This window comes from Tenacibaculum dicentrarchi (genome assembly GCF_964036635.1).
GTDB lineage: Bacteria > Bacteroidota > Bacteroidia > Flavobacteriales > Flavobacteriaceae > Polaribacter > Polaribacter dicentrarchi.
The window spans coordinates 1,865,001-1,922,671 of record NZ_OZ038524.1 but is presented as its reverse complement, the minus strand read 5'-3'; the positions used below and the strand labels follow the sequence as shown (position 1 = coordinate 1,922,671).

Genomic DNA, 57,671 nt, shown 5'->3' with positions numbered 1-57,671 from the left:
GAATATTGGTATTCGTTTTTAAAATTAAAGCATTAAAATAAGCCGAAGCGATATTTAATAACGCATCCATTTCTTCAGCATTATAATTTTCTTTTTGAGCTTTATTTAATTTTTTATTAATTTTAATACCTGTACTTGCATCAGGAGCGTAGAGTAATTGTTTTAATGTTACATCGGCTTTTGCTTCAATTTCAGGATTCTGTCCAGTAGCATATTGTGCTATTTTTGGGTCGATATAAATTCCTTGAACATTGGCTGTTAAATCAGGTAAATAGTTGCTTTTACTCGTTTTAATATCTTGTTCTGTAAGTGCTATTTTTTTATGTTCGGCTTGTAATTCTAAATTGTTTTGAATAACTTTATTCATCAATTTTTTTAGTGAATAAGCATTTTTAGAAGGTTTTTCGATAAAAGAACCTATTAAATTAGCCCTACCTAAAATACTATAACGAAGTTGTAAGTTAATTTTTTTAGCAGTAGTATAGTTGATAGTAAGTTGATTGTTGTAATCAACAAATATTGGTAATTGAGAAGGATTAGTTCCGTTTAAAATAGCTTCAGTATGTAGTGCTGTTTTTGTAAAAAGTTGATTGAAAACATTAGTCGGTTTATTAGAAGCTAATATTCCTAATTTAACATCTTTAATACCATTTGAAGAAAAAGAAGGTAATTTTTTGATGTTTATTTCCTTGGCAATTTGTGTCGTTTCTTGGTCAGAAAACGTGTATCCATCATTAAAATAAATGGCATCTATATCGTTTAATTTCGATATATCAATTTTATTATCAACCAAAGGAATTAATTTATAAGAAGCTGTTTTGTCTTTAAAATAACTATCTAAGGTTTTTTTTATAGGAAGATTTTTAATTTTATTATCAGAAATAATTATACCAATTTTTTTGAAATTATAAATGCTAGAAAAGTCATTTAAATCACCAGAATAAGAGTTTGGTAAAACGATGAAATTAACATTGTTTTTTTTAGAAGTTGTTTGTGTAGTTGGAATATTAATTAAATCTTTATTTACTCCGCCTAAAATAATAGTAGGTATTTTAATGTTTTTTTCTTCATGAAAAAAAATGGTATTTGTAGTACCCGTAGCAATAATTAATTGAGTGGAGTTTTTACTTAAATTTTGATAATGTAACCGTGCTTTTTCTAAATTAAAATCATTTACTAATGGTGTTTTAAAAGTAATTTCAAAATCACTACCAAGCACTGCTTTTATTTTCTTTTTTAAAGCATTAAAATGAGTGTTTTCTTTATGTTCATCGGTTAAAAAAGCAATCGAAATTGATTTTTGAGCAATACTACTCATACTGATTAAAAGAAAGCAGATAAAAAGTTTTAGCTTTGTCATTATTTAAAATATTTTGGAATTGATTCGTTTAGTTCCTTAATTATATTTTTACTAAAAGCAATGGAATTGTCTATAAAATTAGCAATACCATCATCGTCATCATTATTTTTAGTACGAATTTTCTTAGCTTCTTCAAGTAAATTATTTTGAAATTCAAAATTTTTAACAATATCGTAAATATGTTTTTTTGTTCCTATAATATCGATACAAAATAAGCGTTTTCTAGCATCCTTAACGTAAGTGATTCTATTTAAATCAATAAGAAGTTTTAGGTTTTTACTTAAAGCACTTTTACTAATATCTAATTCTTTTTGAATTTCTTCAAAAGATAAATAACGCTTGGCTGTTATCATAAATAAACCGATTATTTTACCAGAAATAGGGGGGAATCTTTCTGCTTGATATGCCTTTGCAAAATTTTCTAATATTGTTTTTTTATCCATAATAAATACAAAGATATATTAAGTTTCCGATATTGGAAACTTAAAAATGTGTTTTGTTTAAAAAAATAACAAAAACTGATTTGCTTAACTTTATAAGTTATTTAATTTACCTAGTAATTTGATTAATTTACTTTTCGTTTTAGCGTATTCATATTCATTTTTAATGACTTTTAAATTAGTCTCAATTAATTTAACTTCTCTGTAATTAATTAAAAATAACGAGCTTTCACCTAATGAAAATTTTCGTTCTTCACTTTTAACAATAGTTTTATAATTATTAACTAAGTTTTTTAAGATATTTTGTTGTTTTTGATACGATACAATTTCTTGTTTGGTAGCTTTAATTTTATTTTGCAAAATTATTTTTGTTGATGCAATTTCAAAATCTAAATCTTGTAATTTTATTTTTGCAATTTTTAATTCTCCTCTAGATTTTCTTAAAAATAACGGTACACTAATTTGCAATGAGTTTTTGTAATTTGAAGCGTTAAAAGAATCAAAATCATCAAAATTATTTACTTTTGATGATAATAAATTATATTGAAAATCTACTTTAGGAAGTAGGTTATTTATTTTTAATCGTTTATTTATCTGTAAATTATTCTTTTTTAAGCCTAATAATTTTAACTTCGGATGTTGTTCTAAATCATTTTCATCAAAATTAATTTTGGCTGTTTTTAACAGATTATCAATCTTAGAAAATGTTGTAGTATCAGGAATCATGTTGTTTTTTAATTCCATCGGAATATTATTATTAATCCACAAGTAGTTCGAAAAAGCTAATTTTGATTTTAACTGTTTAATACGTGCTTTTTCTAAATCTAATTTTCTATTTCCTAGATTAATATGAGTTTCTAAGGTGTCTATTCTAGCTTTATCACCTGCTTTAAAACTTTTAATAACATTGTTGTGTCTTATAATTACATTGGCATAATAATTTTTAAACACACTGTATTGTTGATAATATTGTGTCCAATTTAAGTATGCTGAAATAGCATCAAACAAAACAGTATTAACTAATAATTGCTGTTCTAATCCGCTTTGTTTCGTATATATTTTGGCTTTTTTTAACGTAGCCATTCTTTTATTGATAAATAAATTTCTAGCTAACGGAACAGATACTCCTACATTGTACAACCCATTTTTAGGAGTTTTATATTGATTGTTTAAATATTTTCCTGAATTATTTTCATAGCTTCCTTTTAGCTCAATGCCATACCAAGTAGGAATTTTAAAAGACGAAACTAGTGTTTTGTAATACTCCGTATTTTTAAAGTTTTTATTACTGTAATCAACTTCTATTTTAGGGTCAAAACTACCTCTAGCTTTTAATAATTTTGCTTGATTTGTATTAACAATAAGTTTTGCCTGCTTTATAATAGGATGATATTTTTTTATATACCCTAAACTTTCTTCTAAAGAAAGTATGTTGTTAGGCATATTTTGAGAAAAGGAAACAAAACTTATAAATAGATATAAAAAGGATATATTTTTCATTATTTCTTTTTCTTAGAATCGATTTTTTTTGTGTTTGGTTGATAAAAATTAGGCGGAAAACTATTAATTTGTCGCCATAATTCATACCAAATAGGTACGTTTTCTATAAGTGCAATTGTTTTTGCTCCTGAGCCGACTCTAATAGCTTTTGGCCATGGTTGTTTATCATTATTAGGAACAATTAATGCTCTGTATTTACCATTACTACTAATAAAATTTTCGATAGCAATAATTTTAGCTTCATAAGTTCCTGATGACATATTTGGCCAGCCACTAAAAACAATTGCAGGCCAACCATCAAACTGAACACGTACTTTTTCATTAATATGTATCAATGGTAAATCGATAGGTTTTATGTACATTTCTACTGCTAAATCGTAGACCGATGGCATAATATTTATTAACTGTTCACCTTGTTTAAAAGTTTCTCCAATTCCTGATTTTATTGCCTTATTTATGTAACCATCAAGCGGAGCTGTAATATATAATAAAGAGCTTCTTTTATTGTAATTAGCTAGGCTGGTTTGTAGTTTAGAAACTTGTACTTCTGTTTCGTAAGCGCCAGATTCAGCACTGTACAAACTACTTTGTGCTTTTGATAATTTATCAGTATAACTAGCTGTAATACCTGAAATAGCTAACTTTGCATTGATAATATTATTTTTAGAGGTTAATAATTTATTTTTTTGAGAAATAACTTTGGCTGAAAATTCTTGTAGCTTAGCTCTTTTTTCTTCAACATCTTTAGTTGCTTTTAAACCCTCTTTTTGTAGCGTAAAAGTTCTATCATATTGAATTTTAGCGATATTTTGCTTTAAAATAACAGTTTCTAAGTCAATACTATCACTTTTAACTTTTAAGTAAGCTTGTTTTAGTTTGTTTTTTGCTTGTTCTGATTTTAATTTTTGTTCATTTTTTATCGCTGAAATTTGCCTTTTTAACGCACTTATTTTATTAGTATATGATTTACTAGAAAGACTTTTAGAGTTTAACTGATTACCTGTTCTTTCGGCAAGTTTATCATCAAAATAATTACTTTTTATTTCTGAAATACGTAAAATTGTATCACCTTTTTGTACAAAATCGCCTTCTTGTACAAACCATTCTTCAATTCTTCCAGGAATTTGAGATTGTAATGTTTGCGGACGTTGATTCGGTTTTAAAGTAGTTACATTACCTGTACTAGAAACATTTTGTGTCCATGGTAAAAATAAAGTAACAATTATTCCGAATAAAAAGAATAACAAAAATTTTCTAAATAATTTATGATGTTCTTTTTTTAATATTTTTTTTCCTGATTTAAAATCAGCCAAATTAATTTGATTAGAAATACTATTATTAGATATATTTAACATTATCTCTTATAATTTATTGGTTAATGATAGCTCCTTTATTAAGTGTAATTTTTTTATTACATTTTTCTTCCCATTTATCATTACTACTAACAATAATTAAGCTCCATTTTTGTGAAGGATTTGTAATAAAATCAATAATTTTACTAGCATCTTTCTTTTCTAATTGGTCTAAAGGATCTTCTAAAATTAAAAGTTTTGGTTTTTTGATAATAGCTCTTGCTAAAATTATTTTTTTAGCAACTGTATAACCAATATTTTTACCTTCTGGTTTTAAGTAAGTATCTAAACCATTAGATTGATATTTTAAAAAGTTAGTTAAACCAACAATATCAAATATTTTATAAATTTCATCATCTGTAATTTGCTTATTTCCAAAAGTTATATTTTGTCTTATACTACCTTTAAAAGGTGTTTCTTCGGATAATGATAACCCTAAATTAGCTCTGTAATCATTTATAAGTAAACTTTTTATTGATAAATCATTTACAAAAATATTTCCTGATGATGGCTCAATTAATCCTGAAATTAATTGAACTAAAGTTGATTTAGCAGAGCTACTTTCTCCTTGAATTAATATCCTATCTTTTGGAGCTATAACAAATGAAATATCTTTTAAAATAGGATTATCTTTTCGATAAAGAAAATATGAGATATTTTGAATCTCAACAGTAAAAGGTTTTGAGTTATTAACTTTACTTCCTTTTTGATTTTCGATAGGTTTATCTGTAACTTGTCCTAGTTTTTCAATAGAAGTTAGTACATCGTAAAATGATTCTAAACCTAGAATTAATTTTTCAATAGAACTTATTACTAATAAAATAATTATTTCTGCGGCAACAAATTGTCCGATATTCATTTTCTGATTTAAAACTAAAAAACCTCCCATTAATAACAAACCAGCTGTAACAATAACTTTAAAACTAATCATTTGAATATATTGAATGATTAATATTTTAAAATGACTTTCTCTTGATTTTAAATAATCAGAAACTAAGTTATCGCTTTTATCTAAAGCTAATTTTGTTTTCCCTGATAATTTAAAACTGATAATTGTTCTGGCTATTTCTTGTAACCAATGTGCTACTTTATATTTATTTTTAGATTCATTTAAACTGGTTTCTAATCCAATTTTAGCAGTGTATTTAAATACAATGTAAATTAATAATAGTAGTAAAAATCCGAATAAAATAAAAAAAGGATGATAAAATGATAATAATAATAAAGCAAAAATAATTTGTAAAAAAGCCGAAGGAACATCAATTAAAACTTTTGAAATTCCTTTTTGAATGGTAAGTGTATCAAAAAAACGATTGGCTAATTCAGGAGGATAGTAATTTCTTAATTCGCTCATTTTTATTTTAGGAAAACGATAACTAAGTTCTAAAGAAGCTCTTGTAAAAATACGTTGTTGTATGGTTTCTATAATTCTAATTTGCATTAGTTTTAATACTCCACTAAAAGCTACACCACCTGTAACAAGTATTACAAGTACTACCCACGATGCTGAAATTTCAGCTCCTTGTAATAAATTTATAATTGCTTGTATTCCTAAAGGGAGTGATAAAGCTACAATTCCTTCAAAGATGGCGTAATAAGATATTTGTAAAATATCTTTTTTTTCTAATTTTAAAAGTCCTAAAAACCGTTGCCAAGGCGTTAGTTTATTATTTCCTGTCATTTGAAAGTGTGTTAAGAGTTAAATCAATAAAAAATGAAGTTGGAGAAATAGCATTGTCGCAATTTGTTAGCGATTTAAAATGTTGCTTAATAAATTGTTGATGCAATGCACCTTCAATAATTGTACTAGCTAGTGTAAGCGGATGCTGATAGCTATTGTTATAATTAGTTATTATATCAGCTAAACGTTTTACAACTTCTTTATATAATTTAAAAAAACCTTCTTTATTTTCGGTATCGACTTCTTTTGTTGAATATGATTTAGAGTTTTCATTAATTACAATTAAGTTTAATAAAACCTCATTAATATGCGAGAAATTACTGTCTTGCTCGGTTGTTTTTGTTAATATTTGAATTGCTTTTATTAATTTTTCTTCTGAATTATGAATACTATAAGTTTCTATAACTAATTGATATTGTATCCATCCCCAATACCAAGAGGTTAAATACATCAGAAGTTTGTGTTTACTTTCAAAATATCTGTAAATAGAGCTTTCATTAGAGCCTATTAATTTCCCTAATTTTTTAAAGTTGAAATTTTCAAAACCTATATCTTCTATTAATTTAATACTGTTTTCTATAATTCGTTTGCCTAAGTCGGATGTTTCGGGGTCTTTAATATATATTCCAACAGGTATTTCAATTTTTATGTTTGATAAGAAATTTTTCATAAGTAAAAATTATATACGCAAATTTAATAGTAATACTATTAATTTAGAGTTTTTTTATGTTAAAAAAAAATTAATTGTTTTATAGAAATAAAAAACCCTCGAAATTTCGAGGGTTTTTTGAAGTAAAAATGTGTTTTTAAAACTTATTGCCAGGAGGAACTAAACTAGCTGCCTGTGCTTTTTGAGGGTTTAATATCAAATAAGTTCCTAAAGCGGTTAAGCTAGCATACTTACCATAGTTTTTTATTTTTTTTAACGCCTCTTTTCTAGAAATGTTTTCGGGTGTTTTTTTCATGATTTTTAGTTTAAGATAATTTTTTTAGTAATTTTACCTAAATTAGAATTTAACTCAATAATATAAATTCCTTTTGATGTTTTAGGTAGTTGAATTACGTTTATAGCTGCTGTTTTAAATTGCTTGCTGATAATTTTTTCTCCTAAAATAGAATAGATTTTTATAGAAGCGTTTTTTGAAGTATTTTCTGAAAAATTTGTTGATGGTAAACCTGTAATTGTTAGTGTATTATTTGCTGACGCATAAATAGCTACATTTTGCGTATTTTCATTTAAGTTTTCTTGAATAGTGTTAATTTTTGGGTTTTTATCGCTTGTGTGAAGATAAAATTGCGATGTATTATTGTTTAGAATAACCGTATAATTTTCTTTTGATAAATTAGTAAAAACCCCATTGATTTTATCTTCTAAATAAACATTGATATTAGTTGGTAAATTCATTGAGTTTGCCGAAAACATAATTTCATTACCGGCATTTGCTTTTAAATGTATTGGAATAACGGTGTTTTTCATGGTATTGATAGGCAAAGATTGAATGGCATAATTTTCACCTTTATTTTGAGAAACTAACTGTGTTGTTATTGAAAAATCACTTATAAACCCTTTAAATTGCGCTCCGTCATAACCATTATCAAAACCTGTTGTAGTACCTTTTATATAGTATAATTTTGTGTTACTTTTTTTATTAGTCGTATTATCGGTAGCGCTTAGATGTATTTCTGTTCGGCTACTTCTTTTAAAAGTATCGGTTGTTTGGTGTTGCTGATTAGTGTTGTTAAAAGAGATATTTCCGTCAGTGTTGGCATCCATAAAAAAACCTTGTGCAGGTGCTAAAATAAAAGCATCGGCAGCAACTTTTGTTTCATAATTAGTACCGTTCCAAATCCAAATAGTTTGAGAGGTTAGAAGAGTACTATTTTGAGTTAAAAAAGTGTTACTATTTAAGTACGAAGTGTAGGGATTTCCAATTAAATTATAGCCATTTTCATTTTTTGTAACAGGTGTATTTACGGTTAAATGATTAATTTTACCTCTAAATTTTAAATTTCCAGGGGTAGCTAGTTTTACAGAAAAACCAGCTCCTTTTTCGATATTTTCTTCGGATGATTTTGTTTGATAATTCCAGGTAGTTCCATCGTTTTTATAAGGTGCAATTCCTATTCGACCTCCAGCAGTTCCTTGAGCAAAAATGTGATTTGTAATTAAATTATTGGTGGTTTCACCCGTAACAGGTGAGCTAACTAAATGCCAATTAGCAGTTAAATTTCTTTGGTAAATAACTGTTCCAGTAACATTTGAATTTGCAATTAAAGAAGCACCATTTTCGATTGTAATTCCTTTTACTGTTGTTGGATTTATTATTGTAGGGTACTTATTAAGCCCGTTAGGAATTAAAACATCACTAGTAGTTGTAGGAACACTTCCTGAATTCCAGTTCGTTGCTGTTGTCCAACTATTGTTGGTATTTCCATTCCAAGTAGCATTGATAATAGAGAATTTATCCGAAGAAAAGGGTAGTAATAATTCACCATTTCCATTTACAACATTTGTCCAATTATTTTCAACATCAGCAATTAAAGAATAATAATCAGCAAAAGAGTTTTGCCCTATTTTATCACCTTTATAAACAGCTCCATCTGGGGTTGCGGAAGCATCAAAAGTAATGATAGAAATACCTTTTTTTAAATTTGTTCCTTTTAAGGTAATACCATCGGAATTATAAGTTCCAAGTTGAGTTGTATCGTTTCCTATTTGAAGTGCGGTAATAAAAGTTATTGGAGTATTAACATCAGTTCCAACATAAATAAAAAGAGCATCTTTTGTGGTGGTGGTTAAGTTAAAACCTCCAAGCCTTGTAATACTACCTATTGATACTCCAAAGTTAGGGTTAGTAGCATTGTCAATATCTGTAAAAGTGACAACAGTTCCTGCAGGAATTATATTGCTACCTGTAAGCCAAGTTAAACTACCTTCTCCAGTGGTAAAACCTCCAAGCCCATCGGTTTCTTTATCAGAAATATAAAGCGTAGAGTTTGCAGGAATAGGGGCTAGTATAGCAATAGAAAAATCTTTATCGCCATCGGCATTAAAACCTGTAAAAATAATATCACCTGTTGTTTGTGCGTTTATTTTGATTGCTGATAAAAAAAATATTCCTATCAATAATTTAAAAAAGTACATATGTTTCATAGCTTATAAGTTAATGAAACGAAGGTAATTTATTGTTTATTTACGAATGTTTTGTATTTGTTTTTTTAATGTTATTATAAGGATATGTTTGTTTTTTAGGTTGTTATGTTTAGTTTTTACGCCAAAAGAAAGGAGTAAATAAAATTAATACAGTAAAGAGTTCTAAACGTCCGATAAGCATTAAAAAAGAACAAAATAATTTTGCTCCTGTAGATAAATGATTAAAATTATCAACAGGACTTACGCTACCCAAGCCTGGACCAATGTTTCCTAAAGAGGAAGCACATGCAGCTAATGCTGAATAAAAATCTAATCCGAAGAAAGCAAGAATAATTGTTCCCATAATAAAAATGAACATATATAATACAAAGAAGGATAAAATATTAAAAACAATAGTTTGTTTAACCGCTTTACCGTCATAACGAACAGGTATGATTGCATTAGGATGTAAGGTTTTTTTAAATTCTAAAAAACTGCTTTTTAATAAAATAATATGTCGTACAATTTTAACCCCACCAGAGGTAGAACCTGCCGAGCCACCTAAGAAAAATAATGAAAAGAAAATAGCTGTAATAAAGTAATTCCACATGGTAAAATCAGCCGTAACAAAACCTGTAGTTGTTATTACTGATAGTACAGAAAATAATGAGTGCCTTATAGCGCTTTCAACGTTACCATATACCATTGGGTGTTCAATAGAGGTATGTAATGAAGGATCTTGATTAAAAACAATCATGATAGCGATAGTACTAGAAATTCCTAAAACGCCAAATAAATAATACTTAAATTCCTCACTTTGGATAACCTTCCTAACCTTTCCTTTTAGAGCAAAGTAAGTTAGCACAAAGTTTATACCGGCTAAAAACATAAAAAATATGATAATATATTGTATAAATGGCGAGCCATTCCAATGAGCAACACTAGCATTTTTTGTTGAAAAACCACCAGTACTAATAGTTGCCATGGCGTGATTTAAAGCGTCAAACCATCCCATACCCGCAACTTTTAAAAGTAAAAATTCTACAAATGTAAGCAATACGTAAATTAACCATAAACGTTTTGCTGTATCGGTAATACGAGGATGTAATTTATCGGCCGAAGGACCAGGTGCTTCTGCCATAAATAATTGCATACCACCAATTCCTAACAAAGGTAATATAGCAATGGTAAGCACAATAATTCCCATTCCACCAATCCAATGCGTAGCGCTACGCCAAAACAGAATTCCTTTAGGCATCGATTCTATATCTGTTAAAATAGATGAACCTGTGGTTGAATAGCCTGAAATAGTTTCAAACAGAGCGTTGGTAATACTAGGAATACTTCCCGATAATAAGTAAGGGAGCATTCCAGTAATCGTTAAAATAAGCCAACCTAAAGTAACAATAAGGTAGCCTTCTTTTTTTTTAATTTTTTTAGTAATAGGTTTATTAAAAAAAAATAGAATTAAACCAGAAGCTACTGTTATTAGTCCTGCATTTAATATTCCCCATTTAGAAGGTTCATTATAATAAAAACTAAAAGGTAATGAAAACCACATGAATAAACCATTAAGAACGGCTGTTATCCCTAAAAATCGATAAATTAACTTTAGATTGAAATTTTCCATTAGTTGAATAGTTCTTCTACAATTGATATTGCTTCAGGCAAACAAAAAACGATTGCTTTATCGCCGCTTTGTAATTGAAAATCACCAAAAGACATATGAGCTTTTCCATCTCTAATAACACCACCAAAAACAGCTTCTCTAGGAAAGCGTAATTCTTTAATTGGTTTTAGAGTTACTTTTGCATTTTTTTGTACTTCAAATTCAAAAACTTCAGCATCAATATTATGTAAATTTGCCAAGGCTAAAATTTCGCCTTTACGGATGTGTCGGAAAATATTACTTGCTGCAATTAATTTTTTATTAATAAGGGTATCAATTCCAATAGTTTGTGATATATTGATATAATCCATATTTTCAACTAAAGCAACGGTTTTTTTAACTCCTTTCGATTTAGCGACTAAGCAAGACATAATATTTGTCTCAGAATCGCCAGTTACAGCAATAAAAGCATCCATTTCTCGAATATTTTCATCCTCTAAAAGTTCTAAATCTCTACCATCTCCATGAATAATTAGTGTATCTATTAGTTCTTCGGCAAGGTGCAATGCTTTTTCTCGTTTACGTTCAATAAGTTTTACTTTAAAATTAGCACTACAAAGACTTTTAGATGTTTTTCTTCCGATATTACTACCGCCAAGAATCATTACATTTTTAATATCTATTTGTTCTTTACCAATAATTGGATGTAATTTGTCAATGCTATAATTTGGGACTGAAAAATAAACTTGATCGTTCATTTTATAGGTCGTGTCGCCGCGAGGAATAATCGTTTGTGCAGTACCTTCTCGTTTTATAGCGATGGTAATAAAATCAACTAAACTAAATTTTTCTTTAGCTTCTTTAACGCTTAAATTTAATATGGGTGATTTATACCCAAGGGTTGTTCCCATAATATTAAATACACCATTTTCAAAAGTAACAGTATCGTTAAAAGAAGATTGATTTAACAGTAATTTTATTTCTTCGGCTGCTAAAGCTTCAGGAGAAATCATAAAATCTACACCAAAATCTTTAAAATTGATGCTATCGTTCTTTAAAAATTCAGGATTATTAATTCTAGCAATTGTTTTTTTTACGCCTAAAGCTTTTCCAATTACCGATATGGTAAAATTCGTATTTTGGTTTTCGGTAACCGCTAGTAATAAATCAGCATCGGAAATGCCAAGTTCTTTTAATAAATTAATAGAAGTTGCATCGCCTTTTTTGGTGATAACATCTAAATGATTGTTGATATAATCAAGCTTTTCGCCATCAGAATCAATTACATAAGTATCTTGAGATTCGTAAGAAAGGAGTTTGGCTAAATGAAAACCAACGTCTCCAGCCCCAGCTATAATAATCTTCATGAGTTTGAATAATAAAAGGTAGATAGCAAAGATACTGTGCTTGTTTGGCTTGTGCAAAAAAATGAATTATATTTATAACGAATTAAGCTATTCAATTTATCGAAAAAATAAATGTCAATTTTGATATAAAAGAACAAGAACTTTAATAATTCCCGAAAAAATATGTTTTAGCTTTGCAGATAAAGAAATAATATAGTTATTTGTATCGTTATTTGTGTTTTTAAGCCCTTCAAAATAGTTATGATACTTATATATACTCCTAAAATAACTCCTCGAATTCGATATGTTTTTAAGCATGTTTTTACACATATTTTACACATACCAATTCAGTTCACAAATAAAGTAGAAGAATTTGTGGCGTATAACAATCCTAAAATTACCTATACAAAAGTAGCTTTAGGAAAAGAGTTTTTTATAAAAAGTACTGAGTTATTAATACAGCAAGGAATACAAGATTTAGACATAAATATTAAAAAATGGGATGCAGTTCCTTGTTTTTTTTCGACCGATGAACAATCTGAAATTCCTTTTGATATTTTTGCTGCTACTTTTTATTTAATTTCTAGATATGAAGAATATTTACCGCATATAAAAGATAGTCATGCTCGTTTTTCAGCCACTCAAAGTATCGCTTTTAAATACGGTTTTTTAGAAAAGCCACTTGTTGATATTTGGGCATATAAATTCTTAAATGCTTTAAAGATAAAATACCCTGATTATAAGTATCCAACAAGGAAATACCAGTATATTTCTACTATTGATGTTGATAATTCCTTTATTTACAAACACAAAGGTTTTATTAGAACACTTGGTGGTTTTTTAAAAGATGCTTGGCACTTTAAAATTATTAATATTTGGGATAGAATGGCTGTCTTATTTAATTTTAAAAAGGATCCTTTTAATACATTTAAAACATTGTTAGAATTAAAAAAAACACATGAAATTAGAACTATTTTTTTCTTTTTAATAGGTGATTATACAACCTTTGATACCAATATATCTGCATCAAAAAGCTCTTTTAAATTATTGATAAAAGATATCGTAGATTATGCAAGGGTAGGCTTACATCCATCATATCATACCATGACAAATAATGCCTTGTTAAAAAAAGAAAAAGAACGCTTAGAAAATATTATAAATATGCCAATAAAGCGTTCTCGTCAGCATTATTTACGTTTGTCATTGCCTAAAACTTATCAAAATTTAATTGATTTAGAAGTAACAGAAGATTATTCGATGGGCTATGTAAGTCACGTAGGTTTTAGAGCAAGTACTTGTACGCCATTTTATTTTTATGATTTAGCCTTTGAAATTCAAACACCCTTAAAGGTATTTTCTTTTGCTTTAATTGATGTAACTTTAAAAGATTATATGAAGTTAACACCTAAGCAATCATTAGGTAAAATAAGAGATTTAAAAAATGAAGTAACCGCAGTAAACGGTGTTTTTATGACTACTTTTCATAACGAAAGTTTAAGTAATTATGAGCAATGGAAGGGGTGGAAGCGTGTTTATGCTTCTATGTTAAAAATGGTCAAAAATTAAAAATAATCAATCAATTAAAATAATTAAGTATTAAATATGAATAAAATAATCACACTATTATTGATGATAAGCACATCAATACAGGCTCAAAAACAGGTAAATAATTACAAATATATTATTGTACCTAATAAATTTGATTTTCTTAAAACTGTCGATCAATATCAAACAAGTTCATTAACTAAATTTTTATTTAAAAAACACGGTTTTACGGTCTTTTTAGCCGATGAGGTTCTACCTAACGACTTAGCCGAAAATAGGTGTTTAGCATTAACAGCAGTGCTTACTGATGCATCTAGTTTATTTACAACAAAAAATAGTATTACTCTTAAAGATTGTGGTAATAAAGATATTTTTTCATCAAAAGAAGGTAAAAGTAGAATAAAAGATTATAAAAAAGCATATCATGAAGCAATTCGAAATTCTTTTAAATCGATAAAAGCTTTAAAGTATAATTATACACCAATTATTATTCAAAAAAACGATAATCAAAGTAAATTAGCAGTTGAAAAAATAATAGATAATTCTGTTATTAATTTGTATGCTCAACCTACAAAAAATGGTTTTCAATTAGTAGATACAAATCCAAAAGTTATTTTTAAGATATTAAAAACGAATGTTAAAAATGTTTTTGTTATTGAAGATAAAAACGGAATCATCTATAAAAATAATGATATTTGGATTGCCGAATATTATAAAAATGGAATTAAAACAATAGAAAAATATCAAGTAAAGTTTTAAATATTGCTTGTTTTTTTATCAAATTTATTAAAAAAAGAGTGCATTATAAAAATGCACTCTTTTTTAGTATTTATATTTATCCTTCCAACGTTGTTTTAATAATTCTCTAAATTGATTTTCTCGTGCATTATTACCAGGTTCGTATAATTTGGTGTTTTTAATTTCATCGGGTAAAAATTCTTGATTTACAAAATTCCCTGAATAATTATGTGAATAGGCATAGTCTTTTCCATAATTTAAATCTTTCATTAATTTGGTCGGAGCATTTCTTAAATGTAAGGGAATAGGTAAATCACCAGTTGTTCGTACCAAATTTTGAGCTTCACCAATAGCCATATAAGAAGCGTTACTTTTTGGAGAGTTTGCTAAATAAATAGCACACTGACTTAAAATAATTCTCGATTCAGGGTAGCCAATTACAGAAACTGATTGAAACGTACTATTCGCCATAATAAAAGCTGTTGGATTTGCATTTCCAATATCTTCGGATGCTGAAATAAGCATTCTTCGCGCAATAAATTTAACATCTTCACCGCCTTCAATCATTCTGGCAAGCCAATAAACTGTAGCATTTGGGTCGCTTCCTCGTATCGATTTTATAAAAGCTGAAGCAATATCATAATGTTGTTCGCCTGTTTTATCGTATCGAACTGTATTTTTTTGAATTTTTGATAAAACAAGCTCATTCGTAATTTCAATTTCATTATCAGGAGCGACTAATAATTCAAAAATATTTAAAAGTTTACGAGCATCACCACCTGAAACTTGCAATAAAGCATCGGTTTCTTTTAGTGTAATTTTTTTATCAGCAATAAATGCATCTTTTTTAATAGCTCTATGTAAAAGTGCTATTAAATCATTTTTATCAAAAGAATTTAAAATATACACCTGACAGCGAGAGAGTAGGGCAGGTATTACTTCAAAACTAGGGTTTTCGGTAGTTGCACCAATTAAAGTTACCCAACCTTTTTCAACAGCTCCAAGTAAAGAATCTTGTTGCGATTTGCTAAAGCGATGAATTTCATCAATAAATAAAATAGGATTTTTTTGAGTAAATAAACCGCCACTTTTTTTTGCTTTTTCAATAACTTCTCGTACTTCTTTTACACCAGAACTTATAGCACTTAACGTATAAAAAGGACGACCAGATTCATTAGCAATAATATTTGCTAAGGTTGTTTTTCCAATTCCAGGAGGTCCCCAAAGAATTAACGAAGGAATTATTCCTTGTTTAATATGATTGGTTAAAATTCCGTTTTTGCCAACTAAATGTTGCTGACTAATATAATCGGATAAATTCTGTGGACGTATTCTTTCTGCCAAAGGTTGATTCATTTTGTAAAAATACCAAAGATTTCTGACAGATGTTCCGAAATTTTTATTTGGATTTATTTTTGTTATTTTTATAAATATGAAAACAGCTACTCAATTAAAATATTCGAAAAACATTTTTGTAATTCCATTTATTTTTGTCATTTCAATATGGTTTATATATTGGGTAGAAATCAAATTTGGATTCAATTTTAATAAATTTGGAGTTTTACCCAGAGAATTAAGTGGTTTAAAAGGTATTTTAGCTTCGCCTTTTATCCATAGTGATACAAGTCATCTTTTTAATAATTCTGTTCCTTTATTTGTACTTGCAAGTTGTCTTTTTTATTTTTATGATAAAGTTGCCTTAAAAGTGTTAATTTTTGGCGGATTATTTACAGGGTTTTTAACGTGGATTATCGCCAGAGAATCGTATCATATTGGAGCTAGTGGAATTGTTTATTTACTTTTTAGTTTTGTTTTTTTTAGTGGAATTATTAAAAAACATTACAGATTGGTTGCTGTTTCGTTAATTACAATTTTCTTATACGGAAGTATGATTTGGTACGTATTACCTATAAAAGATGGAATGTCGTGGGAAGGACATTTATCAGGATTTATAACAGGATTTTTATTATCAATTTTATATAGAAAAAGCGGAATTGTAAAAGAAAAACATATTTTTTCTAAAACAGCTTTTGATGAAATGTTTGATGAACAAGGTAATTATGTACCGCCAATTATCGAAGAAGAACAGGAGGGAAGTCATCAAGAAAATAAAGAAATGGAATCTGAAAATAAAGCAGATAAAATTGATGTACCAAAAGTTTTAAAAATCAATTATATTATTTCAAAGTAATTTTTTTTGAAGCAATTTCCCGCTTTCCGCACTCGCTTTTTTTGTTTGAAAAAAACAAAAAAGAGCTCAAACAAATGCTTCAATCGGGGCTAGGCTTTGTTGCTTATAAATAGAAATTCAACAAGTTTTTTTATTTATTACATAAAATAAGATATAAAAAAACCCTGCTTTTTGCAGGATTTTAATTTTTATAATTTTGTAATATTTATTGTCTTTGTCTAATAGTTTCATAAAGAAAAACTCCACAAGCAACAGAAACATTTAAAGATTCAATATCACCAAGTAAAGGTAATTTAGCTTTATAGTCTACCATTTTTAAAACAGAGTTACTAACCCCTTTGTGTTCAGACCCCATTACAATAGCAACTGGTTGATTAAAATCAACATCAAAAACAGAGTCTTCTGTTTTTTCGGTAGCGGCTACTAATTTTATATTTTCTGCTTGTAATTGAAACATTGCATCTTTAATATGGTCAACTTTACAAATAGGAATTTTAAAAGCGGCACCAGCAGAAGTTTTAATAGTTTCGGCATTTACAGGAGCACTACCACTTTTTTGAATAATAATTCCGTTTACGCCCGTACATTCTGCAGTTCTAATAATAGCACCAAAGTTTCTAACATCAGATACTTGGTCTAATAATAAGAATAAAGGTGTTTTATCAGATGCTAAAGTAGTTTCTATTAGTGTTTCTAAATCATGAAAAGCTACAGGAGAAATTCTAGCAACAGCTCCTTGATGATTACTGTGTTTAGATAGTCTATCTAATTTTTCAGTTGGTACAACACTTATTGAAATTTTGTTTTTTCTTAATAATTTGTCTAACTCAAAAAATAATTCTCCACGAAGTCCTTTTTGTAAATATACTTTGTTAATTGAAGCTTCGCTTTCAATTGCTTCAATAATTGCTCTAATACCAAATATAGTAGTGTTTTCTTCCATACCGCAAAGGTAGTTGATTTTATTGTATAAAAAAACCACCTCGTTATATGTAGTTATAAAATATTAGCTATAAAAAGGTTTAATTTAAAACTTTAATGAATAAGTTTAATTTGCAAATTTTATCGTGTTTAATATATTTTTTATTGTTCATATGTTTTTTAGTACATTTTGAAAAACAACTATCTGATGTTTGAATCTTTAGAAAAAAAAACGTAAGTTTGCACACTCTTATGAAATAGAGTAATTTAAGTACAAATTAAAAACAAGTAAATAGTATGCCAACTATTCAACAATTAGTTCGTAAAGGAAGAACCAAAATAACTAAGAAGAGTAAATCGGCTGCATTACAAGCTTGTCCTCAGAGACGTGGAGTTTGTACGCGTGTGTATACCACTACACCTAAGAAACCTAACTCAGCAATGCGTAAGGTAGCAAGGGTAAGATTAACAAATGGTAACGAAATTAACGCGTATATTCCAGGTGAAGGGCACAACTTGCAAGAGCACTCGATAGTATTAGTTAGAGGTGGAAGGGTAAAAGATTTGCCTGGTGTTAAGTATCACGTAGTACGTGGTGCATTAGATACTGCAGGGGTTGAGGGTAGAACCCAACGTAGATCTAAATACGGTGCAAAACGCCCAAAAAAGTAAAAATTAATTAACTTTTTTAATGTAAAGACATGAGAAAAAGAAAAGCGAAAAAAAGAGTCCTTTTACCGGACCCAAGGTTTAATGACCAGTTGGTTACACGTTTTGTGAATAACTTAATGTGGGATGGTAAAAAGTCTGTGGCTTTTAAAGTATTTTATGATGCAATAGACATCGTGAATGAAAAAAAGACTGACGAAGAAAAGTCAGCTTTAGAAATTTGGAAAGACGGTTTGTCTAATGTTATGCCGCATGTAGAGGTTCGTTCTCGTCGTGTTGGTGGAGCAACTTTTCAAATACCAATGCAAATTCGCCCAGATCGTAAAGTATCTATGGCAATTAAATGGATGATTACTTATACGCGTAAGCGTAATGAGAAAACAATGGCACAGCGTTTAGCTGCTGAAATTTTAGCTGCGGCTAAAGAAGAAGGAGCCGCTGTTAAAAAGCGTACTGATACGCATAAAATGGCTGAAGCTAACAAAGCATTCTCACACTTTAGATTCTAAGAAATGGCTAGAAATTTAAAATTTACTAGAAATATTGGTATTGCTGCACATATTGATGCAGGTAAAACTACTACTACAGAGCGTGTATTATATTATACAGGTGTTAGTCATAAAATAGGTGAGGTGCATGATGGTGCCGCAACTATGGACTGGATGGAGCAAGAGCAAGAAAGAGGTATTACAATTACTTCTGCGGCTACTACTTGTGAGTGGAAGTTTCCATTGAATAATGGTGAAGCTACTGATGATACTAAAGGATACCACTTTAATATTATTGATACTCCTGGTCACGTTGATTTTACTGTAGAGGTAAATCGTTCATTAAGAGTTCTTGATGGTTTAGTGTTTTTGTTTAGTGCTGTTGATGGTGTTGAGCCTCAATCAGAAACTAACTGGAGACTTGCTGATAACTATAAAGTTCCTCGTATTGGATTTGTTAACAAAATGGACCGTCAAGGGTCTAACTTTATGGCTGTTTGTCAGCAGGTAAAGGATATGTTGAAATCAAACGCAGTGCCAATTGTAATGAATATTGGTGATGAAGATGAGTTTAAAGGTATCGTAGATTTAGTGAAGAACCGTGCTATTGTATGGCATGATGCTACACAAGGATCTACTTTTGATATTATTGATATTCCAGAAGATTTAAAAGAAGAAGCTGCTGAATTAAGAGGGAAACTTATTGAAGAAGTTGCTGCTTATGATGAGAATCTTTTAGAAAAATATATGGAAGATGAAGATTCAATTACAGAAGATGAAGTGCATGCTGCTCTTCGTGCTGCTGTAATGGATATGTCTATTATTCCTATGATTTGTGGGTCGGCATTTAAAAATAAAGGTGTTCAGTTCTTATTAGATGCTGTTTGTCGTTATTTACCTTCTCCTTTAGATAAAGAAGCAATTATTGGAACAGATCCTAACAGTGGTGAAGAGATTTCTCGTAAACCTGATGTTAAGGAACCATTTGCAGCTTTAGCATTTAAAATTGCTACGGATCCTTTCGTAGGACGTTTAGCTTTCTTTAGATCTTACTCAGGTAGATTAGATGCAGGTTCTTACGTGTTAAATAATCGTTCAGGTAAAAAAGAGCGTATTTCTCGTATCTATCAAATGCACGCTAATAAGCAAAACGCTATTCCTTATATTGAAGCAGGGGATATTGGTGCAGCTGTAGGATTTAAATCGATTAAAACAGGAGATACTTTATCTGATGAAAAACATCCTATTGTTTTAGAATCGATGGATTTTCCTGATCCAGTAATTGGTATTGCGGTTGAGCCTAAAACTAAAGCAGATGTTGATAAATTAGGAATGTCTTTAGCTAAGTTAGCAGAGGAAGACCCTACATTTACAGTTAGAACTGATGAAGCTTCAGGACAGACTATTATTTCTGGAATGGGTGAGCTACACTTAGATATTATTGTTGATCGTTTAAGACGTGAATTCAAAGTAGAGGTGAATGAAGGTCAGCCACAAGTAGAATACAAAGAAGCTATTACAGCTGCTGCTGAACACAGAGAAGTTTATAAGAAACAATCAGGTGGTCGTGGTAAGTTTGCTGATATTGTATTTACTATGGAGCCAGCAGATGAAGGTGTTCAAGGCTTACAGTTTGAGTCAGTTATTAAAGGTGGAAACGTTCCTAAAGAATTTGTTCCTTCTGTAGAGAAAGGATTCAAAGAAGCAATGAAGAACGGTCCTTTAGCTGGATATGAAATGGATTCAATGAAAGTAACTTTAAAAGATGGATCTTTCCACCCTGTGGATTCTGATGCATTATCTTTTGAGTTAGCTGCAAAAATGGGTTATAAAGCTGCTGCTAAAGCTGCTAAAGCCAGAATTATGGAGCCATTAATGAAAGTTGAAGTGCTAACTCCTGAAGAAAATATGGGAGATATCGTAGGAGATTTAAATAGAAGAAGAGGTCAGGTAAATGACATGAGTGATCGTGCTGGAGCTAAAGTTGTAAAAGCATTAGTACCATTATCTGAAATGTTCGGTTATGTTACTGCTTTAAGAACTATGTCTTCTGGTAGAGCTACTTCTACTATGGAATTTTCTCATTACGCAGAAACTCCATCAAATGTTTCTGAAGATGTAATTGCAAAAGCTAAAGGTTAATAAGATATTAAGATGAGCCAAAAAATTAGAATTAAATTAAAATCTTACGATTATAACTTAGTAGATAAATCTGCTGAGAAAATCGTAAAGACTGTAAAGGCAACTGGAGCTGTTGTAAACGGACCAATTCCTTTACCAACAAATAAAAAGATTTTCACTGTGTTACGTTCACCACACGTAAATAAAAAATCTAGAGAGCAATTTCAATTATCTGCTTACAAAAGATTATTAGACATTTATAGTTCTTCTTCTAAGACTATTGATGCTTTAATGAAACTTGAGTTACCAAGTGGTGTTGAAGTTGAAATTAAAGTTTAAGTATATTACTAACTTTCGGTTTAATTTTTTTAAACCGAAAGTTTTTTATATTTTTGCATACCGGAATTTATCTTCCGTAATGTAAGGGTTCTAATTTTTATTAGAATTTAACATGTCCTGAGGGTTTCGCAAGGGAAAAATGGAAAAAAAACAAATTCAGAGCGAAGATGTTTTTTCGACTCTTTTTTTTTGCCTAAAATTTAAAGGAAAAAAATGAAACATTTGTTTCAAATAATTATTATTAATAGACGCGCTGGATGTATAAAATAAATCTATCGTCTTAAAATTAACAAATATGTCTGGGTTAATAGGTAGAAAAGTAGGTATGACCAGCTTATTCGACGAAAACGGGAAGAATATTCCTTGTACAGTAATCGAAGCAGGACCATGCGTGGTTACCCAAGTCAGAACCGAAGAGGTAGACGGCTATAGTGCGTTACAACTTGGTTTCGATGACAAAAAAGCAAAAAGCTCTAATAAAGCTTTAGATGGACACTTTGCAAAAGCTGGTACATCTGCTAAGAAAAAAGTCATTGAATTTCAAGGTTTTGAAGGTGAGTATAAATTAGGTGATTCAATTAGCGTTGAGCACTTTACTGAAGGTGAATTCGTAGATGTTTCTGGAGTTTCAAAAGGTAAAGGTTTTCAAGGTGTTGTTAAGCGTCATGGTTTTGCCGGTGTTGGTCAAGCAACTCACGGTCAGCATAACCGTTTAAGAGCTCCTGGTTCTATTGGTGCTGCATCATACCCTGCAAGAGTATTCAAAGGAATGCGAATGGCAGGTCGTATGGGTGGAGACAAAGTAAAAGTTCAAAATTTAAAAGTATTAAAAGTGGTTGCTGATAAGAATCTTATCGTAGTAAAAGGAGCAATTCCTGGTCACAAAAATACTTTTGTAACTATCGAAAAATAATGAAAGTAGCAGTTTTAGATATTACAGGGAAAGATACTGGTAGAAAAGTTGAACTTTCTAACGAAGTATTCGGTGTAGAGCCAAATGATCACGCAATTTATTTAGATGTAAAGCAGTACTTAGCTAATCAAAGACAAGGTACTCATAAAGCTAAAGAAAGAGCTGAAATTACAGGTAGTACAAGAAAGATTAAAAAACAGAAAGGAACAGGTACTGCACGTGCGGGGTCTATCAAATCTGGAGTTTTCAGAGGTGGTGGACGCATGTTTGGACCAAGACCAAGAAGTTATTCTTTCAAGTTAAATAAAAACTTAAAGCGTTTAGCACGTAGGTCAGCTTTAAGTATTCAAGCAAAAGATAGTAATTTAGTAGTAGTTGAAGATTTTAATTTTGAATCACCAAAAACTAAAGAATTTATCAATGTTTTAAAAGCTTTAGATTTAGACTCTAAAAAGTCTTTATTCGTTTTAGGAGAAGAGAATAATAATGTTTATTTATCATCTCGTAACTTAAAAGGAACTAAAGTTGTAAATGCTACAGGAGTTAATACTTATAGTATTTTAAATGCGAATAAAGTAATTATTTCTGAAAGTGTTTTAGAAGGAATTGAATCTAACTTAAGTAAATAGGAAAGATATGAGTATTTTAATAAAACCTATTATTACGGAAAAAGCAACAAAAGATAGCGAGCTTAATAATCGTTATGCATTTGTTGTAAACAGTAGGGCTAATAAATTGGAAATCAGAAGTGCTGTTGAAGCAACTTATGGTGTAGCAATTAAGTCTGTTAAAACTATGAATTATCCTATTAAAAGAAATACTAAACATACCAAAAAAGGTTTAGTAACAGGGATAACAAGTGGATACAAAAAAGCAATCGTTCAGTTATCTGAAGGACATGCTATTGATTTTTATAACAATCTTTAAGAAAAGACAACATGTCAGTTAGAAAATTAAAACCAGTAACACCAGGTCAGCGTTTTAGAGTTGTAAATGGGTTCGACACCATAACAACTGATAAGCCGGAGAAATCGTTATTAGCTTCGAAAAAACGATCTGGAGGTCGAAACAACCAGGGTAGAATGACAACACGTAACATTGGTGGTGGTCATAAACAAAAATACCGTATTATCGATTTCAAAAAAGATAAGCATGGTATCCCTGCAACAGTGAAAACTATAGAGTACGATCCAAATCGTACTGCATTTATTGCTTTACTTAGTTATGCTGATGGTGAAAAGCGTTATGTAATTGCACAAAACGGTTTAAAAGTAGGTCAGGTAATCGTTTCAGGTAAAGGGTTAGCTCCAGAAGTTGGAAATGCTTTATATTTAAGCGAAATTCCTTTAGGAACTACAATTTCTTGTATTGAGTTACACCCAGGTCAAGGAGCTGTTATGGCTCGTTCTGCTGGATCATTTGCTCAATTAATGGCAAGAGATGGTAAATACGCAACAGTTAAGTTACCTTCAGGTGAAACAAGATTAATCTTGTTAACTTGTATGGCAACTATCGGGGTTGTATCTAATTCAGATCACCAATTACTAGTTTCTGGTAAAGCAGGTAGATCAAGATGGTTAGGTAGAAGACCAAGAGTTAACGCTGTACGTATGAATCCAGTTGATCACCCAATGGGTGGTGGTGAAGGACGTTCTTCAGGAGGACATCCAAGATCAAGAAACGGTATTCCAGCTAAAGGATTTAAGACTCGATCTAAAACTAAGGCTAGTAATAAGTATATTATAGAACGTAGAAAGAAATAAACCATGGCAAGATCATTAAAAAAAGGACCTTTCGTTCACTATAAATTAGAGAAAAAAGTTTTAGCTAACGTTGAAAATGAGAGTACTTCAGTTATTAAAACTTGGTCAAGAGCAAGTATGATTACTCCAGATTTCGTAGGGCAAACAATTGCTGTTCACAATGGACGTCAGTTTGTACCAGTTTACGTTACTGAAAACATGGTAGGTCATAAATTAGGCGAATTTTCACCAACACGTTCTTTTAGAGGGCACGCTGGTGCAAAAAATAAAGGAAAAAAATAGTAGGAAATTATGGGAAGTCGTAAACATAACATGGCAACACAGTTAAAAGAAGCAAGAAAGTCTAAAGCTTTCGCTAAAATAACTAATTGTCCTACATCACCAAGAAAAATGCGCTTAGTCGCAGATCTAGTAAGAGGAGTAGAGGTTGAAAAAGCTTTACAAATCTTAAAATTTAGTTCAAAAGAAGCAGCTACTAATTTAGAGAAATTGTTATTGTCTGCAATTGCAAACTGGCAAGCTAAAAATGAAGACGCTAGTATCGAAGATGCTGGACTATTTGTTAAAACTATTTGTGTAGATAGTGCAGGTATGTTAAAAAGATTAAGACCAGCTCCACAAGGTCGTGCTCATAGAATTCGTAAGCGTTCTAATCACGTTACTTTAGAGTTAGGTACTAAAATTAAAAGCAATTAATCAAAGTAGAAATGGGACAAAAAACAAATCCAATAGGAAATCGTTTAGGAATTATCAGAGGATGGGAATCTAACTGGTATGGTGGAAATGACTACGGAGATAAATTAGCTGAAGATGATAAAATAAGAAAGTATATTAATGCTAGATTATTTAAAGCAAGTGTATCAAGGGTAATTATTGAGCGTACGCTTAAACTTGTAACCGTTACTATCACTACGGCACGTCCAGGTATCATTATTGGTAAAGGAGGTCAAGAGGTAGACAAGTTAAAAGAAGAGCTTAAGAAAATTACAGGGAAAGAAGTTCAAATTAATATTTTTGAAATTAAGCGTCCTGAATTAGATGCTAAATTAGTAGCAGCTAGTGTTGCTCGTCAAATTGAAAATAGAATTTCTTACAAGCGAGCTACAAAAATGGCTATTACAGCTGCTATGAGAATGAATTCAGAAGGGATTAAAATCCAAATTTCTGGACGTTTAAATGGAGCAGAAATGGCACGTTCTGAGCACTATAAAGAAGGAAGAATTCCTCTTTCTACTTTTAGAGCAGACATTGATTATGCACTTGTTGAGGCACATACACAGTACGGAAGATTAGGTATTAAGGTATGGATCATGAAAGGTGAGGTATATGGAAAGCGTGAGTTATCTCCATTAGCAGGACTATCTAAGCAAAAAGGTGGTGCTAATAAAGGTGGTGGTAATGGAAAACGTCAACAACCTCGCAGAAGAAAATAATTTTTAAAATTAGAAATTAAAAATGTTACAGCCAAAAAGAGTAAAATACCGTAAGGTACAGAAGGCGAAAGGAAATATGAAAGGTAACTCTGGTAGAGGTGCTCAACTTTCTAACGGAACGTTTGGTATCAAATCATTAGATCAGAATTTACTTACCTCTCGCCAAATAGAGGCAGCTCGTATTGCGGCAACTCGTCATATGAAGAGAGAGGGTCAGCTTTGGATTAAAATATTTCCAGACAAGCCTATTACAAAGAAACCTTTAGAGGTTCGTATGGGTAAGGGTAAAGGAGCACCAGATCATTTTGTTTCAGTAATTAAACCAGGTAGAATTTTGTTTGAAATTGGTGGAGTACCAATGGATGTTGCAAAAGAAGCTTTACGTTTAGCTGCTCAGAAACTTCCTGTTAAAACGAGATTTGTTATTGCAAGAGATTTTGATTTTAACGCTTAATTCTATATACAATGAAACAATCAGCAATTAAAGAATTAACTACTATCGACCTACAAGGAAGATTAGTGACGTTAAAGAAAAATTATACGGATCTTAAGATGGCTCACGCCATAACTCCATTGGAAAACCCAATGCAGATTAAAAGCTTAAGAAAAACTGTAGCAAGAATTGCTACAGAGTTAACTAAAAGAGAATTACAATAATTCTAGTCAGTTTTAAAGATGGAGAAAAGAAATCTTAGAAAAGAGAGAATAGGTGTAGTATCTAGTAGCAAAATGGAGAAATCTATTGTTGTTAATGAGGTAAAAAGAACCAAGCACCCAATGTATGGTAAATTCGTGTTAAAAACGAAAAAGTACGTTGCACATGACGAGAATAACGATTGCAACGAAGGAGATACTGTTAGGATCATGGAAACACGTCCTATGAGTAAATCTAAACGTTGGAGATTAGTAGAAATCCTAGATAGAGCTAAATAATATGTTACAGACAGAATCAAGATTAAGAGTCGCAGATAACACTGGAGCAAAAGAAGTTTTAGTGATTAGAGTATTAGGAGGAACAAGAAAGCGTTACGCTAGTGTTGGTGATAAGATTGTTGTTACAATCAAATCTACAACTCCAAATGGAAGTGTAAAGAAAGGTCAAGTATCTCGTGCTGTTGTTGTTCGTACTAAAAAAGAAATCAGACGTAAGGACGGATCATATATCAGATTTGATGATAATGCTTGTGTACTTTTAAATCCTACTGAGGAAATGAGAGGAACACGTGTATTTGGTCCTGTTGCCCGTGAATTACGTGACAAGCAATTTATGAAGATAGTATCATTAGCACCTGAAGTGCTTTAAATCGACATTAAGATGAAGAAGTTCAAAATAAAATCAGGTGATACTGTTAGAGTATTAGCAGGAGATCACAAAGGATCGGAAGGTAAAGTTTTACAAATCCTTAGAGATAAAGATAGAGTGTTAGTAGAAGGTGTGAACATGGTATCGAAACATACTAAACCATCAGCAGCTAATCCTCAAGGAGGAATTGTAAAAAAGGAAGCTTCTTTACACATATCTAACTTAGCATTAATCGAAAACGGTGAAGCTGTAAAAGTTGGTTATAAAGTAGAAGAAGGTAAGAAAATTAGATTTTCAAAAAAATCAGATAAAGCAATATAACAATGAGTTACGTACCAAGATTAAAAGAGGAGTACAAGAGCAGAGTTATAAAAGCTCTTACTGAAGAATTCGGTTATAGTAATGTAATGCAAGTGCCTAAATTACAAAAGATTGTTGTAAATAAAGGTGTTGGTGCTGCTATAGCAGATAAGAAATTAATAGAATACGCTATTGACGAGTTAACTACAATTACAGGTCAAAAAGCAGTTTCAACAATCTCTAAGAAAGATGTTGCAAACTTCAAATTACGTAAAGGGATGCCAATTGGTGCGAAAGTTACGTTAAGAGGAGTTAAAATGTACGAATTTTTAGACAGATTAGTTACCGCTTCTTTACCACGTGTAAGAGACTTTAACGGAATTAAAGCGAACGGTTTTGATGGTAGAGGTAATTACAACTTAGGAGTTACTGAACAAATCATCTACCCTGAAATTAATATTGATCAAGTAAAAAAGATTAGTGGAATGGATATTACTTTTGTAACATCTGCAAACACTGATAAAGAAGCTAAATCTTTATTAACTGAATTAGGTTTACCATTTAAAAAGAACTAGAAGATGGCTAAAGAATCAATGAAAGCGCGTGAGCGTAAAAGAGCTAAAACGGTAGCAAAGTATGCTGAAAAGAGAAAAGCTTTAAAAGAAGCTGGAGACTACGAAGCATTACAAAAATTACCAAAAAATGCATCACCAATTAGAATGCACAATCGTTGTAAACTAACAGGTCGTCCAAAAGGATATATGCGTCAGTTCGGTATTTCACGTGTTACTTTCCGTGAAATGGCTAACAATGGATTAATTCCAGGTGTTAAAAAAGCAAGTTGGTAGAAATATCAGTTTATTTTATAAAAAGGTTATACTCTTATAGTATAACCTTTTTTTTGCTTAATTAGCACTATTAAATTTCTATGCAATGTTAGTTATGGTAAATAATTTACATCATTGAATATAAATTCAATAATAATAGTAAACTAATACTAAGAATTGTTGTACTCCATTTAGCATGAAGAAAATCTAAAAAATAATCTATTAAAAATAGCAACTCGTTTTGCTTGTGTAGTTCCTAAATCGAAAACATATATCCATAAAACATATATTGAAAAAGGAATTAGCAAACATATTAAACTTACAAGTGTTAATATTTTAAACGGGATTTTATTTAAACTTTTCATTTTCTATTTAGAGTTTTTTTTGAAAACGGGGCTCTATAATGAATGGGAACAGTTTTGTATAAGGTTTGTTGGGCAGTTAATAAGCACTTTCGTTTCGGTTTATTCTTTAGCGGACTTTGTTAATATGCACAGAACTTTATGTTTAACACAATATTCCTATGTTTTTTATATTTTATTAGCTATAGTTTTTTGTATCTTGAAAGTCAACTTTATTTATTTGTTTCAATTTAGTTATTTTCTTTAGAGTTAATTTGTCAATTTGAGAGAATAGGTCATAATAACTATCTTCTCCATAATGATAAACTGTAATCTTTTGTGATTCTCTTGAATTAGAAGCTGTAGATGATTTTCTAAAATATTCCTCAAAATACATATGGTCAGTCTCACCTAATGAATGTCCAAAAACAACAAAGTTTTTACTTTTAATATTTCTTTATTAAAATCTATAGGGTTGAAATTTTTATTAACTGATTTTTTAAGAAAAACGTGTTTAGGCGAAATATCAGTTCTATCTTCGATACCGAATATTATGTCATTAGAACTTAAAGCCCCGTGAATTTTCGTATGATGAATGAGTGAATCTTTATTATATATGTCAAAATTAAGAAAATTGGATATTCTCGAAACGGTATCGGTGTAATTAAAGTCAATAATCAATGTAGGAATTCTTTCTACAGCTTTAATTAATTTAACGGCAAGCATTTCTAAATTAAAATTAGGCATTGAAATGCCATTAAGATATTGTCCTAATGCATGTGTCAACTTTTTATAATCAAGGAAGAAATTCTCATTATTACTTGCAAATTTTTTAGAGTATATTTTTAGTTCATTCTCAATATCAATCCAATTCTGTAGAGTATGAATACCATTTAAATGTTTTGCTAATAAGTTTTCATTTTTTAAAAGTTCTTGAAACTCTATACTTTTTATAAAATCAGAATAACTTGTTTTTAATCCAATACTTAAATCAAAACCATTTCCAATTATAATTACAATATCAAAATCATATCCAGGTAATTTCATTTTTTTAAATTATAGCTAATTAATTACATCGAGAATAATATTCCCTTTTATCATTAAAATACCCCAAATAAAAGGAGCTTTACTGCCTCAGCATCTAGTCTTTAAAGTTACAAAAAAAGCGAAATCATCTAATTTAATTAGACAATTTCGCTTTTTTATACTAAAAGATAAGGTTTTAAATGTTTTACATTACCATGCTATGATAAACATTTTGAACATCATCATCATCTTCTAATTTTTCTAATAACTTCTCTACATCTGCTTGCTGTTCTTCAGAAAGCTTCATGGTAGAAGCAGGAATTCTTTCAAAACCTGATGATAAAATTTCTACATTATTATCTTCAAAATAAGATTGAATAGCCCCAAATTGTTCAAATGGTGCATAAATAATAATTCCTTCGTCATCATTAAAAACTTCTTCAACTTCAAAGTCAATAAGTTCTAACTCTAACTCTTCTAAATCAACAGTAATATCTTCTTTTTTTACTGTAAAATTACAAACACGGTCAAACATAAAAAGAACAGAACCTGAAGTTCCTAAGTTTCCGTTACATTTATTAAATACAGAACGTACATTAGCAACAGTTCTATTATTATTGTCGGTTGCTGTTTCTACCACAACGGCAATTCCGTGTGGAGCATAGCCTTCAAATAACGCTTCTTTATAGTCGCTTGTATCTTTATCTACCGCTTTTTTAATGGCGCGCTCTACATTGTCTTTAGGCATGTTTGCTGCCTTTGCATTTTGCATTACCGCCCTTAAACGTGAGTTTGCTTCGGGGTTTGGCCCACCATCTTTAATTGCCATTACAATATCTTTACCAATTCTGGTAAATGTTTTAGCCATTGCAGACCAACGCTTCATCTTACGTCCTTTTCTAAGTTCGAATGCTCTTCCCATTTTATTAAATTATTATTTTTACGCTAAAATTATTTTTACGCAATGACAAATGTAGTTATTGCAGTAATTATTTACAATTAAAATCTTTTTTTGATAAGTAGCTTATTTTCTTGAGTATCATAAGCACGCCAAGTACCTGATTTCTTGCCGTTTTTGTAGCTTCCTTTTAGTTTTAATTTCCCGTTTTGATAGTACATTCGAAATTTTCCATCTAATAAACCATCTTTTAAATTTACTTCAAACTGTAAATTACCGTTGTCATAATATTCTTTGTAGGTTGAGGCACTTAAATCTGACGGATGTATTTCTTTAAAATTAAATATATTATTTTCTGTATTTTTTTTAGATGCTAATTTTAACGCTTCTTCTTTTTTTAATTTTTTATCTAAAGTGATTTTTTCTAAAACTAATTTCGGATTATTAAAAGTAGTGGTAATAGAACTTTTAAAAATATTTCCTTCAGAAGTTAATTGCATACCAAATTGATTAAAACAAATAATATATTCTTTATTTTTTTTGATTTGCACTTGTGTTTTTCTATCACCTAAACTTACTACATCATTAAAAATATAAGGTGTATTTATGTAAGTGAAAATAGTAGATTTTTTATCGAATAGATAATTAAATTCTTCAAATTCTTTTGATGAAGCTAAGGTGTAATTACTAATATTGTTATTAATAATTTCTTTTAAAGTATTAGGACTAGCACTAAATATTACATAATCATTAATAATAGTAAAATAAGGTTTTTCCATATTTTTAAACATATTACCAACTATCATTTTAAAGAATCCGTTTAAGTCTAAAAAATTAATTGTATGATTTTTGTAGTTAATTTGTTTAAATTGCAAAGGTGTTTTTTCTTTTATTTTAGATAAGATAAAATTTAAATTTTTAGTAGCTTTTTTAATATCAGAAGTTTTAAAAATAGCTGCAATATCTTTTTTATTTTTAGATAATGAAGAGTTAAAATGAATTAAAGCAACTTCATTTCCTATCCAACTATACACATTTTTGTTGATGTTTATATCTAATTTGTTTTCAATTTCTTTAATTTGTTTGGTATAAACTTCAAATTCTTGAGGATTTACTTTTTTTAGGCTTTCAAAATTTTCATGAAAAGTATTAAAACTATCAAAAGCGAAACTAAGATAAAGAGCTGTATTTTTTGGTGCTATATTAGCAATAGTTCTTTTTCCTTTTCCTGATTTTTGAATGGCTGTTAAATAGCTTTCAGAATTTTCTTTTACGTTCGTATATCCATCTGCTTGAATAATAGTTCCTTCAATTAAAGAAACATCAAAACCTGAATAATACAGCGAATTTTGAATGTTTTTAATAACTTTTGTATTGGTTTTATCAGCAAAACAAGAAAGGTACTTATCTAAATATTTATATTGAAAAAATAATTTAAAGAAACCATCTTCAGGGGTTTCTTTGGTAATTTCAACAAAATTAACATCTCTACCAATAACAGGTTTTTGATATTGATTGATAGATTTTTCAACTAAAATATGTGTATAAGAAGCAATTAATTGATTTTTGATAAAAGCAATATGTAAGGTTTCTCTTTTTGTTTTGTCGTAAATTTCTGTTATTTCTTGATTTTTATATATTCTGTTAGTAATTTTAAAATCGTTACCTGCTAAATTAGCAATACTACTTTTTAAGAAATTAAGTTTAGATAGTTTTTCTAAATCAACTACATATAAAAAATCATATTTTTTAGTTTTATAAACATGTGCAGAAATTAATACATCTCGTTCACCAACAAAATCAAGAATACTTTTTTGTTCTTTAATAACGTTGTCTAAAGTGTTTAAACTTTTACTGATGTCTTTAAAATAACTGTTTTTTTGTAGATGTTTCCAAATATCACTAGCACTAATTTCATCCCAAGTGTCAATAGGTCTTTCTGTATCTAAAATAAAAACAGCATCATCGGGTATTAAGTAAATAGGTTTAATATTATCTTGATTACCAAGCGTAAAAATGTATGCTTGATATACTAAAAAACCTACAAAAGCGATTATAATACCTCCTAAAATTTTTTTCTTCATAACTAATGATGCTTTTTTATAGATTATACTTGAATAATTCCTAAGTTAAATTTCTTTTCAATAGGAGCATTATTTGCAGCTTCAATTCCCATTGAAATCCAAGTTCTAGTGTCTAACGGATTAATAACTCCATCAGTCCAAATTCTTGCAGCTGCATAATAAGGTGAAATTTGATTATCGTAACGTGATTTTATTTTTTCGAATAATTCAGCTTCTTTTTCAGGTGTAATTTCTTCACCTTGTTTTTTTAAGGATGATTTTTCTATCTGTAATAAAACTTTAGCTGCCGAATTTCCGCTCATAACTGCAAGTTCGGCACTTGGCCAAGCAGCAATTAATCGAGGGTCGTAGGCTTTCCCGCACATTGCGTAATTTCCTGCACCGTATGAATTACCAATAATAATAGTAAATTTTGGAACGACAGAATTACTTACCGCATTTACCATTTTTGCGCCGTCTTTTATAATTCCACCGTGTTCAGATTTTGAACCAACCATAAAACCAGTAACATCTTGTAAAAAAACTAAAGGAATTTTTTTCTGGTTACAATTAGCAATAAAACGAGTTGCTTTATCAGCAGAATCATTATAAATTACACCTCCAAATTGCATTTCTCCTTTGGCATTTTTCACTAATTTTCGTTGATTAGCAACAATACCAACAGCCCAACCGTCCATACGTGCGTAGCCTGTAATAATTGTTTTTCCGTAGCCTTCTTTGTATTGTTCAAATTCAGAATTATCAACCAAACGTTTGATAATTTCTAACATATCATATTGTGAATTTCTTTCCTTTGGAAGAATTCCAAAAATATCATCTTCATTTTCTTTTGGAGGGACTGCTTCTTTTCTATTGAAGCCAGCTTTGTCAGAATCTCCAATTTTGTCCATTAAATTTTTAATAGTGTCTAAAGCATCTTTATCATCTTTAGATTTATAATCGGTAACACCTGATATTTCGCAATGTGTAGTTGCGCCACCTAAAGTTTCATTATCAATAGTTTCACCAATAGCTGCTTTTACTAAATAGCTTCCTGCTAAAAAAATACTGGCTGTTTTATCAACAATAATAGCTTCATCACTCATAATTGGCAAATAAGCACCACCTGCAACACAACTTCCCATAATTGCAGAAATTTGTGTAATTCCCATACTGCTCATCATCGCATTGTTTCTAAAAATACGTCCGAAGTGTTCTTTATCAGGAAAAATTTCATCTTGTAAAGGAAGATATACTCCCGCAGAATCTACCAAATAAATAATAGGTAATTTATTTTCTATGGATATTTCTTGAGCTCTTAAATTCTTTTTTCCTGTAATAGGAAACCAAGCACCAGCTTTTACAGTGGCATCATTAGCTACAACAATACATTGTTTTCCGCTAACGTATCCCATTTTTACAACAACTCCACCAGACGGGCATCCGCCGTGTTCTTGATACATTTTATCGCCTGCAAAAGCCCCAATTTCTATAGATTTTTTTTTATCATCTAAAAGATAATCGATACGTTCACGAGCTGATAATTTTCCTTTTTCATGTTGTTTATCAATACGTTTTTGTCCTCCGCCTAATTTAACTTTGACAAAACGTTTACGTAAATCAGCTACTAAAAGTTTATTGTAATCTTCGTTTTTATTGAAGTTAATATCCATAGATAATCGGTTATTTATTTGCAACTGCTAAAGTAAGAAAAACCCTTTAAAATACAAGAAAGTTAGGCGTTTGATTACAGCAGATATGGCATTAACTTCTTCTTCTTAGTCGTTTATTTTTAACGACATTTTAATGTCAGAACGCTCGTAAGGACAGTTTTTTTCTACAGGAATTTCTAAAAAACCATATTTTTTATAAATATAAATAGCATTTTCAAGTTTTCGGTTAGAATATAAAACAAGCTTACTAAATTGTTGGCTTTTTGCAAAATCAATACATTTTTGCATTAATTTTTGCCCTGTTTTAAAGCCTCTATATTGAGGGGAAACCGCCATTTTGGTAAGTTCAAAAACAGTTGGTTTATTCTTTTCTGATGATTCTTTTTTGTTTTTTATCGGCATTAAAGCAACGGTTCCAATAATTTTATCGTCTAGTTTTGCGAAAAAAATATGCCCGCCTTTGTTAATAATATACGTGTCAGGATTTTTTAAAACTTCTTTGTCATAAGCCTCTACTTCAAAAAAAGAAGAAATCCATTCGATGTTTAAATTATAAAAATCAGTAGCGTAGACTGGTTTAAAAGATATGATTTCAAGAGAAGTTGTTTTTTTTAACGTCATTTTAGTGTGTATTATAATTGCTTGACTGAATGATTTTTTATTAAATTTTTCTTCTAAAATATTTAAATGTTCTACTAATGAATTGGAAGATATATAGGTGTATTCTTTAATTATATATTCAATACTATTCCAAAGAGGTGTTACAGTTTTAACTAATTGTTTGCCTTTTTTAGACAGAAATATTACCTTTTTACGCTTGTCAAGTTTGTCTTCTTCTAAGAAAATTAATTCTTTTTTTAATAGTTTATTGATCGCTTGTGTTGTGGCAGGTTGCGAAATTTGTAAGCTGTTTGTTATTTGGGTATTTGTAACTCCTTTTTTATTTTTTATAATTTTAAAAGCTGGAAATAGATAGGGGTCAAAATCAATATTAAAAGCATCATAAACCAATTGAGTTTCTCGCATCATGTATTCACTCACTCTTTTTAGACGTGATCCGATTCCTATTTCTCCAAATCCTTTTAACGCATCCATATTTATAATAAGTATTTATATAAGTACTTATGTAAATGTATGGTTTATTGATGAAATTAAAAACACAGTATTAAAATATTTTTAAAGCCCTAGAAGATAGTTTCTGTGGTAATTAAATTTAAAATTTTTGTGTTGATTTTAGAGTAGTTACTGCTATTTTAAGTGTAGTTTCTTATATTTATAACGAAAAATATAAAATAATGGCAGGTAAAGTATCATCAAAAGTAATATTAAGTAATCGTAATTATGTGGCGGAAGCAAAAATGAGAAATCATTTTGTAATTACAGATCAGCCTGTTGAAAAAGGAGGAGACAATAATGGACCAACACCTGTTGAATATTTATTAACCGCAATTGGTGGTTGTGTTTCCATAACTTTAAGAACCTATGCCGAAAATAAAAATTGGAATGTAGGTGAAATTACAGTTAATGTTACACAGCAAATAAGGTTAACATCCGAAGGAATAAAAAAATCATTAATAGAAAAAATATCTTTTGAAAAAGAGATAACTAAAGCTCAAAAAGAAATATTATTAGAAGTTGCAGGAACATGTCCTGTTGCACAAATGGTAAAAGGAACAACCGAAATAGTAAGTAGTATTCAATAATAGTTGTATTGTTTTTATATTCCTTGGAATGTAAAGTTGTTTTTGTATTTTTGTTTACAAACGAATAAAAATTAAATAAAGAATGGGAGATATTTCTGAGGATATAAAATCTAAATTTCCGAATAATAAAATAAAGGCACTTATCAATATAAAATATACAGCAAACTGGTTAAGTAGTAATGAAAATGATTTTTTTAAGCCTTACGGAATATCACCACAGCAATTTAATATTTTACGAATTTTAAGAGGTGCAAGTAAGCCTATAAAAGTACAAGTTATTAAAGACAGAATGATTGAACGAGCACCTAATGCAACTCGTTTAATGGATAAATTATGCGATAAGAAATTTATAGAACGCATTCGATGTAAACATGATAGGAGAGTTGTTTATATTAACATATCTAAGAAAGGTTTAGAATTGTTAACAACAATTGATACCTCAACAGAACTAAATTTTTTAGATAATTTAACAGAAAATGAAGCAACTTTATTAAGTGATTTATTAGATAAAATCAGATAAAAACTCATTTAATATTTTAAATGTAAAAACTCAGGATTTTATAAAATCCTGAGTTTTTTATTTTGATACTTTTAATTAGAATACCTCCTCAAAATCACCTTGAGTAGCAGTACATTGATAATTGTTTTGGCTACTACAACCAAAAATTAAACTTAAAAGTAGTATTAAACAACATATCATTTTTAATTTTTTCATCTTTTAAATTATTTAATTATTATAGTTTTAACAATTCCGTCTATTTCAACTTGGTAAGCTCCCGAATTTAAACCTTCAAAAAGACTTTTACCTTTGCTGATACTAGAGGTATATAATAAATTTCCATTTTGTTTTAATAGAACAGTTGTAGCGGGTACAGCATATTCAACTTTTATAACACCCTTAAAGTCACAAACTTCATTTTTTCTAAAAAAACGAGGTTCTTTAACTTCAATTTTTGCTACTTTAACTTGTACTGTTTTTATTTTAGATTGATCTTCTGAAACAATTATAAACTCAACAGTATCGGTAAAATCAATAATAGTACTTTGTGTTACTAATTTGTTTTTATAAAAAACACTAGCACCCTTATTCATATTAAAAATAGGAGTAAGCGCTGCTATATTTTCTGTGTTTTTTACTTCAATAGTAATCTTATTATTAGTATCTGTATAATTTATAACAGGGATGTTTTTAAAGGTAATAGCATTTAATACAGCGATATTAGATAAAGCAGGCTTAGCTATACTATATGCTTGTTGTAAATTTCCGTAATGTGCTAAAATTTCAAAATTTAATTTTTTGTCTATCACTGTAACAGTATCTTCAGTTGAATTATAAACTTTAAAACTAAGTTCTTCGCCATTTGTATTCGAAAAGACAGTTAAATAAGCATAATATTTATCTTCTGAAGCTACATAAATTAAATTAGTAACACCTCTACATTGATCATTTACAAAAACACCAAGTTTATCATTTTTATTAGATAAACGTTTTCCATCAAGGTTGATAAACGAAACTAATGACATGGTATGTTCAAATTCGTTTTCGTTCAAACTCCAATTAGGAGTTTGAGCGATTAACGAATTGATAAATAAAAAACTGCAAATAATTATTAAATTTCTCATTATCTATTTTTTTATTAGATGCTTAATTACTGTATTAGAATCTGTAACAACTTTTATAATATAAGTTCCGCTTGATAAATTAAAATCAGTAAGAATTATAAGTTTGTTGTTTTTATCCATTTTATAGTTCTTTTGATAAGAAACTTGTCCTATTGTTGAATAAATTGTAACAGCAACATTTGTTTGTTGTTTTTTGAAACTTATTTTGATTTCATCATCAAAAGCATTTGGAGAAATTTTGATTTCATCATCAAGTGTTTCAATTACTATTGGCTGTGTAATTGTACCTAATACCTCATCATTCTTAAACTGTACTGATTCAGAAGTTATTTCTTCTTTAGAACCATTATCTTTTTGAATAAAGAATGTTAACTTTTCTGATATATTAGAAAACATTGAGATAAAATGTAAATTATTTCCATTGATATTAATAGCTTCAGATTTACCTCGAATTTCTCCGTTTGAATTGTAAACTTTAAGCATACTATAATCTGTAGGGATTTTTACAATAGCATTCATATTTGAAGCGTATTTATTAAAAGTATTCGTTTTATTTGAATTACTTCTTTTAGCGCTACGAACAAAATTCCTTTTAGATACTTGCTGATTTAGATATGATGGATATGTAAAATTCTGACTACTTGAAGATTTTAACATATATCCTTTACCTTGTTCAAGGAAATTTAAATTACCAGACCAACCATTATTTAAAGCATCATAAATAGCGAATTTATTTTGAGATTTAATTACATCGCCATCGGTTGCATTAAAGTTGGCTAAAGCTTCATTTAAAGGTGTGTTTTTAGAAACAATATAAGGTAACCAGTTCCAGTTTTTTTGTATTGGAAACGACCAAGTATTTAAATCAACATTAGTTCCTGAAGCACTTAATGTATTGATGTTTTTTGAATACACCTTGTACATTTGCTTTGTGTTCATTCCTCCTGCAACATTACTTATAGACCCTGACCAACCACTTAAACTAGGGTCACTGTATTGTTGATAGGTTTCTAATAATGACGGTGAATTACTTAAAATTCTGTCAGAAGTTGTTAAATTTAAATCGGCAGTTAATGTATTGATGTTTGATAAATTAGCATCATTTACAAAAAATGACATCCAAGTCCAACCGCTGTTAAGGTTTATAGATTGATATAATTCATCTGAGTTTTCAAAAATTTGAGGTGTTTTTTTAGTTCCCATAATATTATTATTAACAAAAGGTATTGTTAATTTATTATTAATGGTAACAGGATAAGTAACATCAGTAGATGCGTCCCAAACTTTAAAACTAATATCTTCACCACTCGATTTATTTGCATAGACGGTAAGGAAAACAAAGTATTCGTCGTAATCTTTATCGTAAAATAAAGAAGATACACCTCGAAGTTCTCCATTTACAAATGCAGCTACTTTGTCAGTATTATTTTCAGCAAATACAGCATCTATTTTAATTTTACCTACAATATTAAGGCTATAATCAAAATTAGCAGGATTTATTTCCCATTTAGGACCAACAGAATTTACGCTCAAGTTTAATTGAATTTTTTCATCATAACCGTAATCACTATTTAAGTACATGTCATGTTGATAGTTTCCAACAGAAAGTTCTTCATCTGTAGTTCCTGTAATGGTGATAACACTTGCAGGGTCAATAGTTCCTGAAGAAGCTGTTAATGATAACCAGCTCGGTACATTACTAATATTAAATTGTGTTGGTGTACCTCCGTTATTTCTGACTTCGATTTCAAAAGTACCTCCTTGGTTAAAAGGAATTTTTTTATCAACAATTTTACTTTTTCCATCAATAGACCAATTTAATTGATTTTTATCAATATAAGCAGTCCAAGTTATAGGAGATTGTTGTACGTTGTTAACGTCATCAAACATTCTATTTACTGTAATATCTAATACTTGATTTTCTATTACAGATGGGTTAGTTACGTTTGGTTTTATAATTAACTCATCACCATTAATGGTATAACTTACAGGGAAATTAATTAAATCTCTGCTAGGTTTAATAGGTGGTGTATCTTTTGAATAATTCGAAGTACCAGCATTAATAACAGCATTTGAGCTAAACACTTGATTGTTTAAAGCGATATGATAATAACTTGGTAGCGGATTTGCTAATGCACCAGGTTTGTTCATTTTCATATAGAAATATAAACCAGGCGTATTGAAATCGATTTCAAAAAATCGGTCTCTAGCTATTTGTTCTGTACTTCTTAAAGTATTCCATAATCTAACTTCTGATAAATATCCAGAAAAATGGTTATCAGTAGTTTCAATACCAGCTAAATCTTTATGACCTCTAGCACCTATCCATATTTTATCACCATAAAAAGCGGCAATTTTTTCTGAATTATTCGTACTTACAAGATCAGAATCGATATAAGTTCTTAAACTACCTTGTCTGTTTAATAAAACAGCAACATGATGCCAATTACCATCAGTAATACTCTTAGTTGTTAATGCGTACGAATTATTTTCGTTCATTAAACTTAAATTACCATCTGTAGCTAAGTTAATAGCCCATTTATTTCTTGTTCCGTTTGATGATGCAACATCTTTGTCATCACCTCGTCCGTTAGAAATTAATGTAGCTTGTTGATTTTTATCTGTTTTAACCCAAAAACTTAGGGTAACATCCATTTGGTTGTTAATTTGAACAAGATTAACATCATCACAAGCTAAATATTGATTGTTTTTAAACTCATAAGAAGTTCCACTTGGCTTAATACTCCAATCAGTATTAACTTTAGCATTTTTAAAACGTGCAATATCGTTAGCAATTGTACCATTACCTTCATCCATAGGCCATAAACCGATTAAGTTTCGCTCGTTACCTAAATATTTAGTATTTAAGTTAGAAGCAACGTCACTTAATGTTAATGATTTAGACCAAATTCTTAAATCGTGTATATTTCCAACAAAAGTGTTTCCTCCAATAACTACAGGATTTTTGTATGAATATTGAACGTTTTTTGAAATTCCTAAAGTAGCGATATTACTGCTATCTTCGTGGATTGAAATACTTCCTTCTGATGCGTTATAAACAAAAGCATAATGATGGAATAAATCATCATTAGTAATTGTTCCTGAAGTAGTACTTCCTGCAAAATTAAAAGTTATTTGGTCATTTTTAAGAGCTATATTTACACCATTTTCTTGTTTTAAAATGGTTGCGTTAGCTGTTTTAGTATTATTATTCATCCAGAATTCTAAGGTGAAATCACCTGTTTGAAATAAAGGATTATCTAATTTTACAGTATTACTAGCACCATTAAAATTAGCCGAAACATTATGGTTTATTTCTTGCTGATTTGTTTGCCCTGTAACTTGTATTAAACTAACCGCTTGATTGTAAGAAATTGGTTGGTTAAAACGAACAACAATATCTTCACCATAACTAAGAATTCCATCGGTTGGTGTTGGTGTTCCAAAAACAACAGGTGCATCTAAATCGATTCTACCAGTAATTACATCAGAAGTGTAAGTAGTACCGTTCATACAGTTAGAAATTGCTCTAATTTCATAATTACCATTATTAATCTTTTTACCTACAATATCCCAGTTATAATTAATTTCAGGAGTATTTATTAGTGAAACATTAGTTGTACTTCCTGAGGCATCTAAATGATTTTGCGATGTATAATAGGTGTGTAAATTAGTCCAACTAGGAGATGAAATTAATCGATATTGTAATTCGATTTTCTCAAAGCTTTCGTAGTTTAGATTATAATCAACCAATTTAATAGGAAGACTATTTGATGTATTATCATTATTAAATGCTTGGTCGATATTAAAAACCCAATTATTAACAGGCGAACTTACATTAACGCTAGAACAAGAAGGTGTAAAGAAAGCAGAAAGACTAACACTGCTTACTATTTCAGTATCACAAGTACTTTTAAATTGAACAATAATATCTTCATATTTATAAACATCTCCAACTGATTTATTTAGGGTAAGTAAATATTCGGTTGGTTCATTATAAGGCATGTCATTAAAAGTTAAACCTTGAGGGTCTACATTAATCACAGCATTATTAGGGTTCGAAGCAGGGTCAACCTGTAATGTAAAGCTTGCAGTTGTTTCCGAAGCGCTTAAATTTAATAAAGTCAATTTAAATTGTGCTGTTTCACTTTCAGGTACATTACTTACATTAGCAACCTCAACAGTAATATTTGGTTTTTCTAATTGTTGTGTTGCGTTACCTAACTCTTCACGTAATGATTTTTTAAGAAGTGGGATATTTTCAACTTTATAATTAGGATCATTATAGTTTGGAGCGATATAAGAAGCTTTATTATAAAATAAACTTTTATCGCCAGCTTCATAAGGACATGAACTAACACCTCCAATTAAACTAAAAATAGGTCCATTTCCATCAAAAGAGTTTATAATATCGATACTAAATAAATTATTCTCATCACTATCTTGAAGAGTATAACTAATACTAGTTGTATTCTCTGATTCTTCAGAAAGTTCAGTACCTAATGTTTGATTTAATGTTGTTGAGGTTGTATTTTGAAAACCAAATTTATTAAGGTTAAAACCTAATGTAAGTGCAAATGCTTCTTCAAAATCGACCTCAATTGAATTTGTTTTATTTCTTACTAAAGAAGTTTCAACAGATCTTGTAATTGCTCCTGCACCAGAGTCAAAAGAAATATTTTTTTCAAAATTAGCATTAATTACATTTAATAATTTTTTTGAATCTTGAAGATTTTTATTTAAAATAGCTTCAGAAGAAGGGTCATCACCACTAAGTAAAGCTTCTTCTATTTGCTTTATTTCATTTTTAACGTATAATTTAGCTTCACTTTTTAATTGATCTCTGTTATTTTTAGCGTCATACTTTGTTTTTTCATTTTCACGAATAACAGATTTCCATTGGTTAATTTGATGTACGTACTGGGCTTCTGATAAAACACCATTTTTACCTCCAACTAATAATCCTTGTTTTATTTGAGAAACAAATTCTTCTAGAGAAGGAATTAACTTTTCAACAATATAATCTTGTGTGTATACAAAGAATGTATTAGAAGGTTCTTCTGTAAAAGAAATAGATTTTTGTTTATTTATAATAATTTCTTTTCCATCTTTATTTGTTAATTTTAATGCTGTATTATTTTTAATAGAAGACGTTCCTATATTATTAAACGAACCGTAAAAATAATTTTTAGATTGCCCTATGTATAAATCAGCTTTAGAACCTACAAAATCAGGAGAATCACTTGTTGAAATTTCTTGATTAAAAGTATATGTTTTGGTAAGGCTGGTAGCATCATTAGAAGCTACGGAAATACCAATACCTGTTGTAATATCATTTGTAGTTTCTGTTTCAATAACAGGACCAAGTAATCCACCACCAGCAGCAAATTTAACTCCTAACAAAAATTTGAATTCAGTAGAAAAATTACTATTACTACTTACGGTATTTGTAGTGGTAAAACTAATTGTTTCTCCTTTAGCTATGGTTGCAGAACTTTCAGAACCAGGAGGGTCTCTTAAAATAATATCTGGAATATCTGGAGCTTCGGTTACAAAAGTTTGACTTCCGTCAGATTCTCCTCCAAGTAAAATAGCTTTATTAGTATAGTTTTGTACAGGATAATCTACCGAATTAATTCTGTAAAACATATTTAATGTTTTAGTATAAGGAGCTATTGAAGAAGGTAAACCTCCTCTAAATTTATAAGTTAATAAACTCTCATCTTTTTTATTGATAATAGTTTTTTCAGAACCTTGTAAAGCAAGGTTATTGGTAATTATTAACTCACCATCTTTAATTGGTACTTGAGATTCAATACCATTAGCATCTGTATCATAATTAAAATACGGTTCATATCTACTTAATTCAATAGAGTAGTTTTTAAACTGTTTATAGAATAGATACCCTGTTCCTGCTGTGGTAACAGAAGTTTTATTAGGTAATTCAATCATATCTTCACCTATTTGAGATAAAGCACTTAATACAGGTTTAGCTCTGTACACAAAACTTTTTTCAAAATGGTAAGGAACTCCTTCTATTTTTTCTTTATTACCACTAGTATATTTAGGTTTTTCAGTTACTGTTATATTAGAAGAGAAATCTAAAGATTCATTAGCTTTTAATATTGAAATACTAGGATTATTAGGGATTGTTAAGCCTCCAATTGAATTAATAGTGTACATTAACGGTAATGCTTTCACTCTATACTCTCCTGTTTCGGCATTTGTTGAAAACGAAAATTGTGTATTTCCTGTAGCAGAAGCACCTGGAGGTGCATAACTTAATGTTAAGTTTGCTGAACCAATATTATTTATAGAACTAACAGTTTCTTTATGTTTAATGTTTTTTTCATCTTCATAATTTACAGTATATATTCCTTTATCACCAAAACCAATTGGTTTTGCTGATTCTACAGTACCACCGACAACTCGACCAACAACATCAACCCTTGTTTTATCTACAAAAATCACTTGTTCTTGAGCATCTTCAAAAAATTCGGTTGTTTGAGAAGTGTTTGCTGGGAACCTTCCGTTATATTCAAATGTGTGACCTGTTTTAGCAACAGAAATATAATGATTTCCAATAGGAACACTTATTTCAAAATTACCTTCGCTGTCACTTACTACAGGAGTATTGTTTTTATCTAAAACAATTTGATTATCTATTAAAATATTTACTCCTTCTGATGCAATTCGAGCATATCGTTCTAAATAATCATCGCTAGTATCATTGGTTGTACCTGCATTGTTATACCAATACTCTCCTTTAGAAAATTTTTGAGCCCCTCTGGTATAATAATTATAACCTTCATCTAAAATTCCTGGGCTAGAATTACTAACGTATTGATCTCCATCTGTTAATCCGTTGAAATTAGGGTTGTCAGGGTCAGGGCTATTTAGTTCAACAAAAGATTTAAAAACACCTTTAGTATCATATAAAATTTTTCCTTTGTAGATGAATGAAGAAATATCTGTAAAATTAACTTTATTAACTACAGGAGTATCTTCACCTAAGTATATAATTTGTTGATTAGGTTCAAATTGATGTACACCAAGTCTTGGAGATATATTATAAGATTCACCTGTTCCTTTGTAAGGAATTGCAGAGATGATATAACTACCGTTTGCATCTGTCATGCCTAAAAACCCTAATTGATCTTTTCTAGGTAAATTATTTACATCACTTGTCCAATAAGGCATATCATTAGCTAATTTACTATTAAAAAAAGCTTTATTTTTATTATATTCAAATCCTTCGTGTGATAAATCATAAGCATAATTACCAACACCTTCATCAAATCTGAAATAAGAAATTAGGTCAGCATCATCTCCATTAATATATCTATGGAAATCATCATGAATAGTTACTTCTGTTAAAGCCGATTTCCAGATTCTTAATTCATCTAAATAAATTGATTTAGAACCGATAGCTCCAACAATAAAATGATTATATTCTTCAGTAATTCCTGTACTAGAAAGTAAGCTTGTTTTCTTAGTAGGAATTGTAACACTATAATCAGCTCCTTTAGAGGTTGTTTTTTTTACTCCAGCATTAAGAAAAGCAACATCTTCTTGCTGAATTTCAGTTCCGTTTATTAATAATCTAGGAATTGTATTTTCTTCTACAACTATAGAAATATGTGTGAAATCTGTTAAAAAATGAGTAATAGGGAGTAGAGTTTCATTTCCTTTTACATCAGTTTTACCCGCAGGTATATAATTATGTAATCGATAAACAGCTCCTTGTATATTAAATTCGACGTAAGGATTAGCGTCTTTTAAATTTACTTTTATTAGTGTTTTATGTGTATCTAAAAAAGAAGCATTTTTTAAGGTAAATAAATCAATATATTCTGAATTATTAAAAGTTCCATCTCCAGGCTTTAACCAAGTTTGGAAAGTGTATTTATCTGTAATAGGTTTATTTACAAAGTTGATATCAAGAGCACTGTTTTTAGGTATATTAACACCAGATCTTTTGGTGTCTTTATCTCCATTAGTTGGCAATGCTTCAATAATTACCCTTTCTACAGGGTTACCTCCTTCGAAATTTATATTTCCAGTAATAATAGCAGTTGGGCTTCTATACCCAATCCCTGTAATATAATCTCTTAATTCCTTTCCAGCACCTTTAACAATTTTAGGAAGCCCTACGGCATCAATTCTATATTCATAAAGTGTTCCTCCTTGTACATATTTATCTTCATAATTTGTTGTTATGGCAGGTAAGGTTGCTATTTTAACAAAATTTTTTGTAATCTTACTTAACTCTCTTCTGTAAACAACAATATAGTCTATATCTTCTAAATTATTTTTTATAGCCCAATTTATGGATATTTTATCAGGAAAGTATCCTTTTGAAATATCAAAAGAAGCATAAGAAAAAGTTTCATGAATAAATTCTACACCCCATGGAAATCTTATATCTAAAGGGTTTGTTATTCTTTTATTAACTGTAGAGTTCCTTCCTAGAAAAGGACTTCCTACTTGTAGAGTCCATTTGTTTCCACTAGCATCGTTATTTGAAATTGATTGAGAAGTAACCCGAATCAATTCTTGCTGAGAAAAACTATTTAAAGAACATACGATACTAAAAAGTAATAGTAGTCCTAAATTTTTTATACGCATAGTTATAGCTTAAAGTTTAATAATGTAGTTTACACCAAAATTTACAGGTCTAGATTCATTCCCTCCAGTATTTGAAGTTTCTCCTGTAATATTATGAGAGTGATTACCAGAGTTATTAGTTCTAAGATTATCACTAGAAGACCCTTCATCTTGATAAGGTTGGTCAGACCCATCAGCTCCATCAAAACTTCTAAAATGCTTTCTTATTTTAAGTGTATGACTGTGGTTTCCATCAGCTGTGGTTTTTAAATTTCCTTTACCATGTTTATGAGATTTATTTTGATCAGCTTGTGTGTTCATTAAAGTAGGACCATCTTGTTTATTAACAGGACTAGTTCCTGTACCTCTTAAAAACATACCATTTAAATTAGGTGTAACACTTGCACCTAATAAATCTCGAAGTATTGCTGTTTCATCGGTTGTTGGTATGCTTCTACCATCACATAACATCCAACCCTTTGGGGCAGATACACCTATGTATGGCATTATACTTCCAGAAGGAACACCATTATAAGCTGAGTAAGCATAAGGAACATAACGTAATAATTCGTTAGAAATAATCATTGAACCTTCAGATATTTTCAAGTAATGCTCATGAGCAGTTAAAATACTTTGTATAGAATTAGGTACTTTTAAAACAGTAGAAAATACACCAAATTCATCTGTAATAATTGTTATTGTTTCGTTATAAGTTACTACATTAGCACCTGAGATAGGGTTTAGGTAATTTAGCTCTGCTAAAATTGTAATTGGTTGATTTTGTCTTGCATTATTGTTAGGGTCTCTTGCAATTCCTTGCACTGTAATTCCTTGACTAAAACTTAATACTGAAATCAGCATTAAAATACTACTTGTAAATTTTTTAATAGACATTTTTCTTGTTTTTTTATATTTAATAATTAACCTGCAAACCTAAGTTAATTATATTTATAAGGCTGTTTAATTTTATCAGCTATTTATTAAATATGTTTAAAATTTAATAAAACAAGATTTTTTTTGCGCAGTTGTTAATTATTTCTTAAATTATTTAAATTATTTGCTTTTTTAAAAAAGTTATTTCACACTTATTCTAGTTTCATTTTTTATTTGCCGAATTACAAAAGAACTTTGAATATTTGAAATAATTTTAAGTTGTGACATTTTTTTTAAGATGAAGTTTTCATATTCTTTAATATCTCTTACAATTACTTTTAATAAGAAATCATAGCCACCTGCTATGTAAGAAACATCCATTACTTCATCTAAACAATTTATATAGTTTTCAAATTCTTTAAAAGCAACTTCTTGATGTTCTAGTAAGGTTATTTGACAATATACAATCAAACTTTTATTAATTAATTCAGGATTAACAATTGCCACATATTTTTTGATAATTCCTCTTGCTTCTATTTTTTTAATACGTTCATGTGTTGGTGTAATCGATAAATTTATCTTTTGAGAAAGTTCTTTTATAGATTGTTTTCCGTCTGTTTGAAGTTCATTTATTAACTGTAAATCAATAGCGTCTAACTGTTGCATAGTATATCTTTCTGTTTAAGGTTATATAAATCAAAAGTAAAGTATATTTTTCTGTTAAAAATTTATTTTAAAGGATAAAATCCTTAATTTATCCTTTAAAATAGTTTTATTAAATTGATTTTTATCTTTGTATAAAAAATAAAAGTGATGAATAAAATTGAAAAAATATATAATAGAATTAGTAAAAATACAGAAACCTTTTTAGGTTATCCATTAGCAAAAGATTTTTCATATAAAGAATTTGCTCCTTTTTTAGATTTATGTATTAATAATGTAGGTGATCCTGAATCTGACTCTACCTTAGCTATTGACACAAAAGATGTTGAGAAAGAATGTATTGCTTTTTTTGCAGATATTCTTTCATCAAACTTAAAAGATACTTGGGGTTATGTAACAAATGGTGGAACAGAAGGAAATTTATATGGGTTATATTTGGCTAGAGAAAATTTTCCTGATGCGGTGGTGTATTATAGTGAAGCAACACATTATAGTGTTAAAAAGAACTTACACTTATTAAATATTAAAAATATTGTAGTTAGAAGCCAAGCAAATGGTGAAATAGATTATGATGATTTAGCACAAATATTAATGTTACGTAGAGATAAACCAGCTATTTTCTTTTTGAATATTGGTACAACTATGACTGAAGCTGTTGATAAACTCGATGAAATTAAAAAAATTATCAAAAAATATGCGATAAAAGATTATTATATTCACTGCGATGCCGCTTTTTTAGGAACAATAGCACCATTTGTAACGCCAAAACCAAAATTTGATTTTTCAGAAGGTGTTGACAGTATTGCCATTTCTGGGCATAAGTTTATAGGTGGTCCTATTCCTTGTGGAATTGTAATGGCAAAGCGAAAACACAGAAATCGTATTGCTAATTCAATATCTTACGTAGGTACTTTTGATACTACAATTACAGGTTCTCGTAATGGGTTAACACCTTTATTTTTGTGGTCTTTTATTCAAAAACATGGAAAAAATGGCTTAGCAAAAAGAGTAAAAGAATCACAAGTATTAGCCACATATTTAGAAGCTGAATTGAATAAAATTGGTGTAAAAGCATGGCGAAACAATAATGCGTTAACAGTAGTATTAGAAAAGCCTTCAGATAAAATATGTAAAAAATATCAATTAGCATCTGAAGAAGATATAGCTCACGTAATTTGTGTTCCAGGGATAAAAAAAGAACAACTTACCATTTTTATAGAAGATTTAAAAAAAGAATTAGTAAATAGCTTATGTAAATTAGTATAGGTGCTAACTAACATAAATAGATATTAAAACAATAAATTCAAGTACGTTCTTTTTAAGAAAATACTTGAGTTTTTTGTTTTAATAAAAAACGTATCTTGCAATATATTATGCACGCATAACACTTTAAAACACGTAATAGATGAAATACAAGCACATTTTTGAACCATTAGATTTAGGATTTACAACATTAAAGAATCGTATTTTGATGGGTTCTATGCACACAGGTTTAGAGGAGGAAAAAAATGGAACACAAAGAATCGCAACATATTATGCTGAACGAGCAAAAGGTGGCGTAGGGCTTATTATTACAGGAGGTATTTCACCGAATATTCAAGGTTGGACAGCCCCATTTTCAGCTCGTATGAGCACTAAAAAACACGCAAGAGAACATAAAATAATTACCGATGCCGTGCATAAAGAAGGTGGTAAAATTTGCATGCAAATTTTACATTCTGGGCGTTACGGATATCATCCGTTAACCGTTGCTCCATCAAAAATAAAAGCGCCAATTAATCCGTTTAAACCTTTTGAATTAAAACAATCAGGCATCCGAAGAACGGTTAAAGATTTTGTGAATTCTGCTAAATTATCGCAAGAAGCAGGGTATGATGGTGTTGAAATTATGGGGTCGGAAGGCTATTTAATCAATCAATTTATTGTAAAAAGAACCAATAAAAGAACCGATAATTACGGAGGAGTTTATGAAAATAGAATCCGTTTAGCCGTAGAATTAGTTCAAAAAATAAGAGAATCCGTAGGTGAAAATTTTATTATTATCTATAGATTATCTATGTTAGATTTGGTAGAACAAGGTAGTTCTTGGGAAGAAGTCGTGCAACTTGGAAAAGAAATAGAAAAAGCAGGAGCAACCATAATTAATACGGGAATCGGTTGGCATGAATCACGTATTCCAACCATTGCAACATCCGTTCCAAGAGGAGCATTTACTTGGGTTACTCAAAAAATGAAAGAAGAATTATCAATTCCGTTGATAACTTCAAACCGAATTAATATGCCCGAAACCGCAGAAAAAGTATTGGCAGAAGGTCATGCCGATATGATTTCTATGGCACGTCCGTTTTTAGCAGATCCGCAGTGGGTAAATAAAGCAAAACAAGAACGTGATGATGAAATAAATACCTGTATTGCTTGTAATCAGGCGTGTTTAGACCATGCTTTTCAACAAAAAGTAGCGAGTTGTTTGGTAAATCCGAGAGCTTGCCACGAAACCGAATTTAATTATAATCCAACGAAAAATAAGAAAAAAATAGCCGTAGTCGGTGCAGGACCAGCAGGATTATCTGCATCTACAATTTTAGCTCAAAGAGGACACGAAGTAACACTTTTTGATGCCGATAAAGAAATAGGAGGTCAGTTTAATATCGCGAAGCAAATTCCTGGAAAAGAAGAATTTTACGAAACAATTCGATATTTTAAAAAACAATTAGAATTACAAAAAGTAACCGTAAAATTAAATACACGAGTTTCTGCGGATGATTTACAAAAAGGAAATTTTGATGAGGTAATTATCGCCACAGGAATTACGCCAAGAATGCCAAGAATTAACGGAATTGAACACGAAAAAGTATTAAATTATATTGATGTAATTAAGCACAAAAAACATGTAGGTAAACGTGTAGCCGTTATAGGTGCTGGTGGAATTGGGTTTGATGTATCGGAATATTTAGCACACCAAGGAGAAAGTACTGCCTTAAATATTGATACTTGGTTACAGGAATGGGGAATTGATAAATCGCTAAAATCGCGTGCAGGAATTGAAAATGTTACACCTGAATTTCATCCATCGCCAAGAGAAATTTTTATGTTTAAACGTAGCAAAGGAAAATTTGGTAAGAACTTAGGAAAAACAACAGGTTGGATTCATCGAGCTACTTTAAAAAAGAAAAAAGTACAGTTTATAAATGAAGTTCAATACACGAAAATTGATGATGAAGGTTTGCATTATACCCAAGGAGAGGAGCAAAAAATACTAGCCGTAGACAATGTAATTATTTGTGCAGGACAACTTCCTTTTAAAGAATTAGTAACACCTTTAGAAGAAAAAGGTATCAAAATACATGTAATTGGAGGAGCTGATTTTGCTTCGGAATTAGATGCAAAACGTGCGATTAATCAAGGAAGTAGATTAGCGGCGGAGATTTAATAAAAAAATACTAGTATTTTAAAAATCCTACATTAATGTAGGATTTTTTTTTGATTTGTCTTTAATAAGGAATTAAACACTATTTTTAACAAATTAATCCCCAAAAAAATAAAATGAACTCATTTACTATACAAGAAATCAATTCATTATTAAATGGAGAATTATTAGGAAATTGCACTGAAAAAATTACTGCTCCCGAGCAAATTGAAAAAGCTCAAAAAGGACAAATTACTTTTATTGGAAATAAAAAATTTGCAAAATTATGGAATACTTCTAATGCAAGTGCAGCTATTGTATGTAGTAAGTTAGATATTCATCCAGAAGATAATAAAGCATTCATAAAGGTTGAAAATGCCGATTTAGCAATGGCAACATTATTAGAGGCATTTCAACCAGAAGCACCACATTTTGAAACAGCAATTCATCCAACAGCTGTAATCGATAAAACTGCAACAATAGGCGAAGGCTGTAAAATAGGAGCAAATACTTATGTTGGTAAAAATGTTGTGTTAGCTAATAATGTTATATTATATCCAAACGTTACTATTTTTGATGATACTACTATTGGTCAAAATACCACAGTTTGGTCGGGTACGGTAATTAGAGAAAGAACTATTATCGGAAATAACTGTATTTTTCATGTTAATGTAAGTATTGGAGCTGACGGATTTGGTTACAGACCAAGCGCACAAGGATTAACAAAAATTCCGCATATAGGAAATGTTGTTATCGGAAATCAAGTAGAAATTGGTGCAAATTCATGTATCGATAGAGGTAAATTTAGCTCAACTATTTTAGGCGATGGTTGTAAAATTGATAACTTGGTTCAAATAGGGCATAACTCTGTTTTAGGAAAGTTCTGTATTATGGCAGGAAGTAGTGGTTTAGCAGGCTCAGTAACCTTAGGCGATGGCGTTATTATTGGCGGAAGTGCTTCCATAAAAGACCATACAACAATTCATTCAGGTGCAGTTGTAGGAGCAGGTTCTGGTGTTATAGCTGATGTTCCCGCAGGAAAAACTGTACTTGGTTATCCAGCAACCGATGCTAGAGAAAAGATGAAACAATGGGTTGCTTTACGTAAATTAGGGAGGCAGTAAATTTTTTATTTGAAGCTATTTCCCGCTTTCCGCACTCGCTCTTTTTTTGAAGAAAAATCAAAAAAAGGAGCTCAAACAAAGCTTCAATCGGGGCTAGGGGTTTTGTTTATCTGAAGTAAAGTTAGAATTTAATTTAAAATTTTAAGTTAAATAAGAAGCGTATAAAAAGATTTTAAATATCGTTAATTATTAAAATAGTAGTAAAATAGCGATAATTATAGCTCTTAAAAAAGTATTATAAGCTATTTTATAGCGAAAAGGCAAAAGTGTCATCAAAAATAATAAAATAAAAGCCGATATTTGCCCCACATATTTTTTGTAAAGAGTAAAAAGAGTAAATTATGGCAATGAATAAAAATAACGTCTTAGCATGGGCAACACTTATAATGGTTTTAATAGGGCTTTTATTAGTCTGCTTAGGAGCTTTTAGATATGATGAGGTAGCAGGATATGGTTTTGCAGCAGTAGGCTTAGGTTTTTTTGCAAACGCATGGGTTTTTAATGCCTTAAAAGGAAGAGTTTAATTAAATCAAAATTACAACAAAATGTCAGACGATAAGAAAGTTATTTTTTCAATGAGTAAGGTCTCAAAGACCTATCAAAGTACCAATAAACAAGTTTTAAAAGATATTTATTTAAGTTTCTTTTACGGAGCTAAAATTGGTATTTTAGGTTTAAATGGGTCGGGTAAATCTACTTTATTAAAAATAATTGCAGGAGTAGAGAAAAATTTTCAAGGTGATGTTACTTTTTCACCAGGTTATAAAGTTGGTTATTTAGAGCAAGAACCAAAATTAGACGAAACCAAAACAGTTATTGAAATAGTTAAAGAAGGTGTTGCAGAAACCGTAGCAATTTTAGAAGAATACAACAAAATCAACGATATGTTTGGTTTAGAAGAAGTGTATTCTGATGCTGATAAAATGGATAAGTTAATGGCGCAACAAGCAGAACTTCAAGATAAAATTGATGCTTCTAATGCTTGGGAACTTGATACTAAATTAGAAATTGCAATGGACGCATTACGTACTCCAGATGCTGATACGCCAATTAAAAACTTATCAGGAGGGGAACGTAGAAGAGTTGCTTTATGTAGGTTATTATTACAAGAACCAGAAATTTTATTATTAGATGAGCCTACCAACCACTTAGATGCAGAATCTGTACACTGGTTAGAACATCATTTAGCACAATATAAAGGAACGGTAATTGCTGTAACGCACGATAGATATTTCTTAGATAACGTTGCTGGTTGGATTTTAGAATTAGATAGAGGTGAAGGAATCCCTTGGAAAGGAAACTACTCTTCTTGGTTAGATCAAAAATCTAACAGAATGGCACAAGAAAGTAAAACAGCTTCTAAGCGTCAAAAAACATTAGAAAGAGAATTAGAGTGGGTTCGTCAAGGAGCTAAAGGTCGTCAAACAAAGCAAAAAGCACGTTTGAAGAACTATGATAAGTTGATGAGTCAAGACCAGAAACAAACGGATGAAAAATTAGAAATTTATATTCCTAATGGTCCACGTTTAGGAACGAATGTTATTGAAGCAAGTAGTGTTTCAAAAGCTTTTGGCGATAAATTATTATATGATAACTTAGAGTTTAATTTGCCACAAGCAGGAATTGTTGGAATTATCGGACCAAATGGTGCAGGTAAAACCACTATTTTTAAAATGATTATGGGAGAAGAAACTCCTGATGCAGGAAGTTTTAAAGTCGGTGAAACGGCAAAAATCGCTTATGTAGATCAGGCACACTCTAACATTGACCCTGATAAATCTATTTGGGAAAATTTCTCTGAAGGTCAAGATTTAGTAATGATGGGAGGGAAGCAAGTAAATTCTCGTGCTTATTTAAGTCGTTTTAATTTTGGAGGAAGTGAACAAAACAAAAAAGTTTCTACACTTTCTGGAGGTGAGCGTAACCGTTTACACTTAGCAATGACTTTAAAGGAAGAAGGAAATGTTTTATTATTAGATGAACCGACGAATGATTTAGATGTAAATACATTAAGAGCATTAGAAGAAGGTTTAGAAAACTTTGCTGGTTGTGCAGTTGTTATTAGTCACGATAGATGGTTTTTAGATAGAATTTGTACACATATTTTAGCTTTTGAAGGAAACAGTGAAGTGTATTTCTTTGAAGGAGGATTCTCTGAATACGAAGCAAATAAAAAGAAACGTTTAGGTGGTGATTTAATGCCAAAACGAATTAAATACAGAAAATTAATTAGATAATTTTTTGTTTATATAATTCCGTAGAGACGCGATTTATCGCGTCTCTACCATTTTATTATTTTACAACAAATCATACGATAAATCGTAACGTAAACCAACCGAAACATTTGTAATTGCAGGCTTATCAGAATCATTATAGTTTAAAACTTCAATATAGGTTCGAACGTTCTTTTTAAACCTTTTTTCAAAAGTAAAATTAAAACCATTACCATTTACAGTACCGTTATCATAATTAAAATAGCTTGATTTAAGGTGATATCTTTCATTAAAAGAATATACAGCAGCAACATCTAAGGTACTTCCATCCAGTTTTAAATCATCATTATTTTTAATATTAATATTTTGATAATTAATAGCGGTATATAAATTATTAAAAAGCGTAGTGGAAGCTGCAAAAGCAAAAATATCACGCTTAACACCAGTTTTATCTTCATCTGCTAAATAAGAAGTTCCTAAATAAAAATTTTCAGCAGTATATCCTACACCAAGTATTGCGCTATCCACATAACTTCTTCCGTAGGCATCATCAGTAACCCCGCCATTAGTAGAGCCAGAATCACCATTTATTTGTACACCTGCATCAATTTTAAAATTTCCTAATGTATTTTTGTAGGTAACCAAATTATTAGTTCTAAAAGGACTTTGCGTATCATAAGCAAAAGGGCTCGACCTATGGTTAAAAACATCCGTTACTTCGGCAACAATATTGTAATGTGGCGACCATTGTTTACCAATAGCAATGCGTCCCCAATTTCCTTTTAAACCCGCATAGCCTAAACGAGCATCGCCAAAATCGGCATCACCTTCAATATCAATATCCCATTCTCCATGAACAAAAGCCGTTAGATTTTTATCAATGTTCTGTTCCGCTTTAAAACCTAATCGAGAGAAAAAATCAGTAACATCAAGGCTTTCAATATTTTTTACTTTATCATTTCGATAAGTAACAGAGGGTCTTAAACTACCATAAACTGTAATTTTTTGACTATCTTGTTTTTTAAATTTTTCTTGAGCATTTGCAGCAAAAACCACTAATACCATAGCGGCAATCATCATTTTTTTCATAGATATTTTATTTTATAAACTGTTTTGATAATAAACAAATATACAATATGAACAGAAAGACCTTATATTTATCTTTATTAAGTCAATAATTATTTTATTAGAAGCAATTACCCGCTTTCCGCACTCGCTTTTTTTTGAAGAAAAATCAAAAAAAGAGCTCAAACAAAGCTTCAATCGGGGCTAGGCATTTGTACTTTTTTTAATAATTCGAGAACTTAACTATAATTTAGGCAAAGTTTATACTATCATTTCGAGCAGTAAAACTTAAACCTCACAGGTTTTTAAAACCTGTGAGGTTTGTTCTTGTTTGGAGAATTCAAAACGAAACCCCATTAACGAATAATAAATATCAGTTCTAATGATTTTTTTTCTGTTTAGGTAATTCAAAACGTCCTGCTGAATTTATTTCAGCATCGCATCAAAATGAGAACCCCAGAACATCAGCCTGAAAATCGGAAGTAAAATTTCCATAAACGAACAATAAACTGTCAGTTCGAGTGATTTTTTTTCCTTCAAAAAAATAGTATCGAGAACTTTATCAGTATTAAAATCAAAAAAACAAATAAAAATCTATTACTAAAATAGCAAAACAAAACGTTCTAAGCTATTTTTAATGACTTTTAACACTCCAAAAAAACATAATTTCAGATATTGATATGTGCTAATTTTAGCAGAATCCTACTTTTTAAAACTAATAGAACATAAAAGATAAAAAAACACACAAATCAATCTTCTAGTAATCAGCGATTAATAAAATACTTTTAAAATAAACAAATAAAACCCCTTGTCAGTCCAATAAAAGGACGTAGATTTGCAACCGCTAACAACAAAACGCAAGTTTAAAAGTTAACAACTGTTCCTTAAAATATCGTTAAGTATCATTTTAATAAAATGTAAAAAATAAGTTAATTTTAACTTGTTTAAAACAAATAAAAGAATGTATATTTGCAACCGCTTTCAGAAAGCGTAACGATTAAAGAAATTTGGAAATGACAATAGTATGTCAGTTAGTTCGATTCTAACGTTTCTACAAAAAATGATAAGATTATTCTTATCTCTGGTTTTTTTTTTAAAAACTAGGTTCATTGAAAATATTGAAATTGACAGCGTAAATAAGAGTAGAATAACCACAACTTCTAACGAAGTTAAATTCTTTTGAAACTTATTCATTAAATATTATTTAAAATATACAATGAAGAGTTTGATCCTGGCTCAGGATGAACGCTAGCGGCAGGCTTAACACATGCAAGTCGAGGGGTAACATTATGCTTGCATAGATGACGACCGGCGAACGGGTGCGTAACGCGTATAGAATCTGCCTTGTACAGGAGGATAGCCTTTAGAAATGAAGATTAATACTCCATAATGTAGTGCTTCGGCATCGGAACACTATTAAACATTTATGGGTACAAGATGACTATGCGTCCTATTAGCTAGATGGTAAGGTAACGGCTTACCATGGCAACGATAGGTAGGGGGTCTGAGAGGATTATCCCCCACACTGGTACTGAGACACGGACCAGACTCCTACGGGAGGCAGCAGTGAGGAATATTGGTCAATGGAGGCAACTCTGAACCAGCCATGCCGCGTGCAGGATGACTGCCCTATGGGTTGTAAACTGCTTTTATACAGGAAGAAACCGATCTACGTGTAGATCCTTGACGGTACTGTAAGAATAAGGACCGGCTAACTCCGTGCCAGCAGCCGCGGTAATACGGAGGGTCCGAGCGTTATCCGGAATCATTGGGTTTAAAGGGTCCGCAGGCGGTCAATTAAGTCAGAGGTGAAATCCCATCGCTCAACGATGGAACTGCCTTTGATACTGATTGACTTGAGTTATATGGAAGTAGATAGAATAAGTAGTGTAGCGGTGAAATGCATAGATATTACTTAGAATACCGATTGCGAAGGCAGTCTACTACGTATATACTGACGCTGAGGGACGAAAGCGTGGGGAGCGAACAGGATTAGATACCCTGGTAGTCCACGCCGTAAACGATGGATACTAGTTGTTGGACTTCGGTTCAGTGACTAAGCGAAAGTGATAAGTATCCCACCTGGGGAGTACGGTCGCAAGACTGAAACTCAAAGGAATTGACGGGGGCCCGCACAAGCGGTGGAGCATGTGGTTTAATTCGATGATACGCGAGGAACCTTACCAGGGCTTAAATGTGGTCTGACAGCTTTAGAGATAGAGTTTTCTTCGGACAGATCACAAGGTGCTGCATGGTTGTCGTCAGCTCGTGCCGTGAGGTGTCAGGTTAAGTCCTATAACGAGCGCAACCCCTATTTTTAGTTGCTAACAGGTTAAGCTGAGGACTCTAGAGAGACTGCCGGTGCAAACCGTGAGGAAGGTGGGGATGACGTCAAATCATCACGGCCCTTACGTCCTGGGC

50 protein-coding genes and 1 rRNA gene (2 of these 51 cut by a window edge) are annotated in these 57,671 nt (G+C 30.3%); 29 read left to right on the top strand and 22 right to left on the bottom strand.

Annotated features, from left to right (window positions below; all coding sequences use genetic code 11):
* The 10 genes from ABNT14_RS08315 to trkA all read right to left on the bottom strand — a co-directional run.
* Positions 1-1,360 carry the 5' portion of a TolC family protein gene (locus ABNT14_RS08315; RefSeq protein WP_101902414.1) on the bottom strand. 971 nt of this gene lie to the left of the window's left edge, so only the first 1,360 of its 2,331 coding nucleotides appear in the window; the start codon lies at positions 1,358-1,360; its stop codon lies off the left edge, out of view.
* Positions 1,360-1,803 (bottom strand): helix-turn-helix domain-containing protein, encoded by a 444-nt coding sequence (locus tag ABNT14_RS08310; RefSeq protein ID WP_101902413.1) that lies wholly within the window; start codon positions 1,801-1,803, stop codon positions 1,360-1,362. Before ABNT14_RS08310 ends, ABNT14_RS08315 begins: the two co-directional genes overlap by 1 nt.
* A 90-nt stretch (positions 1,804-1,893) precedes the next feature.
* Positions 1,894-3,243, bottom strand: coding sequence for a TolC family protein (locus tag ABNT14_RS08305; protein ID WP_234984982.1), 1,350 nt, complete (start codon positions 3,241-3,243; stop codon positions 1,894-1,896).
* A gap of 56 nt (positions 3,244-3,299) precedes the next feature.
* A complete protein-coding gene (locus ABNT14_RS08300) occupies positions 3,300-4,655 on the bottom strand; it encodes an HlyD family secretion protein (RefSeq protein WP_101902411.1) in 1,356 nt (451 codons plus the stop codon).
* 13 nt (positions 4,656-4,668) lie between these two features.
* A complete protein-coding gene (locus ABNT14_RS08295) occupies positions 4,669-6,333 on the bottom strand; it encodes a peptidase domain-containing ABC transporter (protein ID WP_101902410.1) in 1,665 nt (554 codons plus the stop codon).
* The gene (locus ABNT14_RS08290) at positions 6,320-7,003 is read right to left on the bottom strand and encodes a TetR/AcrR family transcriptional regulator (protein WP_101902409.1); all 684 of its coding nucleotides are present in this window, start codon (positions 7,001-7,003) and stop codon (positions 6,320-6,322) included. The genes ABNT14_RS08295 and ABNT14_RS08290 overlap by 14 nt, the downstream gene beginning before the upstream one ends.
* A 136-nt stretch (positions 7,004-7,139) precedes the next feature.
* Complete coding sequence (locus ABNT14_RS08285; protein WP_180947626.1) at positions 7,140-7,298, bottom strand: hypothetical protein; 159 nt, start codon at positions 7,296-7,298, stop codon at positions 7,140-7,142.
* A 5-nt stretch (positions 7,299-7,303) separates the two neighbouring features.
* Positions 7,304-9,460 (bottom strand): T9SS type A sorting domain-containing protein, encoded by a 2,157-nt coding sequence (locus ABNT14_RS08280; protein ID WP_159459526.1) that lies wholly within the window; start codon positions 9,458-9,460, stop codon positions 7,304-7,306.
* A 136-nt stretch (positions 9,461-9,596) separates the two neighbouring features.
* Complete coding sequence (locus tag ABNT14_RS08275) at positions 9,597-11,096, bottom strand: TrkH family potassium uptake protein (RefSeq protein WP_101902407.1); 1,500 nt, start codon at positions 11,094-11,096, stop codon at positions 9,597-9,599.
* Positions 11,096-12,442, bottom strand: a complete 1,347-nt coding sequence (trkA, locus tag ABNT14_RS08270; RefSeq protein ID WP_101902406.1) for a Trk system potassium transporter TrkA — start codon at positions 12,440-12,442, stop codon at positions 11,096-11,098. Before trkA ends, ABNT14_RS08275 begins: the two co-directional genes overlap by 1 nt.
* 240 nt (positions 12,443-12,682) lie before the next feature.
* On the opposite strand from trkA, the gene ABNT14_RS08265 reads away from it, so the two are divergent.
* Both ABNT14_RS08265 and ABNT14_RS08260 read left to right on the top strand, forming a co-directional pair.
* Complete coding sequence (locus ABNT14_RS08265; RefSeq protein WP_101902405.1) at positions 12,683-13,987, top strand: polysaccharide deacetylase family protein; 1,305 nt, start codon at positions 12,683-12,685, stop codon at positions 13,985-13,987.
* A 36-nt stretch (positions 13,988-14,023) separates the two neighbouring features.
* Positions 14,024-14,725: a hypothetical protein gene (locus tag ABNT14_RS08260; RefSeq protein WP_101902404.1), complete on the top strand. Its 702-nt coding sequence runs from the start codon at positions 14,024-14,026 to the stop codon at positions 14,723-14,725.
* 63 nt (positions 14,726-14,788) lie between these two features.
* Here ABNT14_RS08260 and ABNT14_RS08255 read toward each other — a convergent pair whose 3' ends face one another.
* Complete coding sequence (locus ABNT14_RS08255) at positions 14,789-16,060, bottom strand: replication-associated recombination protein A (RefSeq protein ID WP_101902403.1); 1,272 nt, start codon at positions 16,058-16,060, stop codon at positions 14,789-14,791.
* Between the two features lie 76 nt (positions 16,061-16,136).
* On the opposite strand from ABNT14_RS08255, the gene ABNT14_RS08250 reads away from it, so the two are divergent.
* Entirely contained in the window at positions 16,137-16,895 is a 759-nt protein-coding gene (locus tag ABNT14_RS08250; protein ID WP_101902402.1) for a rhomboid family intramembrane serine protease, read from the top strand.
* 205 nt (positions 16,896-17,100) lie between these two features.
* Here ABNT14_RS08250 and rlmB read toward each other — a convergent pair whose 3' ends face one another.
* Entirely contained in the window at positions 17,101-17,838 is a 738-nt protein-coding gene (rlmB, locus tag ABNT14_RS08245; protein WP_101902401.1) for a 23S rRNA (guanosine(2251)-2'-O)-methyltransferase RlmB, read from the bottom strand.
* A gap of 275 nt (positions 17,839-18,113) precedes the next feature.
* On the opposite strand from rlmB, the gene rpsL reads away from it, so the two are divergent.
* The 18 genes from rpsL (at position 18,114) to rpsN (ending at position 27,993) form a co-directional block, all read left to right on the top strand.
* The gene (gene rpsL, locus ABNT14_RS08240) at positions 18,114-18,488 is read left to right on the top strand and encodes a 30S ribosomal protein S12 (RefSeq protein ID WP_028887479.1); all 375 of its coding nucleotides are present in this window, start codon (positions 18,114-18,116) and stop codon (positions 18,486-18,488) included.
* A gap of 29 nt (positions 18,489-18,517) precedes the next feature.
* Complete coding sequence (gene rpsG / locus ABNT14_RS08235; RefSeq protein WP_058885440.1) at positions 18,518-18,994, top strand: 30S ribosomal protein S7; 477 nt, start codon at positions 18,518-18,520, stop codon at positions 18,992-18,994.
* Positions 18,995-18,997: 3 nt separating this feature from the next.
* Positions 18,998-21,115 (top strand): elongation factor G, encoded by a 2,118-nt coding sequence (gene fusA / locus ABNT14_RS08230; RefSeq protein ID WP_101902400.1) that lies wholly within the window; start codon positions 18,998-19,000, stop codon positions 21,113-21,115.
* Between the two features lie 12 nt (positions 21,116-21,127).
* Positions 21,128-21,433 carry a 30S ribosomal protein S10 gene (rpsJ, locus tag ABNT14_RS08225; RefSeq protein ID WP_058885438.1) on the top strand — a complete coding sequence of 102 codons (306 nt, stop codon included), beginning with the start codon at positions 21,128-21,130 and terminating at the stop codon, positions 21,431-21,433.
* A gap of 295 nt (positions 21,434-21,728) precedes the next feature.
* A complete protein-coding gene (gene rplC / locus ABNT14_RS08220; protein WP_101902399.1) occupies positions 21,729-22,346 on the top strand; it encodes a 50S ribosomal protein L3 in 618 nt (205 codons plus the stop codon).
* Complete coding sequence (gene rplD, locus ABNT14_RS08215) at positions 22,346-22,975, top strand: 50S ribosomal protein L4 (protein ID WP_101902398.1); 630 nt, start codon at positions 22,346-22,348, stop codon at positions 22,973-22,975. The genes rplC and rplD overlap by 1 nt, the downstream gene beginning before the upstream one ends.
* A 7-nt stretch (positions 22,976-22,982) precedes the next feature.
* Positions 22,983-23,273, top strand: a complete 291-nt coding sequence (rplW, locus tag ABNT14_RS08210) for a 50S ribosomal protein L23 (RefSeq protein WP_101902397.1) — start codon at positions 22,983-22,985, stop codon at positions 23,271-23,273.
* An 11-nt stretch (positions 23,274-23,284) separates the two neighbouring features.
* Positions 23,285-24,109, top strand: coding sequence for a 50S ribosomal protein L2 (gene rplB, locus ABNT14_RS08205; RefSeq protein ID WP_101902396.1), 825 nt, complete (start codon positions 23,285-23,287; stop codon positions 24,107-24,109).
* Positions 24,110-24,112: 3 nt separating this feature from the next.
* Complete coding sequence (rpsS, locus tag ABNT14_RS08200) at positions 24,113-24,391, top strand: 30S ribosomal protein S19 (protein ID WP_101902395.1); 279 nt, start codon at positions 24,113-24,115, stop codon at positions 24,389-24,391.
* Between the two features lie 9 nt (positions 24,392-24,400).
* Positions 24,401-24,805, top strand: coding sequence for a 50S ribosomal protein L22 (rplV, locus tag ABNT14_RS08195; RefSeq protein WP_058885432.1), 405 nt, complete (start codon positions 24,401-24,403; stop codon positions 24,803-24,805).
* A gap of 11 nt (positions 24,806-24,816) precedes the next feature.
* The gene (rpsC, locus tag ABNT14_RS08190) at positions 24,817-25,542 is read left to right on the top strand and encodes a 30S ribosomal protein S3 (RefSeq protein WP_101902394.1); all 726 of its coding nucleotides are present in this window, start codon (positions 24,817-24,819) and stop codon (positions 25,540-25,542) included.
* 22 nt (positions 25,543-25,564) lie between these two features.
* On the top strand, positions 25,565-25,996 hold the full coding sequence (gene rplP / locus ABNT14_RS08185; protein WP_058885430.1) for a 50S ribosomal protein L16: 432 nt from the start codon (positions 25,565-25,567) through the stop codon (positions 25,994-25,996).
* Positions 25,997-26,007: 11 nt separating this feature from the next.
* Positions 26,008-26,199, top strand: coding sequence for a 50S ribosomal protein L29 (rpmC, locus tag ABNT14_RS08180; RefSeq protein WP_101902393.1), 192 nt, complete (start codon positions 26,008-26,010; stop codon positions 26,197-26,199).
* 18 nt (positions 26,200-26,217) lie between these two features.
* Positions 26,218-26,475 (top strand): 30S ribosomal protein S17, encoded by a 258-nt coding sequence (gene rpsQ, locus ABNT14_RS08175; RefSeq protein WP_058885428.1) that lies wholly within the window; start codon positions 26,218-26,220, stop codon positions 26,473-26,475.
* 1 nt (position 26,476) lies between these two features.
* Positions 26,477-26,845 (top strand): 50S ribosomal protein L14, encoded by a 369-nt coding sequence (gene rplN / locus ABNT14_RS08170; protein WP_058885427.1) that lies wholly within the window; start codon positions 26,477-26,479, stop codon positions 26,843-26,845.
* Positions 26,846-26,857: 12 nt separating this feature from the next.
* Positions 26,858-27,166: a 50S ribosomal protein L24 gene (gene rplX, locus ABNT14_RS08165; protein WP_101902392.1), complete on the top strand. Its 309-nt coding sequence runs from the start codon at positions 26,858-26,860 to the stop codon at positions 27,164-27,166.
* Positions 27,167-27,168: 2 nt separating this feature from the next.
* Positions 27,169-27,720, top strand: coding sequence for a 50S ribosomal protein L5 (gene rplE / locus ABNT14_RS08160; RefSeq protein ID WP_101902391.1), 552 nt, complete (start codon positions 27,169-27,171; stop codon positions 27,718-27,720).
* A gap of 3 nt (positions 27,721-27,723) precedes the next feature.
* Positions 27,724-27,993, top strand: a complete 270-nt coding sequence (rpsN, locus tag ABNT14_RS08155) for a 30S ribosomal protein S14 (protein ID WP_058885424.1) — start codon at positions 27,724-27,726, stop codon at positions 27,991-27,993.
* A gap of 731 nt (positions 27,994-28,724) precedes the next feature.
* On the opposite strand, the gene ABNT14_RS08150 is transcribed toward rpsN, so the two are convergent.
* From ABNT14_RS08150 to ABNT14_RS08130, 5 genes are all read right to left on the bottom strand, one after another.
* A complete protein-coding gene (locus tag ABNT14_RS08150; RefSeq protein ID WP_101902389.1) occupies positions 28,725-29,360 on the bottom strand; it encodes an AbiH family protein in 636 nt (211 codons plus the stop codon).
* Between the two features lie 184 nt (positions 29,361-29,544).
* Entirely contained in the window at positions 29,545-30,261 is a 717-nt protein-coding gene (locus ABNT14_RS08145) for a YebC/PmpR family DNA-binding transcriptional regulator (protein ID WP_101902388.1), read from the bottom strand.
* 77 nt (positions 30,262-30,338) lie between these two features.
* Positions 30,339-32,321: a DUF3352 domain-containing protein gene (locus ABNT14_RS08140; RefSeq protein ID WP_101902387.1), complete on the bottom strand. Its 1,983-nt coding sequence runs from the start codon at positions 32,319-32,321 to the stop codon at positions 30,339-30,341.
* Positions 32,322-32,344: 23 nt separating this feature from the next.
* Entirely contained in the window at positions 32,345-33,973 is a 1,629-nt protein-coding gene (locus tag ABNT14_RS08135; protein WP_101902386.1) for an acyl-CoA carboxylase subunit beta, read from the bottom strand.
* 105 nt (positions 33,974-34,078) lie between these two features.
* Entirely contained in the window at positions 34,079-35,068 is a 990-nt protein-coding gene (locus ABNT14_RS08130; RefSeq protein WP_101902385.1) for a bifunctional helix-turn-helix transcriptional regulator/GNAT family N-acetyltransferase, read from the bottom strand.
* Between the two features lie 200 nt (positions 35,069-35,268).
* Between ABNT14_RS08130 and ABNT14_RS08125 the strand changes: the two genes are divergently transcribed.
* Both ABNT14_RS08125 and ABNT14_RS08120 read left to right on the top strand, forming a co-directional pair.
* Positions 35,269-35,676, top strand: coding sequence for an OsmC family protein (locus ABNT14_RS08125; RefSeq protein ID WP_101902384.1), 408 nt, complete (start codon positions 35,269-35,271; stop codon positions 35,674-35,676).
* Positions 35,677-35,758: 82 nt separating this feature from the next.
* Positions 35,759-36,196 (top strand): MarR family winged helix-turn-helix transcriptional regulator, encoded by a 438-nt coding sequence (locus ABNT14_RS08120; protein WP_101902383.1) that lies wholly within the window; start codon positions 35,759-35,761, stop codon positions 36,194-36,196.
* A 203-nt stretch (positions 36,197-36,399) separates the two neighbouring features.
* Here the strand turns inward: ABNT14_RS08120 and ABNT14_RS08115 are convergent, their stop codons facing one another.
* The 4 genes from ABNT14_RS08115 to ABNT14_RS08100 form a co-directional block, all read right to left on the bottom strand.
* Positions 36,400-37,299: a hypothetical protein gene (locus tag ABNT14_RS08115; protein ID WP_101931907.1), complete on the bottom strand. Its 900-nt coding sequence runs from the start codon at positions 37,297-37,299 to the stop codon at positions 36,400-36,402.
* A 3-nt stretch (positions 37,300-37,302) separates the two neighbouring features.
* Entirely contained in the window at positions 37,303-45,927 is an 8,625-nt protein-coding gene (locus ABNT14_RS08110; protein WP_101902381.1) for a LamG-like jellyroll fold domain-containing protein, read from the bottom strand.
* A 9-nt stretch (positions 45,928-45,936) separates the two neighbouring features.
* Entirely contained in the window at positions 45,937-46,800 is an 864-nt protein-coding gene (locus ABNT14_RS08105; protein WP_101902380.1) for a phage tail protein, read from the bottom strand.
* Positions 46,801-46,980: 180 nt separating this feature from the next.
* On the bottom strand, positions 46,981-47,445 hold the full coding sequence (locus tag ABNT14_RS08100; protein WP_101902379.1) for an Lrp/AsnC family transcriptional regulator: 465 nt from the start codon (positions 47,443-47,445) through the stop codon (positions 46,981-46,983).
* 147 nt (positions 47,446-47,592) lie between these two features.
* On the opposite strand from ABNT14_RS08100, the gene ABNT14_RS08095 reads away from it, so the two are divergent.
* The 5 genes from ABNT14_RS08095 (at position 47,593) to ettA (ending at position 54,209) form a co-directional block, all read left to right on the top strand.
* Positions 47,593-48,708 (top strand): histidine decarboxylase, encoded by a 1,116-nt coding sequence (locus ABNT14_RS08095; protein ID WP_101902378.1) that lies wholly within the window; start codon positions 47,593-47,595, stop codon positions 48,706-48,708.
* A 139-nt stretch (positions 48,709-48,847) separates the two neighbouring features.
* Positions 48,848-50,872, top strand: a complete 2,025-nt coding sequence (locus tag ABNT14_RS08090; RefSeq protein WP_101902377.1) for an NADPH-dependent 2,4-dienoyl-CoA reductase — start codon at positions 48,848-48,850, stop codon at positions 50,870-50,872.
* A gap of 113 nt (positions 50,873-50,985) precedes the next feature.
* The gene (gene lpxD, locus ABNT14_RS08085) at positions 50,986-51,972 is read left to right on the top strand and encodes a UDP-3-O-(3-hydroxymyristoyl)glucosamine N-acyltransferase (RefSeq protein WP_101902376.1); all 987 of its coding nucleotides are present in this window, start codon (positions 50,986-50,988) and stop codon (positions 51,970-51,972) included.
* 347 nt (positions 51,973-52,319) lie between these two features.
* On the top strand, positions 52,320-52,496 hold the full coding sequence (locus ABNT14_RS08080; protein WP_232115264.1) for a CAL67264 family membrane protein: 177 nt from the start codon (positions 52,320-52,322) through the stop codon (positions 52,494-52,496).
* A gap of 21 nt (positions 52,497-52,517) precedes the next feature.
* Positions 52,518-54,209, top strand: a complete 1,692-nt coding sequence (gene ettA / locus ABNT14_RS08075; RefSeq protein ID WP_101902374.1) for an energy-dependent translational throttle protein EttA — start codon at positions 52,518-52,520, stop codon at positions 54,207-54,209.
* A 60-nt stretch (positions 54,210-54,269) separates the two neighbouring features.
* Here ettA and ABNT14_RS08070 read toward each other — a convergent pair whose 3' ends face one another.
* Entirely contained in the window at positions 54,270-55,274 is a 1,005-nt protein-coding gene (locus tag ABNT14_RS08070; RefSeq protein ID WP_101902373.1) for a porin, read from the bottom strand.
* Positions 55,275-56,463: 1,189 nt separating this feature from the next.
* Here ABNT14_RS08070 and ABNT14_RS08065 point away from each other — a divergent pair.
* Positions 56,464-57,671 (top strand): 16S ribosomal RNA (locus ABNT14_RS08065); it runs 310 nt beyond the window's last position.

Excerpts from the sequence above, each read along its gene's own strand:
- ABNT14_RS08310 (WP_101902413.1), bottom strand. The coding sequence starts at position 1,803 with ATGGATAAAAAAACAATATTAGAAAATTTTGCAAAGGCATATCAAGCA.
- ABNT14_RS08305 (WP_234984982.1), bottom strand. The coding sequence starts at position 3,243 with ATGCCTAACAACATACTTTCTTTAGAAGAAAGTTTAGGGTATATAAAA.
- ABNT14_RS08300 (WP_101902411.1), bottom strand. The coding sequence starts at position 4,655 with ATGTTAAATATATCTAATAATAGTATTTCTAATCAAATTAATTTGGCT.
- ABNT14_RS08295 (WP_101902410.1), bottom strand. The coding sequence starts at position 6,333 with ATGACAGGAAATAATAAACTAACGCCTTGGCAACGGTTTTTAGGACTT.
- ABNT14_RS08290 (WP_101902409.1), bottom strand. The coding sequence starts at position 7,003 with ATGAAAAATTTCTTATCAAACATAAAAATTGAAATACCTGTTGGAATA.
- ABNT14_RS08285 (WP_180947626.1), bottom strand. The coding sequence starts at position 7,298 with ATGAAAAAAACACCCGAAAACATTTCTAGAAAAGAGGCGTTAAAAAAA.
- ABNT14_RS08275 (WP_101902407.1), bottom strand. The coding sequence starts at position 11,096 with ATGGAAAATTTCAATCTAAAGTTAATTTATCGATTTTTAGGGATAACA.
- trkA (WP_101902406.1), bottom strand. The coding sequence starts at position 12,442 with ATGAAGATTATTATAGCTGGGGCTGGAGACGTTGGTTTTCATTTAGCC.
- ABNT14_RS08265 (WP_101902405.1), top strand. The coding sequence starts at position 12,683 with ATGATACTTATATATACTCCTAAAATAACTCCTCGAATTCGATATGTT.
- ABNT14_RS08260 (WP_101902404.1), top strand. The coding sequence starts at position 14,024 with ATGAATAAAATAATCACACTATTATTGATGATAAGCACATCAATACAG.
- ABNT14_RS08255 (WP_101902403.1), bottom strand. The coding sequence starts at position 16,060 with ATGAATCAACCTTTGGCAGAAAGAATACGTCCACAGAATTTATCCGAT.
- ABNT14_RS08250 (WP_101902402.1), top strand. The coding sequence starts at position 16,137 with ATGAAAACAGCTACTCAATTAAAATATTCGAAAAACATTTTTGTAATT.
- rlmB (WP_101902401.1), bottom strand. The coding sequence starts at position 17,838 with ATGGAAGAAAACACTACTATATTTGGTATTAGAGCAATTATTGAAGCA.
- rpsL (WP_028887479.1), top strand. The coding sequence starts at position 18,114 with ATGCCAACTATTCAACAATTAGTTCGTAAAGGAAGAACCAAAATAACT.
- rpsG (WP_058885440.1), top strand. The coding sequence starts at position 18,518 with ATGAGAAAAAGAAAAGCGAAAAAAAGAGTCCTTTTACCGGACCCAAGG.
- fusA (WP_101902400.1), top strand. The coding sequence starts at position 18,998 with ATGGCTAGAAATTTAAAATTTACTAGAAATATTGGTATTGCTGCACAT.
- rpsJ (WP_058885438.1), top strand. The coding sequence starts at position 21,128 with ATGAGCCAAAAAATTAGAATTAAATTAAAATCTTACGATTATAACTTA.
- rplC (WP_101902399.1), top strand. The coding sequence starts at position 21,729 with ATGTCTGGGTTAATAGGTAGAAAAGTAGGTATGACCAGCTTATTCGAC.
- rplD (WP_101902398.1), top strand. The coding sequence starts at position 22,346 with ATGAAAGTAGCAGTTTTAGATATTACAGGGAAAGATACTGGTAGAAAA.
- rplW (WP_101902397.1), top strand. The coding sequence starts at position 22,983 with ATGAGTATTTTAATAAAACCTATTATTACGGAAAAAGCAACAAAAGAT.
- rplB (WP_101902396.1), top strand. The coding sequence starts at position 23,285 with ATGTCAGTTAGAAAATTAAAACCAGTAACACCAGGTCAGCGTTTTAGA.
- rpsS (WP_101902395.1), top strand. The coding sequence starts at position 24,113 with ATGGCAAGATCATTAAAAAAAGGACCTTTCGTTCACTATAAATTAGAG.
- rplV (WP_058885432.1), top strand. The coding sequence starts at position 24,401 with ATGGGAAGTCGTAAACATAACATGGCAACACAGTTAAAAGAAGCAAGA.
- rpsC (WP_101902394.1), top strand. The coding sequence starts at position 24,817 with ATGGGACAAAAAACAAATCCAATAGGAAATCGTTTAGGAATTATCAGA.
- rplP (WP_058885430.1), top strand. The coding sequence starts at position 25,565 with ATGTTACAGCCAAAAAGAGTAAAATACCGTAAGGTACAGAAGGCGAAA.
- rpmC (WP_101902393.1), top strand. The coding sequence starts at position 26,008 with ATGAAACAATCAGCAATTAAAGAATTAACTACTATCGACCTACAAGGA.
- rpsQ (WP_058885428.1), top strand. The coding sequence starts at position 26,218 with ATGGAGAAAAGAAATCTTAGAAAAGAGAGAATAGGTGTAGTATCTAGT.
- rplN (WP_058885427.1), top strand. The coding sequence starts at position 26,477 with ATGTTACAGACAGAATCAAGATTAAGAGTCGCAGATAACACTGGAGCA.
- rplX (WP_101902392.1), top strand. The coding sequence starts at position 26,858 with ATGAAGAAGTTCAAAATAAAATCAGGTGATACTGTTAGAGTATTAGCA.
- rplE (WP_101902391.1), top strand. The coding sequence starts at position 27,169 with ATGAGTTACGTACCAAGATTAAAAGAGGAGTACAAGAGCAGAGTTATA.
- rpsN (WP_058885424.1), top strand. The coding sequence starts at position 27,724 with ATGGCTAAAGAATCAATGAAAGCGCGTGAGCGTAAAAGAGCTAAAACG.
- ABNT14_RS08150 (WP_101902389.1), bottom strand. The coding sequence starts at position 29,360 with ATGAAATTACCTGGATATGATTTTGATATTGTAATTATAATTGGAAAT.
- ABNT14_RS08145 (WP_101902388.1), bottom strand. The coding sequence starts at position 30,261 with ATGGGAAGAGCATTCGAACTTAGAAAAGGACGTAAGATGAAGCGTTGG.
- ABNT14_RS08140 (WP_101902387.1), bottom strand. The coding sequence starts at position 32,321 with ATGAAGAAAAAAATTTTAGGAGGTATTATAATCGCTTTTGTAGGTTTT.
- ABNT14_RS08135 (WP_101902386.1), bottom strand. The coding sequence starts at position 33,973 with ATGGATATTAACTTCAATAAAAACGAAGATTACAATAAACTTTTAGTA.
- ABNT14_RS08130 (WP_101902385.1), bottom strand. The coding sequence starts at position 35,068 with ATGGATGCGTTAAAAGGATTTGGAGAAATAGGAATCGGATCACGTCTA.
- ABNT14_RS08125 (WP_101902384.1), top strand. The coding sequence starts at position 35,269 with ATGGCAGGTAAAGTATCATCAAAAGTAATATTAAGTAATCGTAATTAT.
- ABNT14_RS08120 (WP_101902383.1), top strand. The coding sequence starts at position 35,759 with ATGGGAGATATTTCTGAGGATATAAAATCTAAATTTCCGAATAATAAA.
- ABNT14_RS08115 (WP_101931907.1), bottom strand. The coding sequence starts at position 37,299 with ATGAGAAATTTAATAATTATTTGCAGTTTTTTATTTATCAATTCGTTA.
- ABNT14_RS08110 (WP_101902381.1), bottom strand. The coding sequence starts at position 45,927 with ATGCGTATAAAAAATTTAGGACTACTATTACTTTTTAGTATCGTATGT.
- ABNT14_RS08105 (WP_101902380.1), bottom strand. The coding sequence starts at position 46,800 with ATGTCTATTAAAAAATTTACAAGTAGTATTTTAATGCTGATTTCAGTA.
- ABNT14_RS08100 (WP_101902379.1), bottom strand. The coding sequence starts at position 47,445 with ATGCAACAGTTAGACGCTATTGATTTACAGTTAATAAATGAACTTCAA.
- ABNT14_RS08095 (WP_101902378.1), top strand. The coding sequence starts at position 47,593 with ATGAATAAAATTGAAAAAATATATAATAGAATTAGTAAAAATACAGAA.
- ABNT14_RS08090 (WP_101902377.1), top strand. The coding sequence starts at position 48,848 with ATGAAATACAAGCACATTTTTGAACCATTAGATTTAGGATTTACAACA.
- lpxD (WP_101902376.1), top strand. The coding sequence starts at position 50,986 with ATGAACTCATTTACTATACAAGAAATCAATTCATTATTAAATGGAGAA.
- ABNT14_RS08080 (WP_232115264.1), top strand. The coding sequence starts at position 52,320 with ATGAATAAAAATAACGTCTTAGCATGGGCAACACTTATAATGGTTTTA.
- ettA (WP_101902374.1), top strand. The coding sequence starts at position 52,518 with ATGTCAGACGATAAGAAAGTTATTTTTTCAATGAGTAAGGTCTCAAAG.
- ABNT14_RS08070 (WP_101902373.1), bottom strand. The coding sequence starts at position 55,274 with ATGAAAAAAATGATGATTGCCGCTATGGTATTAGTGGTTTTTGCTGCA.